The following is a 55,571-nucleotide window of genomic DNA, read 5'->3' as shown; positions in this document are numbered from 1 at the left end:
CATCGCGCCGAAGCTCGCCTGGAACAATGCCGCCGTCTATATCGACTATGCCTTCAACGTGACGGACCGCACGCCGGCGGACGGCGACGACTACTGGCCCTCGCGCCCGCTCTTCGACTGCCCGCTGCTCGGCAACGGCAGCCGCAATCCCTTCCACGGCTGCCTGCGCCACGAGAGGGAGGAAGGCACCGTCCATTGTCGCCGCAAGGTCTGCTGCCTGCGCTACATGCTGCCCGGCATTCCGGGCTGCGGCGAGCTCTGCGCCCTCCCGGAACTGAGAAAACAATGATCCTGCGTTTTGCCGCCCTCCTCGCCGCCGCCTTCCTATTCGCCGCCCTGCCCGCCCGCGCCGAGATCCGCTATCCGCTGACCGTCACGGACGCCGTCGGCCGCGAGGTCACCATTCCGGCTGAGCCGAAGGCGGTGCTGCTCGGTTCGGGCTTCAATCTCGTGGCGCTCTCGCTCATCCACCCCGATCCCGTCAGCCTGCTCGCGGGATGGGCGAACGACATAAAGGGCGACAATCCGGCGATCTACGAGCGCTTCCGCGAGAAGTTCCCGGCCATCGCGAAGGTCCCGGTCATCGGCGACGGCATCACCGTCTCCTTCGAGGCGGTCCTGTCGCTCAAGGCGGACCTTGCGATCCTTGCGAACTGGCAGGCCGAAACCGACCTCGGCAAGCAGGCGATCGCCTATCTCGAGCAAAGCGGCGTGCCCGTCGTGGTGGTCGATTTCAACAGCGACGCGCTGGAGAACACGGCGGACAACATGCGCCTGCTCGGCCGCGTGCTGAACCGCGAGGACGAGGCCGATGCCTTCGCCGATTTCTACGAGGCGCGCCTGAAGCGGATACGCGAGCGGGTCGCGGCCCATCCCGAGCCCGGCCCCACGGTGGTGATGGACGCCTTCCCGAACCCCGAGCGGTGCTGCTTCGCCTACGGCACCGGCGGGCTCGGCGCCTTCATCGCCATCACCGGCAGCCGCAACATCGCCGAGAGCCTGCCGCCGCAGGGCGGCACCGTCAGCGCGGAATTCATCGTCGCGGCCGATCCCGAGGTCTATATCGCCACCGCCTCGCCGGGCGGCATCTACAGCGGCTTTTCCGTCGGCCCGGGCGTCGATCCGGCCGAGGCGCGCGCATCGCTCGCCCGCGCCGTGGAAAACCCTTTCCTCGCCAATCTGAAGGCGGTCAAGAACGGGCGCGTCCATGGTCTGTGGAACTTCTTCAACGCCGTGCCGCTCAACATCCTTGCGGCGGAAGCCTTCGCGCACTGGCTGCGCCCGGAGATCTTCGCCGATGTCGATCCGGACGAGACGATGAAGGAGATCAACACCCGCTTTGCCGCCGTGCCCTTCGAGGGCGCCTACTGGATCAGCCTTTCGGGGCAGTGAAGGGGCGATCCCGCGCCTCAATCATTCCGCGAGGGCGAAAAATAAAATCCGGGCTACGCCGCTGTTTTGATGCGATTAAATCGATATCGGCAATGTCGTTTCCGGCCTGCCGTGAAATAAATACCTTGCAGAATGCGGGAAAAATACCTACCTTCCCGGTATCGAACTTTGCTAGTGACCTTTGTCTATCGCTTCGGCGAGCCGGTCAGATTTCCTCTCATCGTCGATCTATCCGCGGCAATACCTGCCGCTTCCTCCAACGATTGAAAGGATATCGTTATGAATTCAGGCACCGTCAAGTGGTTCAACAGCACCAAGGGTTTCGGCTTCATCGCGCCCGACAACGGCACGAATGACGTGTTCGTTCACATTTCGGCCGTCGAACGCTCCGGTCTCGGCAGTCTCGCCGAAGGCCAGAAGGTGAGCTACGACATCGTCCAGGATCGCCGCTCGGGCAAGAGCTCGGCCGACAACCTGCGCGCCGCATAAGGATTGTTGCCCCTCTCGCTGACCACGGATGTACTGGCAGCAAGACGGAGAGCGACAGGAGAGGTCGGGGTAACGCCCGGCCTTTTTGTTTCCGGCGTCAGGGATTGAAGGACAGGCTCATGAGCCAGAAGACCTATGCGGTCGGCGACACGGTGACGCTCAAGACCGACCTCTTCCGCTCCGGCGATGCCGGACGCGATTGCAGGATCGTCGCGATCCTTCCGGCCGACCACGGCGAAGTGCAGTACCGGATCCGGATCGGCACCGAGACGCACGAGCGAAGGGTCGTCGCCAGCGACATCGACGCCCCGCCGGGGGCTGCGGACGAGCCGGCGAAGACTACGGCGCCGAAGCGCTTGCAGGGCGAGCCCTGGCTCAAGCCCGCGAGCATCCGCGTCAGGAAATAACCACAGGAAAGCGGCACGGCCGCATGGAAAGGATATGTTTTGCAGGTTCTCGTCAGGGAAAACAATGTCGAACAGGCCATCCGGGTTCTGAAGAAGAAGATGCAGCGGGAGGGGCTCTTCCGCGAGATGAAGGCGCGCAGCGCCTATGAGAAGCCTTCCGAGAAGAGGGCGCGGGAAAAGGCTGAAGCCATCCGCCGGGCACGCAAGCTCGCCCGCAAGAAGGCGCAGCGCGAAGGCCTGCTGCCCGGCCCCAAGAAGAAAGCGCCCGCCGGCCGGGCCCGCTAGGCGGCCGGACATGCCATGCCAGGGAGACCGTAGATGACCACCGCCACACGAGAGCAGTTCTTCAAGCCGGCGAAAACCAGCGCCGCGGCGAAGGCGGAAGAAACCAATTCCGTCGCCAAGGGCATCATCGCCCAGGAGACCGCTGCGCGGGACAAGAAGACGGAAAAGCTGAGGGCGCTGCGGCTGGCAAAAGAAGCCGCGACGCCGACGCCCCTGCCGACGAAGAAGCGGAAGTAACCGGCCCTATTCCCGGCCCCGCAGGCCTTGCGAAAGCGGCGCAGCATCCCGGCTGCGCCGATGGAACGCATTGGGGCCCTTTTGCGCCGTCTAGCCGCCCCCCTCTCCTGAAGCCAGTTGCGCGATGCCGCCGAGGGCGAAATTCGCCAGGCGGCTTGCGAGCACCTCGTTGCTGACATTGGCGCGGGCGAGCGGCGGCATCACCTCCGACAGCCGCTTTTCGGCGATCAGCAGCATGAAACAGGGCGCGAGGATCGAAAAGACCGACTGGGCGACGAGCGGGTGATCTATGGAAACGCCCATGATCCCGGCGACGACGCCGAAGAGGAGCGCCTTCTTCGGCTCCAGCTCCTCGCGCCGCAGCTTCTCGAAATGCGGCGTCGGCGAGATCAGCTCGCGCACGATCACCTTCGCTGGCCAGGACGCATCGCCCTGCGAGCGCACCACGCGCACGAGAAGGCCGATCAGGCGCCGCAGCCTGTCCTTCGGGTCCGTGTCGGCGGAGGCGGCGCGCGCAAGGCTCTGATAGCTGACGAGGCGGCGGTGCGCCTCGGCCAAGACCTCCTCGTAGAGCGGCGCGATCCCCCCGAAATGATAGTTGACGGCGGCGGCATTGGCGCCGGCGCGAAGGGCGATCGCCTTGGCCGTCGCCCCGTCGAAACCGCATTCGGCGAACACCGCGCCGGCCGCCTCCAGCAGGCTTGCCCGCGTCGCCGCGCCATCCGGCCGCGGCCCGGAAACCGACGACCGTCTTGGACCTCGCGCCATATTCCTTCCTCTCCGTACAAATTCAAATCTAGATTTCAAATTTGGATTTGACAATCCCTTCCGATCGTCCTTAGGCTAGGGAACAGAACCCCGCCCCGGAGGCGAAACGGAATGAAGCGTCTCATCGTCGTCGCACTCCTCATCGCCGCGCTTGCCGCCGGCGCCTGGTGGTATCGGCACCGCGACAGCGGGCCGGCGGAGCTCGTCCTCTATGGAAACGTCGACTTCCGGCAGGTGACGCTCGCCTTCAACGGCAGCGGGCCGGTGGCCGAGGTCCTCGTCGAGGAGGGCGCCGCGGTCAAAAAGGGAGAGGTCATCGCCCGGCTCGACACCGGCAGGATCCGCCCGCAGATCGATCAGGCCCTTGCCCAGGTGGACGCCCAGCAGGCAAGCCTCACCCGCCTGAAGAACGGCAGCCGGCCGGAGGAGATCGCCCAGGCACGCGCCAACCTCGCCGCCGCGGAAGCGGAAGCCGCCAATGCGCGCCTGCAACTGGAGCGCCAGAGCGCGCTCGTGCCGCGCGCGGCCGTCAGCCAGCAGGCGCTCGACAACGCCCGCTCGAACGCGGCGGTGGCGGAAGCCAAGGTCGTCGCGACGCAGAAGGCGTTCGACCTTGTCGTCGCCGGGCCGCGGGCGGAGGACATCCAGCAGGCCGCCGCGCAGTTGCGGGCCGCCGAGGCGCAGGTCGCGCTTCTGAGGGCCGAGCTTGCCGATGCCGATCTCAAGGCCCCGGTGGACGCGGTCGTGCGCTCCCGGCTCATCGAGCCCGGCGAGATGGCCTCGCCGACGCGCGCCGCCTTCTCGCTCGCCACCGTCAGTCCGAAATGGATCCGCGCCTATGTCTCGGAAACGCAGCTCGGGCAGATCCACCCCGGCATGAAGGCCGAGGTCCTGGTCGATTCGCTACCCGGCCGCACCATACCCGGCTGGATCGGCTTCATCTCCTCGGTCGCCGAGTTCACGCCCAAGACCGTCCAGACGGAGGAGCTGCGCACCAGCCTCGTCTTCGAGGTGCGCGTCTTCGTCGAGGACCCGGACAACGTGCTGCGCCTCGGCATGCCCGCCACCGTGCGCCCGCTGGCCGGCGACACGGCGCCGGCCGCCGCGCAACAGGGCGGGTGAGAGACGATGGAGGACCGCCCGCTCTCCCTTGTCGCGCGGGACCTGCGCAAGAGCTTCCGCCGCGACGCGAAGGAGACGGTCGAGGCGCTCGGCGGCATATCGCTCACCGTCCGCAAGGGCACGCTGACGGCGCTCGTCGGCCCCGACGGCGCCGGCAAGACGACCCTTCTGCGGCTGGCGAGCGGGCTGATCCTTCCCGATAGCGGCAGCCTCACGGTCGTCGGCCTCGACGTGGCGGAAAAGCCGCAGGCCGTGCAGGACCGGATCGGCTACATGCCGCAGCGCTTCGGCCTCTACGAAGACCTTAGCGTGCAGGAGAACCTCGACCTTTACGCCGATCTCAACGGCGTTTCCCCCGCCGAGCGCCGGACGGTCTATCCGCGCCTCTTCGAGATGACGCAGCTCGGCCCGTTCAAGGACCGCCCGGCGGGCAAGCTCTCCGGCGGCATGAAGCAGAAGCTCGGCCTTGCCTGCACCCTGGTCCGCGCGCCCGAACTCCTGCTGCTCGACGAGCCGACGGTCGGCGTCGATCCGCTTTCGCGGCGCGAATTGTGGGAGATCGTGTTCAAGCTGATCCGCGAGGACGGCCTTTCCGTCGTCGTCGCCACCTCCTATCTCGACGAGGCGGAACGCTGCGAGCATGCGGTGCTGATGCATGCGGGGGAAATCCTCGCCGAAGGCCCGCCGGCGGAGATCACGGCGAAGGCGGACGGCTGCTGCTTCCTCGTCAAGGGACCGGAAGGCGTTCCGGCCCGCTCGCTACAGGCCCGCCTCTTCGCCCTTCCCGGCGTCGTCGACGCCGTGCCGGAGGCCGGGCGCGTGCGCATCGTGCGCCGGCCGGACCGGCTGGAGGAGCCGCTGACGCTCGAAGGCCTCCAGCTCGAAACGGAGCCGACCGGGGCCCGCTTCGAGGATGCCTTCATGATGCTGTTCGACAGCGTGGCGGGGGAGCGGGATCACACGAGCCCCGCGCCGCTTGCCGCAAGCCCGGAGAACGCGGCGGACGGGACGGTCGTCGAGGTGCGCGACCTCGTGCGCAAATTCGGCGATTTCACCGCCGTCGACCATGTCACTTTCAGCGTCCGCCGCGGCGAGGTCTACGGGCTTCTGGGGCCGAACGGCGCGGGCAAGAGCACGACCTTCCGCATGCTCTGCGGCCTCCTGCCCGCCACCGCCGGCACGCTGCGGGTGGCCGGCAACGATCTCCTCAAGGCGGGCGCGAAGGCGCGCGAACGCCTCGGCTACGTCGCCCAGAAATTCTCGCTCTACGGCCAGCTCACGGTCGGGGAGAACCTCGAATTCTTCGCCAGCGCCTACGGGCTGCGCGGCAATCGCAAGAAGGAGCGGATCGCCACGCTGACGGCGGCCTTCGAGCTCGAACGCTTCCGCGACCTGCCGAGCGGCCAGCTTCCCGGCGGCTTCCGGCAGCGCCTCGCGCTGGCCGCAGCCCTCCTGCACGAACCCGACATCCTCTTCCTCGACGAGGCGACGAGCGGGGCCGATCCCCTCGCCCGCCGGCAGTTCTGGGGGCGCATCACCGCCCTTTCGGAACAGGGCGTGACGGTCATCGTCACGACCCATTTCATGGAGGAGGCGGAATATTGCGACCGGGTGATCATCCTCGATGCCGGCCGGAACCTTGCGGAAGGAACGCCCGTCGAGATCCGCGAGCGCGCCGTCTCCGGTAAAACCGCGCCCTCGATGGAAGAGGCCTTCATCGCCATCGTCGAGCGGGAGCGGGCAAAGCGGACGGAGAAGGCCGCATGAGCGCCCCCCGCACCATGGCCGGCGGCTTTGCCGGTCTTTTGCGGCGGACGCGGGCGCTGATCCGCAAGGAAACGCGCCAGCTCCTGCGCGATTTCAGCAGCATCGCGATCGGCATCGTCATGCCCGTGACGCTGCTCGTCCTCTTCGGCTACGGCATCAACCTCGATGTCAGGAACGTGCCCGTCGCCGTGCTCATGGAAGACGATTCCGCGCCGGCGCGGGGCGTTGCCGCCGCCTTCGAGCTCTCGCCCTACTTCTCCACCCAGCGCGTGCGCACGATGAACGATGCCGAGCGCATGCTGATGGCCGGCGACGTGCGGGCCATCGTGCGCATCCCCTCCGACTTCGCCCGCAGCATCGATCTCGGCGCGGCCGACGTGCAGCTGATCATCAACGGCGCCGATGCCAACACGGCGCGCATCTCGCTCGGCTATGCGCAGGGCGCGGTCGCGACATGGGCGGCCAAGGAGGCCGAGCGCACCGGCAACGCGGGCGCTGCCGGCGGCATCGCCGTCGAACCGCGCCTCTGGTTCAACGAGGCGAACGACAGCAGCTATTTCCTCGTGCCCGGCCTGATCGTGCTGGTCATGACGCTGATCGGCGCGCTTCTTACCGCGCTGGTGATGGCGCGCGAATGGGAGCGCGGCACCTTCGAGGCGCTTTTCGTGACGCCCGTGCGCTCGGCCGAGATCCTTCTCGGCAAGACCGTGCCCTATTTCGTCCTCGGCCTGATCGGCCTTGCGCTTTGCGTTGTCGGCAGCAAGCTGCTGTTCGGCGTGCCGCTGCGCGGCTCGCTCGTCATCCTCACCCTCGTGTCGATGCTCTATCTCCTCGTCGCGCTCGGGCTCGGCCTCGTCATCTCCTCGGCCACGAAGAGCCAGTTCGTGGCAAGCCAGGTGACGGTGCTCGTCACCTTCCTGCCGGCCATGATGCTCTCCGGCTTCATGTACGATCCGCGCAGCATGCCGCTCGCGGTGCAGGCGATCACCTATGTCTTCCCGGCACGCTATTTCGTGACCCTGCTCCAGACGCTCTTCCTGTCCGGCAACAACTGGAGCGTCATCCTGCCCAATGCGGCGGTGCTTGCCGGCATGGCGGCGGCGCTCCTGGCGCTCGCCGTGCGCCTCACCCGCAAGAGGATCGCGTGATGATCGTGTCGCTCCTGCGCATCCTCACGCTCATCCGCAAGGAACTGCTCGTCCTCCTGAAGGACCCGAAGAGCCGGGCGAGCCTCATCCTGCCGCCGATCCTGCAATGCCTGATCTTCGGCTATGCGGCGACCTACGACCTCAACAGCGTGCCCTATGCGCTGGTGGACCAGGACCGCAGCGCCGCCTCCATCGCGCTCGTCGCAAAACTTGAGGGCTCCGGCATCTTCCGGCGCGAGGGCACGTTCGCGCGGATGACGGAGGCCGTGCCGCAGCTCGATGCCCGGCGCGCGCTGCTCATCGTCGTCATCGGGAACGGCTTCGAGCGCAACCTCGAGACCGGCGTGCCCGCCCCCGTGCAGGTGATCGCGGACGGCAGGAACTCCAACACCAGCGGCATCGCCCAGAGCTATGCCGGCGCCATCATCGGCGATTTCGCCGCCGCGTGGCGAGCCGAAAGAGGCTTTCCCGCCGCCGGCGTGACGGTCTCGACGCGCGCCTGGTTCAACCCGCAACTGGAGACCCGGTGGAGCATGATCCCGTCGCTGATCGGCACCATCACCATGATGATGACCATGATGCTGACGGCGATGTCGGTGGCGCGCGAGCGGGAGGAAGGCACGTTCGACCAGCTCCTTGTGGCGCCCTTCACGCCGACGGAGATCATGATCGGCAAGGCCGTCCCCTCCATGATCGTCGGCATCACCCAGGCCTCGGCGGTGCTGCTCGTCGCGCTCTTCTGGTTCAAGATCCCCTTCGCCGGATCGTTCTTCACGCTCTATGCGGGCCTTGCCCTGTTCCTTGCCGCGGCCATCGGCTTCGGCCTGTTCCTCTCCTCGCTCGCCGGCAACATGCAGCAGGCGATGATCCTCGCCTTCGTCTTCCTGATGCCCTTCATGCTGCTGTCCGGCCTCATGTCGCCCACCGAGAACATGCCGGCTGTCCTGCAATACCTGACGATGATCAATCCGCTGACCTATGCGATCCGCATCACGCGCGTCGTCTATCTGGAAGGCGGCCGCTTCGCCGAACTCTTGCCCGACATGCTGGCCCTCGTCGCGATTGCCGCCGTGACGATGCCGTTTGCCGCCTGGATGTTCCGCCACAGGCTGAATTAGGGCGGCCCGCGGGAGGAACCTTCGCCGATGCCGGCCGGTTAGTATCCCGAAAGGAGAACCGACATGGCTATCGCAAAACCGAAGGACGGCGCTGCCGGCACCACCGAGCAATCCCCGCGCTGGGAAGGGCCTGAGGAGAGCCGGCCCCGCGGCTATCTGCCGGCGAAGGACGACCCGGACAGGAACCCGGACGCCGTGGGCGAGACCAACCGCAACCCCGAGCGCAACCGCCCCTCGGACGCCCTGAAGACGCGGAAATGACGGGAAAGCGTCACCCGATCTCGATATCCGCGCAGAGCGGAAGATGATCGGACGCGCGGCGGGCGAGCGGGCTGCCGTGGACGAAGGTCCTGTGCACGCCGAGCCCGTCGCCAAGCAGGATATGATCGATCCGCAGCAGCGGCAGGCGTGAGGGAAAGGTCGCCCTGAGCTTCCCGCCGGCTTCGACCTGGGCATCCCTGAGACGCCGCGCCAAAAGCCGGTAAGAGGCCGAACGCGGGATTGCGTTGAGATCGCCGGCAAAGACGATGCGCGCATCCTCCGGCATGTCCGCGCCCAGCCAGCCCGGCCCGAGCAGCACCTCCGCCTGCCTGACGCGCTCGGCGCCGAAAAGGCCGAGATGCGTGACGAAGACCTGGAGCCTTGCTTCTTCGAGCGGGACCTCCACCCAGAGCGCCCCCCGCGGCTCGCCGCGCGACGGCAGGGCGCCGGCCTTGACGAGGCGCGTCGGCAGCGCCGTCAGGAGGGCATCGCCATAGCGCTCTTCTTCAAGATGCAGCGCCGGATGGAAATGCGAGACCATCTGCAGATGGCCGGCGATCGCCTGCGCCTGGTCGATGCCGCCGCTGCGGGCGCGCGCGACGTCTACCTCCTGCAGGGCGACGATATCCGCCTCGCATTCGGCGATCACATCCGCGATGCGGCCTGGGTCGAGCTTCCGGTCCGTGCCGAAACAACTGTGCACATTATAGGTCACGATCCTGAGCCGCCTGCCCATGCCTTCCTCTCGTTCCGCCTGTGCCACGGGAACACGAAAAGCCTCCATTTCGTTCCCTTGCGACAGTCCAAGGAGACGGCATGAACCGAACCCATATCCTTCACGCGCTCCTCGCAGGCGCGACCCTCCTCGGCGGTTGGCTGATCTACCGCACGCTCGGCCAGTATTCCTGGGAAGACATCCGCAGTTCCGTCCTTGCCATTCCGAGGCTGAACCTTTGCCTCGCGCTCGCCTTTGCGGCCGGCTCCTATCTCTGCCTGACATTCTTCGATTTCCTTGCCCTCCATTATGTCGGCAAGCCGCTCTCCTATCCCCGCGCCGCCATCGCCTCCTTTTCAAGCCTTTCCCTCGGCCACAATATCGGCGTGGCGGGCCTCAGCAGCGGCGCGGTGCGCTACCGCTTCTATTCCCGCTGGGGCCTCGATGCGGGGGAGGTCGCCAGGCTGGTCGTCTTCTGCGGCGTGACGGTGGGGCTGGGGCTGGTAACGCTTGCCGGGCTGTGCCTGCTCGTCCTGCCCGGCACCGCCGGCAAGGTGGCCGGGCTCGGGACGGCGGCCTCCGTCGCGCTCGGCATCGCCTGCCTTGCGGCAAGCGCGGCCTATGTGGCGCTCGCCGCCTTCCTGCGCGGCGAGATCAAGGTGTGGAAATGGCGCTTCGGCCTGCCGGCGCCGGGCATCGCCGCCTTGCAGATCCTCGCCGGAACGGTGAACTTCGCGCTCGTCGCCGCCTGCCTTCACCAGCTTCTGAACGGCGATGTCGGCTACCTGGAAACGACGGCCGCCTATGTCGTCGGCAACCTGACGGCGCTCGTCAGCCATGTGCCGGGCGGGCTCGGCGTGCTGGAGGCGACCATCGGTTTCCTGCTCGGCAGCGCGACGTCGATCGGCGCGCTGATCGCCTTCCGCGTCGTCTACTTCTTCATTCCGCTGCCGCTGGGGCTCGCCTGCCTGCTGGCCGGCGAGGTGCTGGCCGCAAACGGGGAGACAGCACGCCTGCGCGACAACCCGAACTGATGGCGCAGGCGCCCGGCCCAGGCGGACAGAGGCCACCAGGGCGCGGCGGGATCGACGATGCCCGTGCCGGGGACGGGGACGATCGCGCCCCTTCCCTTCGCATCGCGGAACGGCTGCAGGCCGCGCTCGCCTGTGTTGAACGCATCGATGGCCCTGCCGAGATGGCCGCCCGCGCGCACGGCGGCACCGAAGGCTTCGGCGTCCGCATCGAGATGTTCCGCCAGCAGCCGGTCGCGCAGCATGACGATGCTGCGGCGCTCGGCATCCGTGCGCGCCTCGACGGCGATGTCGAGTTCCGTGTCCAGCCCTTCGCTGCGCTGGTTGATATTGGAGGAACCGATGCGCAGGAAGAGATCGTCGACGATGACGAGCTTGGAATGCACGACGATCTCCTGCTTCGTGCCGTCGGGCTTCGGCACCACGGGATAGAAGGCGCGCATCCGGCCGTGCCGGTCGCATCGGCTGAGGCGGCGGATGAGGCGGTCGCGGTTGATGCCGAGGACGAGGCGCTCGATGAGCCCGTGGGAACTGAGCGTCGAAACGATGACGACCTCCGGCCCGTCCGGCTCGGCAAGCCGCTCGCACAGCACGTCGCAGACCTTGGGCGAAGCGAAATACTGGCTTTCGATATAGATATGGCGGCGGGCGACCCTGAGGGCGGCAAGGGTGAGGTCCGCCGCCTCGCGCACCGCCGGTCGCCCGCGGATGGCGGGCTCCGTGCGCGCGAAGGCGACGTCCACCTTCGTCATGTCCGGGACTTGCCCGTCGAAGCAGATATCCGTGGGCGCATCGGGCGCCGGCACCGCCTCGTCCGTGGCGAAGAGCCAGCGACGACGGGCGATGTCGCCGGCAAGCCGCGCGGCCTGCCCGTCGAGGGCCACCTGCATGTCGTGCACCGGATCGTAACGCTTGCCGCCCGGCATGGTGCGGCGGGGATCGCCCGCCCGATGGTCGGGGGTGTCCCAGCGCTTGGCGGTAAGATCGATGCCGCCGACGAAGGCGACGCGGTCGTCCACCACGACGAGCTTCTGGTGATGCGAGCCCCGGAGCGGATGGCGGCTGTCGAAGGCCAGCACGATGCGCGGATGGGAGGACCAGCGGCGCTTGCGGAACATCTTCAGCGACTTGCCCGAATAGATTGGCCCCATCGCCCAGACGAGCACGCGCACGACGATTTCCGGCCGCTCCTCCACCAGCTTCAGGAGGAAGGCGCCGAGGGTCGGGGACTGCGGCTCATCGGGCCGCATGCGGATATCCGGGTTGAAGTCCCAGCCGACGATCCACACTTCGCGCCTCGCCTGCGCCAGCGCCGTCTCCAGCGCCTCGAAATAGGCCTGGCCGTCGATGAGCACGCGAAGCCGGTCGGCCGAAGCGACGCGCCAGACATTCCGCCCGGGCTGGACGATGGAATTTGTACCGCTCAACGAAAACCCTCCGGTTGCACTCTCGGCGCCGGGTCCCGAAAGACTGATCGCCCTGCGCGGGAATTCGCGGAATGCGGTTTTGGTTCCGCCGTGGGTCAGGCGGAACCGGCGCGGATCATGGAAAAGTAATCGTCGCCCCCGACCTGGCCGCCCTTGAGGGCGATTTCCAGCCCGTCGGCAGCCCCGCCATGGGCAATGCAGAGCGGCGAACCGGGGGTCTGGGGCAGCGGCATCTTCAGGGTGAGGGCGGAGATATCCATTTCGCCGAGCGCATGGCTGGACGTATCCCCGCCGGCGACGACGGCGCGGGAAAGGCCGGCGCGCGCGACGAGTTCCGCCTGGATGCGCCCGAGCGCCCGGCCGAGCCGGTGGCGCGCGCCGGAAGCCGCATCGAGTTCGCCGCCCCGGTCGGCCGCGGGGCCGAGCGCGGTATAGAGCACGACGCTGCGCCCGCTTTCGAGGACGCGCAGCCCCGCTTCGACGGCCTTGTCGATGGCCCCCTCCGCTCCCTCGCCGGTGAGGGCGAGCGGATCGACCGGAATGCCGTCGAAGCCGTTGGCAAGGGCGTGGCGGATCTGGCGCTCGGTGGTGGGCGAGACGCTCCCGGAGACGACGGCGATGCGGTCGACAGGCCCGGCAGCCGGAAAGGCCGGCTTCCCGCCGATCAGCCCCGCCTGCCGCCATGCGGAGATGAGGGCATATTCCACGCCGGAGGAGCCGCAGACGAACCGGCCTTCCGCACGAAGCGTCTCCCATACCAGCCTGCCGGCCGCCGCCTGCGTCGCCGCGTCGAGCACGTCGAGAAGCAGGATGTCGGCCGCTTCCGGCTCCGCCTTGCCGGAGAGCGCGACGACGTCCATCAGTGCCGAGGTCAGCGAGGTCTGGCGCGCAAGATGCAGCAGCAGGTTGGCCTCGTCCATCGGCGTGACCGGATGGCGCGACATGACCGGATGCCGGTCGATGCGGTAGTTGCGGCCCTGATAGGCGGCGAAGAGCTCGCCGAAGGCGGTATAACGGCGGATCTGCGGCGCGCCGACGATGAGCGGCACGGTCGCTTCCCCGAAGACCTGCCGGCCGATCTCGATGGCCCGGCCGATATTGCCGACATGCGGGGCCGAATCGAAGGTCGAGCAAACCTTGTAGTGGCAGAGCTCCGCATCCAGCGTCTTCAGCCAGCCGAAGGCCTCGCGAAGATGGACGTCCATCCAGCCCGGCGTCTCGCTGCGGCTGGTGCCGGCAAGGCCGAAGGCGCGCGCGCCGGAAAAGCGCGACAGGAGGTCCGCATCCGGCACCTTCAGGAAGAGCACCGTTTCCACGCCGTTGGAGGCGAGCGCTTCCATCACGTCGGTCGAGCCGGTGAAATCGTCGCCGTAATAGCTGATCAGCGGCCGCGCCATGGTTCAGGCTCCCTTGCCGTCGGCGAATTTTGCGAGCGACTGCGCCAGTTCCGGGTGATCCTTCGCATAGGTTCCGAGCGGCACACCGGCGGACGCCGCCTCCCAGGCCTGCCTGACCGCCTTCACCCCCGCCCCCGGCCCGCCCGGATGGCTGACGATGCCGCCGCCGCACAGGTAGAGAAGGTCCATCGATCCGCCCGTCGCGGCGATGGTATCGGGTGCCTGCCCGCCCCACTGGCCGGAGCAGACGACCGGCAGCGCCACGTCCCCGCCCGAAAACAGCGGCGTCGTGACGGCCTTGTAGGAGCGCACGAAGCTCTCGTCCGGCTCCCAGTATTTCACACGGATGCCGTTGATCTGGAACTGGTCGACGCCGAGCAGCCGCCAGAACTGCTGCCAGACGGAGAACTCGAAGCCGAGCCCGGCATGGCGCGTGAGGAGGTCCCAGCCGTTGCGGTGCGCGTGCAGCACGAGGCCGGAGCGCTTGCGCAGGAAGGCGAGGCCGCCGAAGCCGACGGAGGCGATGTTGACGACGGCGCAATTGCCGCCCGCCTCCAGCACCGTGTCGTGGTTGCGCATCATCTCGTCCGGATCGGCATGGCTGATGCCGAAGGCATACATCACCTTCTTGCCGGTCTTCTGCTCGCGGTCGCGGATCTTCGGCATGATCGCCGCCACCCGGTCCTTGAGCGGCGAATAGGCCGGGCTCATCAGCTTCTCGTCGTCCTTGATGAAATCGACGCCCGCCTCGATCAGCTCGCCGACCATCTCCGCCGTCTCGTGCGGGCGAAGGCCGAGCGCGGGCTTGACGATGCTGCCGATGATCGGCCGGCCCTTCACACCCGTCAGCGCGAAGCTGCCCGCAACGCCGAACTGCGGGCCGGGATGGGCGGCGGAAAATTCCTGCGGCAGCTTCATGTCGACGATGCGGATGCCCGTCAGCCCCTTGATGGAGAAGACGCCGCCGATGGCGATGGTCATCAGCGCGGAAAGGTCGGTGCCGACGGCATCCATCGGGAAATCGATATCGACATCCGCGCGGTTGAACCGCGTGGCGCCGCCCGCCTCGTCCGGAAAGGATGCATGGCTCCCCGGCGGCAACGGGCGGATGGCGGCGACGCGCGCGGCGACGCGCGCCTTCAGCTCTTCCGTCTCGCCCGGCAGCGCGACGAAGGTGCCGGTCGACTGGTCGCTGGCGATCTTCTTCGCCATGGCCTCCACCGAACCGGGCGTCTCTATCCGATAGGTCAGACGGATCACGTTTTCTCCTCCCGCAGCCGGGTCTTGCCGCTTGTTAAAACAGGACAACTGGTATAATGAGTATTTATGTTATTGCAAGCCGATTGCGGTGAAAGTTGTTGCGGCGAGGCCTATTGCTGCATATTCAAATCCGACGAAATCAGGTGAACCATGAACGTCGCTTCCGAACCGATCGTCCGCAAGAAACTCTCCGACGAAGTCTTCGCCCGGCTGAAGCACATGATCGAGACCGGCGAACTGAAGGCCGGCGACGACATGCCCTCCGAGCGCGAGTTGATGGAGCGCTACGGCGTCGGCCGCCCGGCGATCCGCGAGGCCATGCAGGCGCTCGCCGGCAAGGGCCTCGTCGAGATCTCGCAGGGCGAGCGCGCCAAGGTGCTGCGCATCACCGCCGAGACGATCATCCGGCAGGTCGACCTGCCGGCCAAGCTGATGCTCTCCGGCTCCTCCGACACGCTGGAGCACCTGAAGAGCGCGCGCATCTTCTTCGAACGCGGCATGATCCGTGAGGCGGCGGGCAAGGCGACGCCCGAGGATATCGCGAACCTCAAGGCTCTCCTCGACAAGCAGAGGCAGAGCCTCGGCGATGCGGATGCCTTCATCGACGCCGACATGGAGTTCCACCAGTCCATCGCCGCCATTTCCGGCAATCCGATCTTCGCGGCCGTCAGCGGCGCGATGCTCGGCTGGCTGAAATCCTACCACACCGAAATGCTCATCTGGACGGGCCGCGAGAACGTCACCCTCGCCGAGCACGAGGAGATCATCCGCGCCCTTGAAAAGGGCAATGCGGACCTGGCCGAAAAGGCGATGATCAAGCACCTCGAACGCTCCCGCGCGCTCTATGCCCTCAAGGGACAGAGTTAAGGCTTTAGAGCGCGATTTCGACCCAGCCATAGGGCGGCAGGGTAGTCTCTTTGCCCGCCGGGAGGGCCACGGCCTGCGACTCCGGCGTGATGTTCGCCAAGAGCAGACGCTCCGGCGAGGCAAGGCCCAGCACCGCATCCGGCCGCGACGTCTCCACCGAGAGCACCGGTTCGCCCGCCAGTGCGCCGAGGCGCGCAAGCACATGCCCAAGCGGCCGCATATTGCCCTCCGCCGTCGCTTCGCCCGTCCCGGCAACCAGCCCGAACGGGCCGGCGAGCGTCGAGAGCGTCAGCACCTCCAGCCCGGCGGAAGCGACCGTCGCAGCATAGGCCAGCGTCCAGGCCGCGCCGAACTGGCCGTTATGCCGCGGATCGACATTGGCCATGGGGATGCGCGCACCGGACGGATTGTCCTTCGTCGCGCTGCCATAGGGGTTCTGCCGCATGGCGATGGTCGAAGGGCCGATGCGATAGGGCTTCTCGCTATAGATGGCGCGGGCCGAACTCACGACGAAGCGCAGCGCCTCGAAGGTCTGCATGACGGAAAGATCGTCGGCCGCATGCACGATGGGGTTCGTGCAATGGCTGACATAGTCGACCAGTTCTCCCGGCACGCGCTTGCGGTTGAGTTCGGTGAAATAGCTCATCATGCCGCCGCCGAGCCGCACGCCCGGAAAGGCGGCGCGCGCCGCGGCATAGACATCTTCCAGCGGCGGGCAATCCGGCCACGCGCTGCCCGGCGGCGTCGACTGGCGGTCGACGGACGGGCAGACGAACAGCGTGTCGAGGTGAAGGCCGGCCGCGCGCGCCAGCGCGGCGAACCCGGCCATCTCCTCACCCAGCGGGCGCTTGCAGGGCACCGCCAGCTCCAGCGTCACCTTGAGGCCGGATCTTTCCGCAACCTGCGCATAGCCCTGCAAGGCGGCAAGGCCATGGCCCGCATCGGGGTCGAAATGGGCGATCAGGTGCCGGGCACCGATGGTTTCCAGCATGTCGAGCGCGGACAATTCCTGCGCGAGGCAATCCGGCCTGAGGCCGACGCCGATCTCGGGAAAGCGACGGCTCGTCGGTGTGAGTTGCAAAATGACGGCGCCGGACGCGCCGGCAGCGGGCGCGGCATCGCCTTCCGCCGCAATCGTGACGGTGACGGACTGGCGGAAGGGCTCGCCCTTCGCCACGCGATAGGGCCAGGGCAGCGCCAGCGGCCGCACATAGGTCTTGTAGGACCCGTCGGTCCAGTTGCGCTGGTCCTCCATCTCGAAGATGTCGCCGCCGAACGCCGTCATCGCCGAAATGCCGGGCGCGACATTGTGCGTGATGGCGGAAATGTCCTTGAAGGGCTGCCACGGCTCGATTTGATCCGGCCAGCACGACCGCTCGACGCTGCCGTCGCTGTGCCGGACCTCGACGGGCTCGCCCGCCACGCCGACGATGGGATGCAGCACGGCAAAGCCCGCGCGGGCCGTCTCGAAATCGGCGTCGCTGACGCAATCGGCAGCGAAGGTCACGGCCTTGGCCGTACCGGAGATCGCCACAGTGCAATCGAGGTTGGCGCCGGAAGGCGCGGTGAAGCGGGCCTTGTAGGCGACGGAGAAGCCATCGCCTGCCTCTTCCACGGAAAGATCGGTGATCCTGGCCGCGCAGGTGCCCCAATCCTTGTCCCGCACGAGGAAGGCGACGGCGCGCAGCACCTCGTGGCCGCGAAACCGCAGGGTGCGAAGGTTGCCGTCCTGCAAGGCCACGCTCAGGTCGCCGGCGACGAGAATGCGGCTTTCCGGCTCGCGCTCGCTCGTCCCGTAGAGCCTGACGAGGTCCGCACTCATGCCAGGAGGTCCGCAAGGGCGACGGTCCCGCCGCGCTCGGCGCTGAGATAGGCGGCCTCGACGAGGGCGAAGGTCTTGAGATTGTCGCGGCCGGACGTGTCCGGCTCGCGGCCCGCCGCCAGACGCTCGATCCAGTGCTTCTGGATGAGCGCCACGCTCTCCTGGATATTGTGCCAGGGCCGCGAGGCCCATAGCAGGAGGTTCGGCGCGACGACGCTTTCCACCGTGCCCTCGGGGCCGTGGACGGTGAGCCTGTAATCCTTGCCGAGGCGCAACGTGCCCTTGTCGCCGTCGATCTCGACAAAAGTTTCCGGGAAGGGTTCCTCCGGCAGCTTCGTCGCATAGCTGACATCGACGATGGAGGTGATGCCGTTCTCGTGGCCGAGCAGCATGGTCGCCACGTCCTCGCCGGCGATATCCGGGTTGATGCGGCGCGTGCGCGCGGTCATGCTTGTGGCATCGCCGAAGAGGAAGCGGGCGATATCCAGCGAATGGATGCCAAGGTCCTCGATGATGAAGCGCTTTCCCCTGGCGAGATAGGGCTGGCCGGAGAAGACGTCAAAGCCGGAGCGGAAGGAGACGCGGCCCCAGAAGGGCGTGCCGATGGCGCCGCTGTCCAGCACTTGCTTCACCGCGAGGATCGGCGTCTGCCAGCGGAAATTCTCGTGGATCATCAGCGGAATGCCCGCCGCCTCGGCCGCGGCGACCATGGCCTTGGCATCGGCCAGCGTCGGCGCGAACGGCTTCTGGCAGATCGCCGGAACCCTGTGCTTCGCGGCAAGCTCCACCAATGCCCGGTGACTGCCCACGGTCGTCGCGATGTCGACGAAATCGAAGCCGCCGTCGGCGAACATTTCCTCGGCCGACGAATAGCGCCGCGCGACGGAGAACTGGTCGCCGACGATGGCAAGCCGCTCCGCATCGCGGTCGCAGATCGCCACGATCTCCACGCCGGCAAGGTCCTGCCAGCCGTGCATCTGGTTGACGGCGAAGAAACCGCAGCCGATCAGCGCGCCCCTGAACCTCGCCATCTCAGCCAGCCTTTGCCATCTGCATCAGGGTCACGCGCTGCTGGAGGCGGCGCTGCGCCTGGTCGACCACGACCGCCACGATGATCACGAGGCCCTTGATCACCATCTGCCAGAAGGAACTGACACCCATCATCACCAACCCGTCGGAAAGAATGCCGATCACGAAGGCGCCGATGATCGTGCCGCCGATCGTGCCGCGCCCGCCCGACATGGATGTACCACCGAGAACGGCCGCCGCAATGGCGTTGAGCTCTAGGTTCGTGCCGGTCGCCGGATGCGAGGCCATCAGCTCGGAGGAGATGACGAGGCCGACGATGGCCGCGCAGAAGCCGGAGAACATGTAGACGAACATCTTCACGCGGTTGACGCGGATGCCGGACATGCGGGACGCGCGCTCATTGCCGCCGACGGCGAAGATGTGCCGGCCGAGCGGGACGAAGCGGGCGAAATAGGCAGCGCCCAGCGCGACGACGATGAGGATCCACACCGAGACGGGAAGCCCGAGGATCGTGCCGGAGCCGAGATAGGAAAAGCCCTGGTTGCCGAGGTCTTCGCGCCCCGTAAGGTGCGGCAGGGTCTGGCCGTCGGAATAGAGCAGCGCCATGCCGCGCGCCACATAGAGCGTGCCGAGGGTGGCGATGAACGGCGCGACGTTGAGCCGGGTGATGAGGAGGCCGTTGACCGCGCCGATGACGATGCCCGCCGCCATAACGATGACCGCCACCTCGAAAACGTTGAAATAGACCGTGTAGCCGAACGGCAGGGCGACGCCGTACATGATGAGGCCGCCGGCGATCATGCCGCAAAGGCCAACGATGGAGCCGACCGAAAGGTCGATGCCGCCGGTGATGATGACGAAGGTCATGCCGATGGCGAGGAAGGCGTTCTGCGTCGCGTGCTTCGACATCAGGATCATGTTCGCGGTCGACAGGAAATTCGGCGCGAAGATCGAGAAGAAGATGATCACCGCGAAGAGCGCGATGAAGGTCCTCAGCTTCATGAGCGTGAGCAGGGCCGCCCCGGTGGACAGGCTGTTGCCGGCGGCAGTTTGCGTTGCTGTCGTCATCACGCATGCATCCTTTTGGTTTTGTGCCCTGCCGCGGAGGCCGAGACGATCATCTCCTCGGTGGCGTCCTTGCGGTCCACCACCGTCACCAGCTTCCCGTTGCTCATCACGGCGATGCGGTCGGAAAGCGCCATGACCTCTTCGAGGTCGGAGGTGGAGAAGAGGATGGCAAGCCCCTCGCCCGCCAGTTGCCGCATGGTGCGGAAGACGTCCGCCTTCGCGCCGACGTCGATGCCGCGGCTCGGCTCGTCCATCAAAAGCACCTTCGGCCCGGTCATCAGCGCCTTGCCGATGACGACCTTCTGCTGGTTGCCGCCCGACATGGAGGTGACGTCCAGTTCCGGGTTCTTCGCCTTGATCGAGAGGTTGCGGATCGTCTCGAGGATCGCGGTCTTCTCGCGTTTCAGGTCGATATGGAAGCCGGCCCTGAGGAACTGGCCGAGGCTCGCCATGGAAAGGTTGTCGGCAATCGACATGGACTGCACGAGGCCTTCGCGCTGGCGATCCTCCGGGATCAGCGCCAGCCCCTCGCGGATGCGTTTCGTCGTGTCGCGGCCCTTCAGCGCCTCGCCGCCGACGAAGACCTTGCCGGTCGAATGCTCGTGCCGGCCCATGATGCATTCGAAAAGCTCGGAGCGCCCCGCGCCCATCAGGCCGTAGATGCCGAGAATCTCGCCCTTGCGCACGCCGAGCGAGACATGGTCGACCGCATAGCCGCCCTGCGCGCGCGGCAGGCAGATATCCTGGGTGCGGAAGACCTCTTCGCCCATCTCGTGGTCGACCTCCTTGGCGAAATCCTTGGCGTCGGAACCGATCATCGAGCGCACGATCCAGCGCGTGTCGATGTCCTTGACCATGGCGTGGCCGGTGATCTGGCCGTCCTTCAGGACGGTGACGTAGTCGCCGATGCGCATCAGCTCTTCCAGCCGGTGCGAGATATAGACGATGGCAACGCCCCGCGCCTTGAGGTCGGCGATGACGCGGAAGAGCACGTCGACTTCCGCCGCACTCAACGCAGATGTCGGCTCGTCCATGATGAGAATGCGCGTGTCGAGCGAGACGGCGCGCGCGATCTCGACGAGCTGCTGCTGGCCGATCGGCAGGTCCTCGGCGAGCGTATCGGCGGCAATGCCCGCTTCGAGGCGGTTCAAAAACTCGTTGGCCTTCTCGACCTGCGCCTTGTGGTCGATGCCGCGGATGCCGCGGGTAATCTCGCGCGTCGCGAAGATGTTCTCGGCGACGGAGAGATTGCCGAATAGGTTCAGTTCCTGGAAGACGATGCCGATGCCGTGGCGCACCGCGTCGGCGGGGCTGTCGAGGTGGATACGCGCGCCGTCCATCCAGATCTCGCCGAGCGTCGGCCGCTCGACGCCGGCGATGATGCGCATCATCGTCGACTTGCCGGCGCCGTTCTCGCCGACAAGCACGTTCACCGCGCCGCGGCGAAGTTTCAGGTCCGCCTTCTTCAGCGCGACGATGCCGGAATAGGCCTTGGTGATGGCCTTCAGTTCGAGAATGACGTCGCCATCGTTACTGCCGCTCATGTCAGCCTCCGATGGCGATGGTGGCGGGGACGAGCTGCGGCAACTGCCCCTTGGCCGGCAGCGGATAGGCGCCCGTCGCCGTCACCGTCTTGCCCGTCAGCCCCTCGCGCGGCAGCTTTTCCAGAATTGTGGCGTTCACATGGGTGTTGAACGCCTTGCCGAACTGCGCCCATTCGATCTGGTTCTTGAAGGCGTTGAAATCGACGAAGTCGAGGCAGTCGCGCAGCGCCGTGCCGCGGATGGCCGGGCCGATGGAAACGCGCACATCCGCCTTGGCGTCGCCGTCGACGTCGACGTCGACATAGGCCGCGCGCGAATTGGTCTCTTCCGCGACGATCACGCCGTCGACCTTCGCCATGAAGGTCCAGGGCGCATTGCCCTGCTTTGCCTTGTAGCCGTATTTCCGGCCCGCCGCGTCGGGATCGGCGGCCGTCGCCGCCAGCACCTCCGCAAGGGGGGCGGCGCGCTTTTCGAGATAGGGCAGCACCTTGCCGTCCCACATTTCGGCAACGAGCGTGTCGGGATCGAAGGCCCCGGCCTGATCCTCTTTTTCCTTGTCGGCGGTTTTCACGAACTTGCAGCCGGCGAGCCCGAAAGCTGCGGCGAACACGATGACGGCGGCGGCCTTGAAGCGCATGGGTCGGTACTCCGGCATATGGCAGGGCGCGGGATGGCGATCACCCCGCGCCCGCTTCTTTCGAAGATCAGTCCTTCAGCGCGAAGGTCTCGAGCTTGTCGGCATTGTCGGCGTTGATCAGCACGCAGTCCATGAGCTGCTTTTCTTCCGCCGGCTTCTTGCCGCTCGTGATGAAGTCATGCGCCTGCTGGACGGCGAGCTGGGCCTGTGCATAGGCCGGCTGCAGCACGGTGGCCTTGATGCCGCCCGCCTTGATGGAGTCGCGAACGTCGTTCGAGCCGTCGAAGCCGGTGACGATCACGTCCTTCTTGCCGGCCGCCTGGAGGGCGGCGATGGCGCCCATCGCCATCGTGTCGTTGCCGGCGATGACGCCCTGGATATCCGGATTGGCCTGAAGGATGGTCTCCATCTTGGAATAGGCTTCCGTCTGGCTCCAGTTGGCCGACTGCTGGGCGACCATCTTCATGTCCGGATATTCGTCGATGACGTCGTGGTAGCCCTTGGAGCGGATGCCGGCATTGGTGTCGGATTCCTTGCCGACGAGCTCGACATAGTTGCCCTTCTCGCCCATCAGCTTGACGAATTCCTCGGCGCCGAGCTGGGCGCCCTGGTAGTTGTTCGAGACGATCTGCGAGACGGCGACGCCGGCCGCGTTGATCTCGCGGTCGATCAGGAAGGACGGGATGCCCGCGTCCTTGGCCTTCTGCACGGCGGCAACCGAAGCGTCGGCACCGGCATTGTCGAGGATGATCGCCTTCGCGCCGCGGCCGATCGCCGTGTCGATGAGCTGCGACTGCTTGTTGGCGTCGTCGTCATGCACGAGGACGAGGGCCTCGTAGCCGAGTTCCTTGGCCTTGGCTTCCGCGCCGACGGCCTCGGCCTTGAAGAAGGGGTTGTCGTGGCTCGGCGTGATGATGGCGATGAGGTCGGCGGCGAACGACGGCATGGCGACGCCTGCGGCCATGACGGCAGCAAAACCGACAGTGATCAGTCTACGGGTAACCTTCATATTTTCCTCCCGGTTAAGCACCGGCCTCCCCGGCCATCCCTCCATGGAAACTGGCCGATCCGGTGCGATCTCTTGGGCTGGCGCCCGCTGCAAATCAGGTGATGCGATGGATGCTGGCCGCGATTTCCGCAGGCTCGAAGACGCGCTTCCAGTCGTCCTTCATCAGCACCGGCTTGCCGAATTCGATCGCCTTGTTGCAGGCGTCGGAGAAGACGCCGGGCGTCTCCTCGAAGATCACGGCGCCGAGCACGTTCATGTGGCCGAGCAGGAAGTCGCGGGCGGCCTCCTTGGCAACGCCGCGACGCACGCATTCGTCCATGGCCTCGCGCATGACGACGAGCAGCGAGGCGCAGACGGTTTCCGAAAGGCCGGGCTCCAGGAGCGCCATCTGCTCGACCGTGACGCGGTGCGAGCGCATGACCGGCGCCCAGATGACCTTGGCGATCTCCTCGCCGAGCGCATAGGCCTCCTCCGGGCCCTGCATCAGGGCGGAAACGATGTGCTGCTTGGCGGCGATGCCGCCGAAGAAGTCGCGCTTGGCCGCCGGGTCCGTCTCGTCGTTGAAGATCGGCGGATGGCAAGGATGCGTGACGAAATAGGTGAGGTCCGCGCGCTCCGGCAGGTGGCCGGCAAAGGGCGCGGCCGCATCGAGCGCCACGACCATCGTGCCGGGCTCCAGCTTGTCGGCGATGCCGGCGGCGACCTTGCCGATGGCCGTATCGGGAACCGCCAGGATGACGACGTCGGCGCCCGCAAGGCCCTCTTCGGGCGAAACGCAGGCAATGCCGAGATCGTTCGAAAGGCGCGCCTTGCCGGCCTCGCTCACTTCGACATGGCAGACATCGAAACGCGAACCCTTGAGATTCTTGGCCAGCCGGTAGCCCATTTTGCCACCAGCACCGAACAGCGCGATCGATGTCATCGAAGACCTCCCTGAATGCGCACGACCGGACGACGAGCCTGTCCGGCCGGAATTTCCTCCTCCGGGCAACCCGGCGTGAGCTTATATCCTTCAACTGGTATGACATGTCAATGACTATCTCTGTAAATATGTGATGTCTTCATGAACAGCGCAAAAAAAGCCGAACGTCCTGCGACGTTCGGCCCGATGATCCGGATAATAGGGAAAACCGCTCAGAGGCGTTCGGCGATGGTCCTTGCGATCAGTGCGAGGGAGACGGCGCCGGCATCGGGATGGCCGACGCTGCGCTCGGCGAGCGGGCGGGCGCGCCCGAGCCGCGGAACGAGCGGCGCCGTTGCCTGCGCGGCCTCCTCGCAGATGGCGCTCGCCTTATGCCATGCGGCCTTCAGCGGCAGGCCCTCCGCGTGCCCGGCTTCCAGCGCCTCGACGAAGGGCACGAAGGCGTCAACCAGCGTCTTGTCGCCCGGCTTCGCTCCGCCGAGCCGCATCACGTCGTCGAGCGCAAGGCGCGCGCCGCGCACCGCATCCGCCTCGCCGACAGCTTCCCCGTCGGAGAAAGCCGAGCTCCACGAGCGGAGCAGCAGCCCCCAGATGGCGCCGGACGTGCCGCCGGCGCGGTCCGCCCAGGCATCGCCCGCGGCCGCAAGCGCACTCCTTGCACCGGCGCCGCCGGCAACGGCCCTTTGGATCGCCTCACGCGCAGCGCCCGCTCCGCGCCGCATGCCCTGCCCGTGGTCGCCGTCGCCGGCAAAGGCGTCGATGCGGCCGAGTTCGGCTTCGGCCTCGCCGAGGACGGAGACCATGGCGTCGAGGATGCCGGCAAGGCAGCGGGCGCTCTCCTGCGACGCGGGAGAGGCCGGGCCGAAGCGCAGCGCCTCGTCCTCCACATCGGCCCTTGCCGCCGCCGGCTGCGTGCGAAGCGTCTCGCCGCGGCGGAAGACGGGCGTGTCGCACGGTGCGAGCCAGTAGCGTTCCAGTTCCTCGTCGAGCCACATCACCGTCAGCGAGCAGCCCTGCATGTCGAGGCTGGTGACATATTCGCCGACTTCGGGCGCGACGAGATCGACGCCCGATGCCTGCAGCAGGCTTTCCACCACGCCCCAGAGGACGAAGAGCTCCTCGTACTTGGTGGCGCCGAGGCCGTTGAGCAGAACGGCGGCGCGGCCTGCGCCGGCAGGGCGTTCCGCAAGGACGGTCTCCACCAGGAGCCTTGCCAGGTCGCTTGCCGGCACGATGTCCGTATCGCGGATGCCGGGCTCGCCGTGGATGCCGAGGCCGAGCGCCATCATGCCCTTCGGCACGGTGAAGAGCGGCTCCTTCGCGCCCGGCAGGGTGCAGCCGCCGAAAGCGACGCCGAAGGAAAAGGTGCGGCTGTTGGCAAGCCGGGTGACGCGCTCGACCTCGCCGATGGAAAGGCCGGCCTCCGCCGCCGCGCCGGCGACCTTGAAGACCACGAAATCGCCCGCGATGCCGCGGCGCTGCAGGGGCCGGTCGGGCGGCGCGCTCGCCACGTCGTCGGTCACCGTGACGATGCGCACGTCGATGCCTTCGGCGCGCAGGCGCTCCGCCGCAACGCCGAAATTGAGGACGTCGCCGGCATAGTTGCCGAAGCCGAGGACGATGCCGCCGCCATGGTCCGCGTTGCGGCAGACCCGCGCGACCGCCGCCGTCGAGGGCGAGGCGAAGATCTCGCCCGCCACGGCCGCATCCGCCATGCCGGGGCCGACATAGCCGGCGAAGGCCGGATAATGGCCCGACCCGCCGCCGACAATGACCGAGACCTTGCCTCTCGGCACCGCCGTCGAGCGGACGACACCGCCCTTCACCAGCCGGACATAGCGGCCATAGACGCGGGAAAAGCCCGCAAGGGCGGACGAGGCGAAGGCCTCCGGGTCGTCGACGATCTTGGTCATGAAATCCTCCTGCGGGCGATCAGGCCCCGAAGATGCAACATGGATCGGCCCGCGGAAAGGGCAAAGGCCTCAAAGGGCGACGCGGTTGAACCTTGCCAGATGCGCCGTGACCGCCGCGATCTCCTTTTCTCGCCGCTCGTCGCTCCAGCCGAGCGCCGCGGCCGCCACGCCGGCAATCTCCCCGATGCCCGCCGCCGTCAGCCCGCCCTCGATGGCGAGCGTCGTGCGGCGCATGACGATATCGGCAAGGTGGCGAACCATCTCGTTGCGGGCGATCCAGTCGATCTCCGCGCGGCCGTAGCCCTCGACATGGGCGAGCGGCGCATCGCCGACCGCCGCGATATGCGCAAGCACGGCATCGGCCGTCGTGCCGTAACGCGCCAGCAGCGCGGAAACGCGCACCGCGGGCAGGCCGCTCCGCCCGGCGCGTTCGGAGAGCCAGACCTCACGGGCCTTGCCATCCACCGGAAAGCCGCGCCCGCCGCCGATCGGCAGCATCTGCGTGCTGACCTTGCGGCTGCGGCCGAGGCGGGAAAGGATCGTATCGGCCACCTCCTCGGCAAAGCCGCGGAAGGTCGTCCACTTGCCGCCGACGAGCGAGACGACCGGGAACGGCCGCCCTTCGGCCGGCTCGGCCACCGGCGCCGAATGGTCGCGGCTGATGAGGCCGGGCTGGCTGGCATCCGAGGCCGGCAGCGGGCGGATGCCGCTATAGGCATAGACGATCTGCTCGCGGCCGAACTCCAGCTTCGGCAGCAGCGAGCGAAGGCTGGCGAGGAAGTAGTCGATCTCCTCCTCCTCGCAGCGCACCGTATCCGGATTGTCGGCCTTGATGTCCGTCGAGCCGACGAGCGCGAGGCCGAGGAAATCGTAGACGAGGCAGATGCGCCCGTCGTCCGCCTCGAAATAGATCATGCGGCCCTTGAGGCTTTTAACGAGCTCGGGATGCCGCAGCAGGATGTGCGAGCCCTTGGTGCCGCCGATCAGCTTGCCGAGAATGCCGAGCGTCGCATTGACATGGTCGATCCACGGCCCCGCGCCGTTGACGACGATGCCGGCGCGGACCAGCCGCTCGCCGCCGTCCCCGTCTCGCAGCCGCAGCACGCCGTCCGCCTGCCCGAGCAGCGCCGTATCGTTCATGGCGGCGGAAGCGGGGCTCGCATTAAGGCCGTCGCGCACCAGTTCCCAGACGAGCCGCTCCGGCCGGCTGATCTTGGCGTCGTAATAGATGCCGCCGGCGACGATGCGCGGGGTGATCGCCGGCATTTCCGCAAGCGCCCGGCGGCGGAAGAAGAACCGGTGTTTCGGCATGACGCGATGGCGCGCGCCGTAGAGGTCGTAGAGGGCAAGGCCGATCTTGATGAGCACGGCGCCGCGGCTGCGCGGGGCCGTGGTAGAGCCGAAGAGCGTGCGCAGCGCCGCGAAGGCCCCCTTCATCAGCGAGAAGGAGGGAATGAAGGTCGGCAGCGGCTCCACGCAATGGGGGGCGTTGCGCAGCAGCAGGTTGCGCTCCAGCGTCGACTGCGCGACGAGGCCGAGCTCGCCCGTCTCCAGGTACTTGATGCCGCCGTGGATGAGGCGCGAGGGTGCGGCGCTGGTGCCGGAGCCGAAATCGGCCTTGTCGACGATCAGGCACTTGAGGCCCTGAAGGCAGAGGTCGCGGAAGAGCCCTGCCCCGTTGATGCCGGCGCCGAGGATGACGACGTCGAAGGTCTCGACCGTGCCGGCTGTGATGTCCGTCATGATGGGTATTCCTGCTCTTATTCCGCGCCGAGACGCCGCAGCGTCGGCCAGAGCGGCTTCATCGCCTCGGCGAGGTCGAGGAAGACGCGGTATTTCTCGTCATAGGCCCGTTGCCGGACGGGGTCGGGCCGGTAGGTCGTTTCGATGGCGGCAAGGTCGCGCGGATCGTCGGTCGGCGAGGCGAAGAGCCCGGCGCCCGCTCCCGCACAGAGCGCCGCGCCCCAGGCCGCCGCCTCCTCGGTGCGCGTCGCGGTGACCGGCATGCCGAGGATATCGGCGAAGAGACCGGCCATGGCGGGGTTGCGCGAGATGCCGCCCGTCAGCCGCGCGGCGGCCGGCGCGAAACCGTCACGAAGCGCATCGACATGGACCCGGTGGTTGAAGGCGATGCCTTCCAGCACCGCGCGCACCAGATCGCCCCGGTCGTGCCAGGCATTGAGGCCGTAGAACCCGGCGCTCGACGCCCCGCCGAAGGGCGAGCCGAAGAGATAGGGATGGAAGAAGACGCCCGACGGGCGCTTGCAGGCGGCCTCGAACTCCCTGCCGAGAACCGCATGGATGCTTTCGCCGGCGGCTTCGGCCTGCCGCGCGTCGGCGGCGCAGAACTGGTCGATGAACCAGTCGTAATTGGCCGTGGAGGCAGGCGAGATGGACATGCTGTTCCATTCGCCGGGCAGGATGCCGTTGCGGCAGAACCAGCGGCCGTCGACCTTCGGCGCGCGGGACACCGTCTCGTTGATGGAATAGGTGCCGGCAATGACCGCCACCATGCCCTCGCCATAGCCGCCCATGCCGAGTGCGGAGGCCGTGACGTCGTGGAGGCCGGCCATGACGGGCGTGCCAGCGACGAGCCCCGTCAGCCGCGCGGTTTCTGCGCTCACGCCGCCGACGACCTCGGTGGACGCCGCCATCGGCGGCTGCCGGCCGGCAAGGCGCTCCAGCCCGAAGAGGCGGAAGGCCTCCTCGGCATAGTCCTGCGTGCGCACATCGGTGAAGGACGTGCTCGCCTCCGTGCGGTCCGTGCCGATGGTGCCGGTGAGGCAGAAGCGCAGCCAGTCCTTCGCGGCGATGAAATGGGCGATGCGGGCATAACGCTCCGGCTGGTGCTCGCGGATCCAGTAGAGGATCGCGGAGGGCGCGGAAGCGTGCGGCTTCTGGCCGGTCAGGTCCAGCGAGCGTGCGCCGACCTCGCCCTCGTTCCACGCATCGGCAATCGCGCCGGCGCGCGTGTCGAGCGAGACGATGGCGTTGCCGAGCGGCCGACGGTCCCCGTCGAGCAGGTAGATGCCGTCGCCATGGGCCGTCGCGGCAATCGCGACGATATCGGAAGCCGGGCGCCCGCAGGCGGCCACCGCCTCGCTTATGGCATCGGCGGTCGCGGACCAGAGACCGTCCATGTCGCGCTCGACATGCTGCGGCGCGGGGATCAGCTGGGGAACGCGTCGCCGGGCTATGGCAAGCACCGTCCCGTCCGCGTCGAAGATGACGGCCTTGGTCACCGTCAGGCCGCTGTCTATACCCATGATGCAGGGCATCCATGCCTCCATTCTCAAGCGAATGGCGGAACGGCGACCGGCATGACGGGCAACCGCGGCAGCGGCAGCCTCAGCCGGCCCGTTCCCCGTCCGCCACGATGACGTTGATCCCCTTGGCCCGCATGCGCGAAAGATGGGAGATCGGGATATCCTCGTCGACGATCACCGCGTCGAACTCCTGGAGCGTCGCGAAGTGATGCAGCGCGCGCCGCTCGAACTTGGTGTGGTCGGCCAGAAGCACGCGGCGCGAGGCGCTTTCGAACATCGCCCGCTTGGTCTCCACCGTCTCCGGCGACTGGTGGTAGACCACGTCGTCGACGATGGCCGACAGCGACATGAAAACGGTATCGGCGCGCAGCCGGCGGATCTCGTTGGTGGTGATGTGCCCCATGAAGGCATTGCACCAGTGGTAGAACTGGCCGCCGAGACAGATGAGGTTGAGGTCGCTCACCTCCTTCAGCTCGTTGATGAGGACAAGCGAATTGGTAATGACCGTCAGCGGCACCTTGGCCGGCAGGAAGCGGGTCATCTCGTGCACGGTCGTGGCGTCGTCCATGAAGATCGCCTGCCCCGGCTCGACGAATTGCATGGCGGCCTTCGCGACCGCCTTCTTTTCCCTCGCCTGCTTGGTGGCGCGGTAGACGTCGGAGGATTCGATCAGGCTCGTGGGCGCGGCCGAGACGATGCCGCGCGTCTTGCGGAAGAGGCCGCGGCTGACGAGCTCGTCGACATCGCGGTGCGCCGTCATGAGGCTGATGCCGAAGCGCTCGGTCAGGTCCTCGATGCGGATGGAGCCTTCGGCGATGACCGTCTCGGCGATCATCCGGCGGCGCACGAGCTGGCGCGCATGCCGGCTGTCGCTCGGCAATTCTTCCGAAAGCAAATCCTTGACGTCGACTTTCTTGTTCACGGGGAGACCCTGCCATGCTGCGAAGATAGAGGTTTCGTATCTCGTATCGGGCGGCAAGGAAAATGCCAAGCTGGTCCGGGTTGGGGTCGGGAGCGCCCCGAAGGGCGCCCCCGGATCGACTTACTCGCTCAGGACGAAGGGAGCGGTGTACTTGTCGACATTGTCCTTGGTGATCAGGAGGCAATCGAAGAGCTGCTTTTCGGTATCGACGCCCGTGGAGCCGTTCTTGATCAGGTTGTCGGCCTGCTTGACGGCCTGTTCCGAGAAGACGGCGACCGGCTGGAGGACGGTGTACTGCAGTTCGCCGGCCTTGATGGCGGCGACCGCGTCCGGCGAGCCGTCGAAGCCGCCGACCTTCACCTGGTCGAGCTTGCCGGCTTCCTTGAGGGCGGCGATGGCGCCGAGGGCCATTTCGTCGTTGCCGCTGATCACGCCGATGATGTCCGGATGAGCCTGCAGCATGGACTGCATCTTGTCATGGCCCTTGGTGCGGTCCCAGTCGGCCACTTCCTTGGCGACCTTTTCGAGGTCCGGATACTGCGTCAGGACGGTCTCATAGCCGTTCGAACGGGTCGCCGCATTGTTGTCCGAGGGAGCGCCGAAGAGCTCGACATACTTGCCCTTGTCGCCGACAGCCTCGACCCACTGCTGGGCACCGAGGGCTGCGCCCTGGGCGTTGTTCGAGACGAGCTGCGCCTTGGCAAGGCCTTCCTGGTTGATCTCGGCATTGACGAGGATGACCGGGATGCCCGCGGCGACGGCCTTCTTGACCGCGCCGACCGAACCGTCGGCATTCGCCGGATCGAGGATGATGGCGACCGACTTGTTGGTGATCGCCGTGTCGATCAGGTTGCTCTCGGTGTTGGTGTCACCCTTGTGGGCGCCGACATTGGCCGTGTAGCCGAGGCTCTCGGCCGTCTTCTTGGCCACTTCGCCTTCCGTGAACCAGTAGGGGTTCGACGGGTCGTTGACGATGACCGTGATGAGGCCTTCGGCCCATGCGGTGCTGAAAAGCAGCGGCAAGGCGGCCGTTGCGGCGAAAAGTACACGCATTCCTTTTTTGAACATGATCTCACTCCCTTTGTTGAGTTCGGTTGCGCCGGTTTCCGGCAATACTTTCCGCTTCCGGGCCATTCGATGGTCCGCCTCTCCCGGCCGCGGTCAGTTCCAGTCGGGCGCCGCTTCTCAGCGGCGGCCGTATTTGATGCTGTTCAGAAGAACCGCGGTGACGATGACGGCGCCGGTGAAGACCGTCTGCCAGTAGGCCGAGACCCCGATGATCACGAGGCCGTCCGACAGGAAGCCGATCACGAAGGCGCCGAGCATGGTGCCGACGACCGTGCCGCGCCCGCCCGTCAACGCCGCCCCGCCGATGACAACGGCGGCAATCGCCGTCAGCTCGTAGGTCGTACCGGCCGTGGGCCCTGCCGAGGTGAGCTGCGAGGAGAGCACGAGGCCGGCGACGGCCGCGCAGATGCCGGAAAGCACATAGACCGTGATCTGCACGCGCTTGACCGGCACGCCCGAAAGCTCCGCCGCACGCTCGTTGCCGCCGGACGCGTAGAGCCAGCGGCCGAAGGCCGTGCGGGAGAGCAGGATATGGCAGACGATGGCGAAGACGAGCAGCACGATGACGCCGATCGGCACGCCGCCGAGGCGGTTGAAGCCGAGCCAGTCGAAGCCGGTATTGCCGAGCTCGGGACGGCCGCCGAGATTGTTGTAGGTAAGGCCGTTGGTCATCAGGAGCGCGATGCCGCGGGCGACATAGAGCACGCCGAGCGTCGCCACGAAGGCCGGCACGCGCAGATAGGCGATCAGCACGCCGTTGACCGCGCCGACGACCGCGCCGAGCAGGCAGGTCAGCACCACGACGACCCAGACGGAGGGATAGAGGATTACGCCGAGCTGCGGCAGCGCCACACCCTGCATGAGGAACCCGGCGACGACGCCGGCGAGCCCGAGCGTCGAGCCGACCGACAGGTCGATGCCGCCGTTGAGGATGACGAGCAGCATGCCGACCGCGAGCAGGCCGAAGATGGCCACATGCGAGGCCATGATCAGGAAGTTGTTGAGCGTGAAGTAGTTCGGCGACATCAGCGAGAAGACGACGACGATGGCGATCAGCGCGAAGAAGGCGCGGCCCTCGAACAGCAGCTCGACGAAGCTCTTCTTGCGCTTGCCGCCGCTTACCGCCGCTTTCGTGTCCATTGCAGGTGTGACTGACATGCTGGAGCGCTCCTAATGGGCATGCACGGCTTCGCCGGAGGCGGCCATGATCTGTTCTTTGGTCGCGTCGGGGCCGAATTCCGCGGCGATGCGGCCGCGCCGCATGACGATGATGCGGTGGGCGATGCTGAGGCATTCGCCGAGCTCGGACGTGGTGTAGACGACGGCAAGGCCCTGCCGCGCCCGCTCGGCGAGCAGCTTGAAGACCTCGGCCTTGGCGCCGATGTCGATGCCGCGGCTCGGTTCGTCGAGCAGGATCACCTCAGGGTCGGTCGCCAGCATCTTGCCGATGACCACCTTCTGCTGGTTGCCGCCGGAGAGCGAGCCGATGGCCGCCGCGCCGCCGTCGGTCTTGATGTGCACCCTGCGGATCGCATGGCCGACAAGATCGGCCTCGCGGGCGGCGGAGGTAAAGAGGCCGCGTGTGAAGGCGCCAAGGCTGGCGAGCGAAAGGTTGCGCCCGACGGTCATGGTCTGCACCAGGCCGTCGCGCTGGCGGTCTTCCGGAACGAGGACGAGGCCGGCGCGGATGCACTCGGCGATCGACCGGCCGGTGATGTCCCTGCCCTTCAGCACGACCTTGCCGGACGTCGCCTTGAGGCGGCCGGCGACCGTTTCGAGCAGCTCCGTGCGCCCCGCGCCCATCAGGCCGTATATGCAGACGATCTCGCCCGCGCGCACCGAGAGCGACATGCCGTCAACGACCGAATAATCCGCGCCGCCCGGATCGGGCACCGTCAGCCCCTCGATCTCCAGCGAGACATCGCCCATTTCGTAGCCGGCCGGCGGCGAGCCGAGGTCGAAGTTCTCGCCGACCATATGGCGGACGATCCATTCGAGGTCGATGTCCTTGCGGTCGGCATAGGCCGTCATCGCCCCGTCGCGCAGCACCACCGCATGGTGGGTGATCTGCAGCGCCTCTTCCAAGTGATGCGAGATATAGACGATGGAAACGCCGCGGGCGGTCAGGTCCCGGATAACCTTGAACAGCACCTCGACCTCCGAGGCGGAAAGCGCCGAGGTCGGCTCGTCCATGATCAGGATGCGCGAATTGACCGAGAGCGCGCGGGCGATCTCGACGATCTGCTGCTGGCCGAGGCGCAGGTCCTCGACCGGCGTGAGGGGATCGATCTCCTCCTCGAGTTCTTCCATCAGGAGGCGCGTCTGGCGCTCTTCCTCGGCGAAATCCACGCCCGTCGCCGTCATGATCTCGCGACCCATGAAGATGTTGTCGCGAACGTTCATGTTGGGAGCCAGGCTCAGCTCCTGATGGATGATGGAGATACCGTGATCGCGTGCTTGGGAGGACGACGCAAAGACGATTGGCTCTCCATCGAGAATGATTTCCCCCGAGGTCGGCTGCACGACGCCGGAGAGGATCTTCATCAGCGTCGACTTGCCTGCGCCGTTCTCGCCGAAGAGCGTCGTCACCTGGCCGCGATGAATGTCGAAATTGACGCCCTTGAGGGCGCGCACGCTGCCGTAGGACTTCGCCACATTGCGCGCGGCAAGCACCACTTCGTCCGTCCGGCCGGTTTCGGGGAGCGCGCTCATTTGACGTCGAACCTCACGGGCGTGACGACCCAGTTCTTCGGGTTGACCAGCTTGAAGACGCCGATCACCGAAACGGTCTTGCCGGAAAGCGAGGCCGGGTCGATGCCGCCGAGAACGGCCGTCTTGACCTCGTTGTTGATGGCCGAGCCCGCGTCCTGGTACTCGATCTGGTTGCGGAACTGGCCGAACTCGATCTGGCCCGTCGCATCGCGCAGGTCCGTGCCGTTGAGGGCGGGGCCGGTCTGGACGCGCACCGTCAGCTCCGGCGGCAGGCCCTCGACGGCGACGACGTTGTAGTTCGCCTTGCGCTCGCCGATCACGCCGGTGAACTTGACCGGAAGAACGGGGCCCGTGGAGGTCGCCACGCCGTATTTCTCGCCGGCGGCCTTCTTGTCGGCGGCGATCGCCTGCGCCAGCTCGACGGCATCGACGGCGCGCGTCTCGACGCTCTGCTGGATCAGCGGGAACTGCTCGGCGCCGAAGGCCTGCGGGGAGAACTTCTGCACCCGGACGTCGTTTTCCGAGCCGATGCGCACGATCTTCGTGTCGAAGGCCATGGCGCCGACCAGCACGACCGCGGCGGCGACGCCGAACCAGCGATAGCTGCGCGCAGCGGGGCGGGGCGATTTGGAGAGCGTGGCGTCAGTCATGTCGGTCGGCCTTGCGGTTGAACGGTGGAAGCGTCAGCGGGAGCGCCCGCACGGGGACGATGGCGGGAACGGGATCGACGCCGCATCCACGGCGCACCGGCCGCATGTCGACGCTTTCCGAGCAGAACCTGTCATGACGTCCTCCCTGAACGGCGCCGGCCGGATCTCCTCATCCGCCTTGCGCTGCATTGCACATATTTTCGCACTTGCGATATATACGTGTTATATGTCGCAACATATATGTTAAATTAACACAGCCTGTCAATCGGCCTTTTGCAGCGGAAGCGCTTTCCATCCGCTCTTTTCCATGCAGGCCTTCGCGCCCCTCCGGAAATCCGGCGACAAATGGCCTCTCCCCGTCCGCCTTCAGCCGGGAAAGCAGGAGCGGTTGCGTCATGCCGCTGATTTAATTGTAAAAACACAAGATTTCGACCGACATGGCCGAGCACGGCCATCCGCATGGCGACAGCGAAGAACGGCCTCAGCAATGTCAGGCATCGACGGAAAACCAGCCGCGCCTCATACCTTCTGTTCTTCCATCATATCTGAAAAAAAATTCAAAGCACGAAAAATTTTTCGAGACACATGATAACTTTATGGTATGTTCTTTTGCGAAATCCGGAGGGCTCGTGTTACGTTCCACGGCAGGAGAAGCCAGAGGAACGCACGCGCTTTCGCGGGAGACGGTCGGGAGGATCGAATGCCTTGTTTGAGGTCGGGCGAAGCGGCGGATGCCGGCGCGGGATCGATGGAGCTGCGCCGTGGCTGAGACGATGGACCTGATCGTCGGCATCGACGCCGGCACCTCCGTCATGAAGGCCGTCGCCTTCACGCTCGCCGGCCGGCAGATCGCCAGCGCGTCCGTCCGCAACACCTATACGACCGGCGACGACGGCTCCGTCACGCAATCCCTCGACCAGACCTGGCTCGACTGCACGCGCGCCCTGCGCGGGCTCGGCGAGAAGGTGGACAATCTGGCGGCGCGCACCACCGCCATCGCCGTCACCGCGCAGGGCGACGGCACCTGGCTCGTCGGCGCGGGAAACCGTCCCGTCGGCGATGCCTGGCTCTGGCTCGACGCCCGCGCGGCGCCGACCGTCGAGCGCCTTGCCGCAAGCGAGGCCGACCGCCAGCGCTTCGAGGCGACCGGCACCGGCCTCAACACCTGCCAGCAGGGCGCGCAGCTCGCCCATATGGACCGCCATTGCCCGGACCTCATCGCCGGCGCGGAAACCGCGATGCACTGCAAGGACTGGCTCTATCTCAACCTGACGGGCGTGCGCGCCACCGACCCCTCGGAAGTCAGCTTCACCTTCGGCAATTTCCGCACCCGCCGCTATGACGGCGACGTGCTCGCCGCCCTCGGCCTCACGCATCTCCGGCGCCTGCTGCCGGAGGTCATCGACGGCACGGAAATCTCCCATCCGCTGACGGCGGAGGCGGCTGCCGCCTCGGGCCTTAAAGCCGGCACGCCGGTCTGCCTCGGCTATGTCGACATGTGCATGACGGCGCTCGGCGCGGGCGTGCGCAGCGAAGGCCGCAACGCCGCCTGCTCCGCCATCGGCTCGACGGGCGTTCATCTCCAGGCGAAGGCCGTCGCCGACGTCGTGCTGAACGCCGAGCGCACCGGCTACGTCATCGCCCTGCCGATCCCCGACATCGTCACGCAGGTGCAGACCAACATGGGCGCGACGATCAACCTCGACTGGCTGCTGCAGCTCGGCGCCGATCTTCTCGGCGAGTTCGGCGTCGCGGCAAGCCTTACCGACATGATCGGCCGCGTCGACCAGTGGTTCGCCATGAGCAAGCCCGGCAACGTGCTCTACCACCCCTATATCTCCGAGGCCGGCGAGCGCGGGCCGTTCGTGAACGCCCGCGCCCGCGCCAATTTCACCGGCCTTTCCAGCCGCCACCGCTACCCGGACCTCGTGCGCGCCGTCGTGGAAGGCCTCGGCATGGCGACGCGCGACTGCTACGCCGCCATGGGCGCCCTGCCCCCGGAGCTGCGCATCAGCGGCGGCGCCGCCCGCTCGGCCTCGCTGCGCGGCACGCTCGCCGCAGCGCTCGGCGCGCCGGTGCGCGTCTCGACGCGCGAGGAGGCGGGCGCTGCCGGCGCCTCGATGATGGCCGCCGTCGCCATCGGCGCCTACCGCACGATGGACGATTGCATCGCCGACTGGGTGACGCCCGAGCTCGGCGAGGCCGAACGGCCGAAGCCCGGGGACATCGACCGCATGACACGGCTCTTCGCCGCCTATTCCGAGGTGCGCCGGGGCATCGCGCCGGCCTGGGACATCCTCGCCGCGCGCTGACGAAACGACGATTGCGCCGCCCGTTGGCCGGCGCTGAAGGAGACTAGAGATGAACGAGCCCGAACCCATCGACCTCTTCGTGATCGGCGGCGGCATCAACGGCGCCGGCCTTGCGCGCGATGCGGCGGGGCGCGGGCTGAAGGTCGTGCTCTGCGAGAAGGACGACCTTGCCGAGGGCACCTCCTCGCGCTCCGGCAAGCTCGTGCACGGCGGCCTTCGCTATCTCGAATACTACGAATTCCGCCTGGTGCGCGAGGCGCTGATCGAGCGCGAAGTGCTGCTCAATGCCGCCCCGCACATCATCTGGCCGATGCGCTTCGTGCTGCCGCACAGCCCCGAGGACCGGCCGGCCTGGCTCGTGCGGCTCGGCCTCTTCCTCTACGACCATCTCGGTGGACGCAGGAAGCTGCCGGGCACGCGCACGCTCGACCTTGCGCGCGATCCCGAAGGCACGCCCATCCTCGACCGGTATACGCGCGGCTTCGAATATTCCGACTGCTGGGTGGACGACGCCCGCCTCGTCACGCTCAACGCCGTCGGCGCCGCCGAGAAGGGCGCCCTTGTGCTGACCCGCTCGCCCGCCGTCTCCGCCCGCCGCGAGAACGGCGGCTGGACCGTGACGACGAAGAGCAGCGTGACCGGCGAGACCCGCACCTTCCGCGCCAAATGCCTCGTCAACTGCGCCGGCCCCTGGGTGTCGGACGTCATCAACCGCGTCGCCGGCTCGAATTCCACGCGCAACGTGCGCCTCGTCAAGGGCAGCCATATCATCGTGCCGAAGTTCTGGGCGGGGGCGAACGCCTATCTCGTGCAGAACCACGACAAGCGCGTCATCTTCATCAACCCCTACGAGGGCGACAAGGCGCTGATCGGCACCACCGACATCGCCTACGAAGGCCGCGCCGAGGACGTCTCGGCCGACGAGAGCGAAATCGACTACCTGCTGAAGGCCGTGAACCGCTACTTCAAGGAGAAGCTGCGCCGGCAGGACGTGCTGCATTCCTTCTCCGGCGTGCGCCCGCTCTTCGACGACGGCAAGGGCAACCCCTCGGCCGTCACGCGCGACTATGTCTTCGACCTCGACGAGACGGGCGGCGCGCCGCTGCTCAACGTCTTCGGCGGCAAGATCACCACCTTCCGCGAGCTTGCCGAGCGCGGCATGCATCGGCTCAAGCACATCTTCCCGACCATGGGCGGCGACTGGACGGAGAAGGCCCCGCTTCCCGGCGGCGACATGCCGAACGCCGACTACGAGACCTTCGCCAACAGCCTGCGCGACAATTACCCGTGGATGCCGCGCAGTCTGGTGCATCACTACGGCCGCCTCTACGGCACCCGCACGAAGGCGGTCGTCGGCAGCGCCGCGAGCCTCGAAGGGCTCGGCCGGCATTTCGGCGGCCGGTTCTACGAGGCGGAAGCGCGCTATCTCGTCGCCAGCGAATGGGCGGAAACGCCGGAGGACATCCTCTACCGCCGCACGAAACATTACCTCCACCTGACGGAAGGCGAGCGCGCGGCCTTCGCCGACTGGTTCAACGCCGCCCGGCTCGCCGCGGCCTGAGGACGACCATGCCGCTGACGCTCTCGCTCAACACCAATCCGCTGGTCAACCGCTTCGCCGATCCCGACGACCTGATCGAGACCGTCGCGCGGGACCTCAAGCTGCGCGACCTCCAGCTCACCCACGAATTCATCAATCCGAGCTGGAACGGCGCGACGATCCGCCGGCTGACGCGGCAGATGGGACGAGCCCTCCGGCGCACGGGCGTTCGCGTCACCTCCGGCATGACCGGCCCCTATGGCCGCCTCAACCATTTCGGCCATCCGGATGCGGATGTGCGGCGCTACTATGTCGACTGGTTCAAGACCTTCGCCGACATCATCGGCGACCTCGGCGGCGCCTCCGTCGGCACCCAGTTCGCCATCTTCACCTACAGGGATTACGACGACCCGGCCCGCCGCGAGGACCTGATCCGCATCGCCATCGACTGCTGGGCCGAGGTGGCCGAGCACGCGAAGGATGCCGGCCTTTCCTATGTCTTCTGGGAGCCGATGAGCATCGGCCGCGAATTCGGCGAGACGATCGAAAGCTGTCTTGCCCTCCAGGACCGGTTGACCGCCGCCGGCATGGCCGTCCCCATGTGGATGATGGCCGACATCGACCACGGCGACGTCACCTCCGACAATCCCGACGACTACGATCCCTATGCCTGGGCGCGCGCGGTGCCGAAGGTCTCGCCGATCATCCACATCAAGCAGAGCCTGATGGACAAGGGCGGGCACCGGCCCTTCACCGCCGCCTTCAACGCCAGGGGGCGCATCCAGCCGGAACCGCTGCTGAAGGCCTTCGCCGAGGGCGGGGCCGCCGACAACGAGATCTGCCTCGAGCTCTCCTTCAAGGAGCGCGAGCCGAACGACCGCGAGGTCATTCCGCAGATCGCCGAAAGCATCGCCTTCTGGGCCCCGCATATCGATACCGGCGCGGCCGATCTCAATATAGGTTGATCGTCTCCACCCGCGGCGGCTAGGACAGCCCAACCGGGAGCGCAAGACAGGACATCGCCGATGACCGACAACGAAGATTCCCTCGCCGTCCGCGCCGCCTGGCTGCACTATATCGGGGGGTTCACCCAGTCCGCCGTCGCCAAGCGGCTCGGCATTCCCTCGGTGAAGGCGCACCGGCTGATCGCGCGCGCGGTCGCCGAGGGCGTGGTGAAGGTCAGCATCGACGGCGATATCGCCGAATGCGTCAACCTGGAGGTGGCGCTTTCCGAGCGCTACGGGCTCGACTATTGCGAGGTCGCGCCCGATGTCGACGACGACGCGCTGGCGCTGACGACGCTCGGCCATGTCGGCGCGGATTTCCTGCGCCGCGAGATCGAGCGCGGGGAAGCCGCCGTCATCGGCTTCGGCCATGGCCGCACGCTCTCGGCCGCCGTCCGTCACCTGCCGCGCATCGGCGCCGGCAACATACGCTTCGTCTCCCTGCTCGGCGGCCTCACCCGCAACTATGCGGCCAACCCCTACGACGTCATGCACCGCCTCGCGGCCAAGACGGGCACGCAGGCCTATGTGATGCCCGTGCCCTTCTTCGCCAATACGGAGGAGGACCGCGAGGTGCTGCTTTCCCAGCGCGGCGTCAGCGAGGTGTTCGACCTTGCCCGCAGCGCCGACCTCAAGATCGTCGGCATAGGCACCGTCGACAACCAGGCCCATCTCGTCACCTCCGGCATGCTGCAGCCGGACGAACTGGAGGAGATCGCCGCGCTCGGCGGCGTCGGCGAACTGCTCGGCCATTTCTTCGACGGCAAGGGCCGCATCCTCGAAACCTCGGTGACGGCCCGCACCCTTGCCGCCTCCTTCTCGGAGACCGGCGGCGACCGGATCGTCGCCATTGCCGGCGGCCCCGCCAAGACCGAGGCCATCCGCGCCGTTCTGCACAGCAACAAGCTGCACGGCCTCATCACGGACGAGCGGACGGCCCGCCTGCTCCTGCAAGGTTCATCATAACAAAATCACATTTTTCATGTTACATTTTATCGGAAACGATGTTATGAAACACCCATAGCGGAAACGCGGGGGAGAAGCCGTGAAACGGGAAGAGCGCAGGCAGGAGATCATCAATCTTCTCGTCGAAAGCCGGGCCGTCGAACTCGACGACATCGCGGCGCGCTTCGGCGTCTCGAAAATGACCGTCCACCGCGACCTCGACGACCTCGAACGGGCCGGCGTGCTGCGCAAGGTGCGCGGCGGCGCGACCATCGATGCCGGCACGCAGTTCGAGAGCGATTTCCGCTTCCGCGAATTGCAGGAGGCGGACGTGAAGCGGGCACTGGCCGAGGAGGCCGCCGGCCTCGTCGAGCCCGGCATGACGGTGATGATCAACGACGGCTCGATGGCCTCCGTCCTCGGCGACGTGCTGGCGGAAAAAAAGCCGATCACCATCGTCACCAACAATGCCGCGATCATGGAGCGCGCCAAGGGCCTTTCCGGCGTCACGCTGATCGCCCTCGGCGGCGTCTATTCCGCCAAGTTCAACGCCTATTTCGGCATCGTCACGGAAGAGGCCCTGTCGCGCCTTCGCGCCGACATCGCCTTCATCTCCGCCCCGGCCGCCTCCGGCCGCCTCTCCTATCACATGGACGAGGCCGTCGTGCGCACCAAGCGGGCGATGATGGCCGCCAGCCGCCAGACCTGCCTTCTCGTCAACAGCCGGCGCTTCGGCCACACGGCGCTGCATGTGCTGGCCGACCTTGCCGAATTCGACACGGTCATTTCAGACAAACCCCTGCCCCACGACACGGCCGCCGAGCTTGGCGGCGGCAAGACCGTGGTGCGCATCGCCAAGGAGACGACGACATGAGCGAGGACCGCCATTTCTGGGTCGGCACGAGCTGGAAGATGAACAAGACGCTGGCCGAGGCAAGGGTCTTCACCGAGGGCCTGAAGGCCGCCGACGGCGGGCGCGATCCCCGCATCCAGCGCTTCGTCATTCCGCCGTTCACCGCCGTGCGCGAGGTCAAGGCGATGCTTGCCGGCACCTCCGTCAAGGTCGGCGCGCAGAACATGCACTGGGCCGACGAAGGCGCCTGGACCGGCGAAATCTCGCCCGTCATGCTGAAGGACTGCAATCTCGACCTCGTCGAGCTCGGCCATTCCGAGCGCCGGGAGCATTTCGGCGAGACGGACGAGACGGTCGGCCTCAAGACGAAGGCCGCCGTGCGCCACGGCCTCGTGCCGCTGATCTGCATCGGCGAGACGCTGGCCGACCGTGAGAGCGGCCGCGCCGACGACGTGCTTGCCCGCGAGGTGCGCGGCGCCCTCGGCAAGCTCGAAGGCGCTGAGAAGGACGCCGAGATCCTCCTTGCCTACGAGCCCGTCTGGGCGATCGGCGAGAAGGGCATTCCCGCGACCGCCGACTATGCCGATGCGCGCCATGCCGAGATCGCCAGGGTGGCGGAAGACGTCCTCGGCCGGCGCATCCCCTGCCTCTACGGCGGTTCGGTGAACCCGCAGAACTGCGAGGAACTGATCGCCTGCCCGAACATCGACGGGCTCTTCATCGGCCGCTCAGCCTGGAAGGTTGAAGGCTATCTCGACATCCTGGCGCGCTCAGCCGCCACAATCTGAAAGGAGATCTCCCATGAAACTCGCTATTGCCGGTGACAGCGCGGGCGAAGGCCTTGCAAAGGTTCTCGCCGACCACCTGAAGGACCGCCACGAGGTGCACGAGGTCTCGCGCACCGACGCGGGCCCCGATGCCTTCTACGCCAATCTCTCCGACCGCGTCGCCTCCGCCGTCGTCGCAGGCGAATATGATCGCGCGATCCTCGTCTGCGGCACCGGCATCGGCGTCTGCATCTCCGCCAACAAGGTGCCCGGCATCCGCGCCGCGCTGACGCACGACACCTATTCGGCCGAACGCGCCGCGCTCTCCAACAATGCGCAGATCATCACCATGGGCGCCCGCGTCATCGGCTCGGAACTGGCAAAAGCCATCGCCGACGCCTATCTCGCCCAGACCTTCGACGAGAAGGGCCGCTCGGCCGGCAACGTCCAGGCGATCAACGAGGTCGACGCCAAGTACAACGCCGGGAAATAATTGCCTGTGCCGGCCCGTGGCGGGACCGCCCCGGTCCTGCCGCGGCCTATGGGCCGTTTCGATCCGCAAGGTCGAGCGGCATGACGACCGGCTTCCCCCCGGCCTCGCCGAGATGGGCATCGACGGCGTAGACCGAGCGCAGGCGCTCCCGCGTCAGCACCGTTTGCGGCGGGCCGTCAGCCACGATCCGTCCCTTGTCCAGGAGGATCAGCCGCGAGCACCAGCGCGCGGCAAGCCCGAGATCGTGCAGCGAGGCGACGACGCTGCGGCCCTCGCCTGCAAGCGCCGCGAAGGTCTTCATCAGCATGATCTGGTGCGAGGGGTCGAGCCCAGCCGCCGGCTCGTCGGCAAGAAGCAGCGGCGCATCCTGCGCAAGCGCACGCGCGATCAGCACCCTCGCCTTCTCGCCGCCCGAAAGCTCCGTCGCCGGGCGGTCGCGGAACGCCTCGACCTCCATGCGCCGCATGGCGCGGTCGATGATCTCCCGGTCGGCCACGCCTTGCCTGGAGAAGACCGGGCGATGGACGTCGCGGCCGAGCGCCACGATCATCTCGACCGGAACGGGCCAGGCGATATCGCGCTCCTGCGGCAGGTAGGCGACATGGCGCGCCCGCTCGCGCGCGCTCATCGATGCGACGGCGCGGCCCTCGATGGCGACCTCTCCCCGATGGGGCGTCAGGCCGAGCACGGTGCGCAGCAGCGTCGACTTGCCCGCGCCGTTCGGCCCGATCAGGCCGACGAACTCCCCGGCGGGAAGGTCGAACGACACGTCCTTCAGGATTTCCTTGCCGGCGAGAGAGGCGCTGAGGGCCTTTACCGAAAGCAGCGTCACAGCATGCTCCTCCGCGTCTTGTAGACCAGCCACAGGAAGAACGGCGCCCCCACGATGGCCGTCAGCACGCCGAGCTTGAGGTCGCGTTCAGGCGCGATGAGCCGCACCAGCGTATCGGCCGCAAGGAGCACGCAGGCCCCGCCGAGCGCGCTGGCCGGCAGCAGCCGGGACGGGCGCGCACCGACCAGCGGGCGAAGCATGTGCGGCACCACCAGCCCGACAAAGCCGATGACGCCGGCGACCGCCGTCGCCGCCCCCACGCTGGCGGCGGTGCCGAAGACGGCGAGGAACTGCACCCGGCGCATGTCGACGCCCATGCTCGCCGCCGCATCGCCGCCCAGCGTCAGCGCATCGAGCGCGCGGCCGAGGCTTGCCAGCATGACCCAGCCGGCGACCATGAACGGGGCCGCCAGCCAGACATGGGTCATCGAGCGATCGCTGAGCGAGCCCAGCATCCAGAACATGATCTCCAGCGCCGCGAAGGGATTGGGCGACAGGTTGAGCGCAAGCGCGGTCATGGCGCTCGCAAGGCTCGAGACGGCGATGCCGGCGAGGATGACCGCAAGCGCCCCGCCGCGAAGCCCGGCCATCGCCTGCACCACAAGAACCGCGGCGACCGCCCCTGCAAGCGCGGCGAGCGGCAGGCCGAGCGGGAACAGGGCGGAAAAGCCGGTATAGATGGCGATCACCGCGCCGAGCGAGGCCGAAGCGCTCACCCCGAGAAGCGCCGGCTCGGCGAGCGGATTGCGCAGCCAGCCCTGCAGCACCGCCCCCGAAAGCCCCAGCGTGGCGCCGATCATCAGGCCGAGGATCGCGCGCGGCAGCCGGATCTCCTGCATGACGAGGGCGACGGTATCGCCCTTGTCGGAAAAGAGCGCATGCAGGCTGTCGCCGAAGGCCACCGCCGCCGGGCCGGTCATCAGCGACAGGAAGAACAGGAGAAGAGTGAGGAGGCCGAGCCCGGCAAGCACCAGCCGGAAACGCATCGCATCCGTCATGGCGTACCGCCTTTTCCGCCGAACGCCGCGCGCTGGAGCATGCGCGAGGCCTCCAGCGTGAAGGGAGCGCCGCAGATCGTGTACTTGTCGGGAATGGCGACGGTCCGGCCGGAAAGCGCCCTGAAGGCGGGATGCGAGAAATTCGCCTTGGCGAGCGCGGGCGCACTGTACTGGCTGTCGCCTTCGAGGATGATGTCGGGATCGGCGGAAACCAGCAGTTCCAGCGGCAGACGCGTCATGCCGGTAAAGCCGAGCGTATCGCCGATATTGGTAAGCCCCGCCGCCTGCACGATCGCATCGGCGAGCGTACCGGAGCCCGACGTGTAGCTGTTGGCGTAGTAGATGGCGACGCTCTTGCTTGGCGGGCGATGGCTTGCAAGATCCGCAAGACCCCGGTCCAGCTCGGCCACGAGTTCGGCGGCCCGCTGCTCGCGGTGGAGCAGGCCGCCCATGCGCGTGAGGTTTTCGCGGACATCGTCGAAGGATGCGGCCGGCGTGAACTGCTCGACCCGGAAGCCGAGCTCCCGCAGCAGGGCGACCGTCGCCTTGGCCGTATACGTGCCGGCAAGCACGAGGTCCGGCTGCATGAGGAAGATTTCCTCCGCCTGGCCGCCATTCGGCTTGTAGTGCGCGGCCTCCTCCACCATCACGGAGGTGCCCTCCTCGCTCGCGAGCGAGGAGACCGACCTGAGCTGGCCGGGCGCCGCCATCAGCATCGCGAGTTGGTCGGTGCACAGGTTGATGGAAACGACCCGCTGCGGCGCCGGCCCGGCCAATGCCGCGGCCGGCGCCAGCGCGAGGAGGCCCGCCGCAACGGCGGCGGCCCCGGTTCTGCGCATTCGGGCAGGGATCATGACGGCAAGCCCTTTCAGAACGACCGCGTGAAGCTGAAATCGACGGTCCGGCCCGGAGCCCTGTACCCTTCCTTCGTCTGATACTGCTCGTCGAGGATGTTGGCCACCGAAAGCTTGAACTGCGACTGCCCGTCGAGCGCATAGAGCGCGGTGAAATCCGCCGTGACGTAGTGCGGCAGTTTCCGGGTGTTGGCGGCATCGGCATAGCGCGAGCCGCCATAGAGGACGGCGGCGGAGAATTCGAGATCCGCCGTCGGCTTGTAGGCGAGCCCCACCGTGCCCTTGAAGCGCTCGCTGTAGGAAACATACTTGCCGTGCGTGCCCGGGCTCTTGTTCAGCGGCTCGCGGATGTCGATGCCGAGATTGCCGCTCCATTCCGCATCGAACCGATGCATGAGGGTCGCCTCGAAGCCGGTGATCTGCACGTTCTCGACATTGTCCGGATGCCAGGCGCCGAATGTATTGGCCGGATCGACCGGCGCCCAGTTGATCTGGTCTTTCACGCGCGTGTGGTAGACCGCCATGTCGAGGCTCGTTTCGTCCGTGAACCGCCAGTTCAGCCCCACCTCGTAGGAACGTGACCGTTCCGGCCTCAGGTCCGGATTGCCGGACAGGTAGGGGTCCGGATAATAAAGATCGTTGAAGGTCGGCGCGCGAAAGCCCGTCGCGTAGGAGGCGCGCGTCACCAAGCCCTCCGCCCATTCGTAGCTCGCGCCGATATTGTAGGTGGTGGCGCCGCCGAACTGTTCGTCGTGGTCGTAGCGCAGGCCGCTGTCCACCGTCAGCCCCTCATATTCGAACGAGTATTGCCCGAAGACGGCGGCAAGGTCGCGCTCCGTCGTGGCATAGCCGACATTCGAGACGGACGAGCCGCCTACCGTGTCGCGATAGGCTTCCACCCCGCCCACCAGCGTGTGCTTCGCCTCGTCCGTCTCGATGGTCTTCCGCGTCGAGGCGAGAAGGCCGTAACGCACCGTATCGAACGTGTCGCCGGTGACGCCCGGCCCGAAATTCGCGGAATAGTCGAGCGCGCTCATTATCTCCACGGTGGACGACCAGCTATCGGAATGGTCGATACGCGCACCGAGGCGGCCGGAAAAATTGTCCGTGTCGACGGCGTTCGCCGGCTGGCGGTCGTACTGGTTGCGGCCGCGCGCATAGTGCCCGTCGGCATAGAGGCGTCCCCAGTCGAAATCCTTCGACAGCGAGGCGGTGAACGAGCCCCGGCGGAAGCCGTCCTTATCGGGTTCGTGCCCGTATGTCGAAGGCAGGGTGAAGTCGTATCCCTCGGTCCCGAACAGCTGGGCGCCGGCGGAATAGTCGACGCCGTCCTCGCTCTGTCCCTGCACATTGCCCGAAGCGTAGCCGCCCCAGGGATGAAGGATGCCTATGGTGGCCGTGCCGCAGCGCATGCTGCCGTCGGCGCAGGCGCCGCCCTGCCGGGTGACGATGTTGATGATGCCGCCGATGGCATCCGCACCGTACTGCGCCGAATGCCCGCCCTTGGCGATCTCGATGCGCTCGATCGAGGCAAGCGGGATCGCGGAGAGATTGACGGTTCCCGCCGTCGCCGAGCTGGCGCGAACGCCGTTGACGAGGACCAGCGTCTGCACCGGCGTTGTGCCGCGCAGCGAGACGGTGGAATCGGCGCCCATGCCGCCGTTGGAGGTGATGGTGACGCCCGGATATCCCCTGAGCAGCGCGGTGAGGTCGGACGCGGCGGACCGCCGGATCTCCTCCTCGGTGACGATCGTCACGGAAGACGTCGAGCGCTCCAGGCTCGTTTCGCGGCGGAGCGGCGTCGTGACGACGATGCTTTCGAGCTGCGTGACGCCGTCGCCGGCAGCGTCCTGCGCGGCGGCCGTGCGGGTGAGCCCCGCCACCGCCAGGGTGACGATGCCCGTCGTGATAAGGATGGTCTTCAAAATCTGCCCCCAAGGCAAGTGCGGGCGCGTGGGCGCCCTGGTTCGCTACGAACCGCGATCCGGCTTGGAACTGGGAGCGAAAGAAGGTCCACCCCGGTCCGCCCGGCACACGGCAACACAATGTGTCACCGCTACGGACGTCCGCGCCTCGGCACCCCTCGTACCGGGCATGGGTGACTGGAGCGGCAGGTCTCCTGACTTCCGTTTCTACGTCTTTCCTCCGCCTTCCCGGCCGCCGAATGCGGCCAGTGGCAAATGGAAGAAGACTCGACGGTCACAGTTGCGGGGGCAGTCCCGGCTTCGGCCGTCCATCGGCCTTACCGTGTTCCCTTTTAATCCGCCTTTCGGGCGGAGCCGTTTCCAGCGCGGACCCTAGTCACGGGCACCGGGCGCGTCAATCTCCCCGGGGCGGTTGCGAACAGATTGCGGATGCCCGTTTGTCCGTGCGCAAAGAGAAGAGACGGCGCGGGGCGCCGCCGCCCCTACTTGATCAGCGGCAGCGACGTGAACTGGTGGAAGGGCGGCGGGGAGGAGAGCGACCATTCGAGCGTGGTGGCCCCGTCCCCCCAGGGATTGTCGCCGGCCACGCGCTTCCGCGCAAAGGCTTCCGCGACGGCGACGAAGAAGACGAGAAGGCCGGCGGCGGAGATGTAGGAGCCCGTCGAGGAGACGAAGTTCCACCCGGCGAAGGCGTCCGGATAGTCCGCATAGCGGCGCGGCATGCCGGCAAGCCCAAGGAAATGCTGCGGGAAGAAGACGAGGTTGACGCCGATGAAGGTCAGCCAGAAATGCACCTTGCCGAGCGTCTCGCTCATCAAGTAGCCGCTCATCTTGGGGAACCAGTAGTACCAGGCCGCGAAGATGGCGAAGGCGGCGCCGAGCGACAGGACATAGTGGAAATGCGCGATCACGTAGTAGGTATCGTGCAGTTCGCGGTCGAGGCCCGGATTGGCGAGCACCACGCCGGTGACGCCGCCGATGGTGAAGAGCAGCACGAAGCCGGTCGCCCACAGCATCGGCGTCGCGAAACGGATCGACCCGCCCCACATCGTGGCAAGCCAGGAGAAGACCTTGATGCCCGTCGGCACGGCGATGACCATGGAGGCAAAGGCGAAATAGCGCTGCGAATCCAGCGACAGCCCGACCGTGAACATGTGGTGCGCCCACACGACAAAGCCGATGACGCTGATCGCCACCATGGCATAGGCCATGCCGAGATAGCCGAAGATCGGTTTGCGCGAGAAGGTCGAGATCACATGGCTGACGATGCCGAAGGCCGGCAGGATCATGATGTAGACTTCCGGGTGGCCGAAGAACCAGAAGAGATGCTGGTAGAGGATCGGGTCGCCGCCGCCTTCCGGCGCGAAGAAGGTGGTGCCGAAGTTGCGGTCGGTGAGGAGCATGGTGACGGCGCCCGCCAGCACCGGCAGCGAGAAGAGCAGCATGAAGGCGGTGACGAGCATCGCCCAGGCGAAGAGCGGCATCTTGTGCAGCGTCATGCCCGGCGCGCGCATGTTGAGGATCGTCGTGATGAAGTTGATCGCACCGAGGATCGACGAGGCGCCGGAAAGGTGGATGGACAGGATGACGAGGTCGACCGCCGGTCCCGGCTGCCCGCCGCTCGAATAGGGCGGATAGAGCGTCCAGCCGCCGCCATGGCCGTTCACGCCGATGGCGCCCGGCACGAACATCGACAGGATGAACAGGACGAGCGAGGCGACCAGCAGCCAGAACGAGACGTTGTTCATGCGCGGGAAGGCCATGTCCGGCGCGCCGATCATGATCGGGATGAACCAGTTGCCGAAGCCGCCGATCAGCGCCGGCATGATGACGAAGAAGATCATCACAAGCCCGTGCGCGCTGACGACGACGTTGAAGACGCCCGGATCGGAGAATATCTGCATGCCAGGCTCCTGCAGTTCCATGCGCAGCGCGACGGAAAGGCCGGTGCCGAGAATGCCCGACAGCATGGAGAGCAGCAGATAGAGCGTGCCGATGTCCTTGTGATTGGTGGAAAACAGCCATCGGCCGGCAAACCCCGGCCGCGGATGCGTTGTAGCTTCGCTTGTATGTGACATCACGTTTCTCCCCGCCGCCGCCGCCCGGGCCGGCAGACCGAAAGAAGTGTGTGCACCTCATGAATGGAACGCAAACGGAATTAAATGCGCCGACAGCGCAAAATAATTGCAGTCAACGGCTGCACGAACGTGACACCGGCATCGAACCATCCGGGCACGTTTTCGCTATGAAATTGGGAAAGAATAAGCGCGTTCTATGGCTGGCGCTTGCCACAATGCCCTGCCAGCAACTTCCTATCGGGAAGGCCGGCTGGTAGCGGAGGTCCGATCTGGTCAATCCCCCCACCCGGATTTTATGGGGGGTCTAATGGTAGCGGGAGACCGTCTTCGTCGCTCCACATGAATGGTGTGTGGAGCGGTGGTAGCGGAGGAGGGATTCGAACCCCCGACACAAGGATTATGATTCCTCTGCTCTAACCTACTGAGCTACTCCGCCGCCCGAAGGGACGATCGAGAACGATCACCCGTTTCCGTCCGGTGCGCGGCTTATAAGGTGCTGTTCCCGCGGGTGTCAAGCGACGTTCGCAGGAAAAATCGCCTTGTCCGCAAAGGCCTTGCCGGGCGGGGCGCCTCAGGCCGCCGCGGGGGTGGAAAGGATGCGCTTCAGCGCGTCCTCGGCCTCGGCCTCGCGCTCGGAGCGCAGGATGAAGCCGCCGCCGTAGATGCGCGCGTCCTCGCCTTCTCCGGAATAGAGGGCGCAGGCCTGGCCGGGGGCGACGCCGGGCTCGCCCTCGGCAAGCTCCACGTAGATGCCGCCCTCGCTGGCAGCAAGGCGCGCCGGGCGCGGCGGGCGGGTGGAGCGGACCTTCGCGAAGCAATCGAAGCCGCCGGCGGCGACCGCCGCAAGCTCGCCGTCGCCGAGCCAGTTGATGTCGCGCAGGTAGAGCCGGCGCGTTTCCAGCGCTTGCCTGGGGCCGACGATGACGCGGCGCGAGCGGGCATCGAGATAGACGACATAGAGCGGCTCGCCCGTCGCGATGCCGATGCCGCGGCGCTGGCCGATCGTATAGTGCAGGATGCCCTCGTGGCGGCCGAGTACGCGCCCGTCGATATGGACGATCTCGCCCGCCAGCGCCGCATTCGGCTTCAGCTTGTTGACGATGTCGGAATACTTGCCCTGCGGCACGAAGCAGATGTCCTGGCTGTCCGCCTTCCTGGCGACGACGAGGCCCATCTCCTCGGCAAGCGCCCGGGTCTCGGCCTTGGAGAGATGGCCGAGCGGAAAGCGCAGGTAATCGATCTGCTCCTGCGTGGTGGCGAAGAGGAAATAGCTCTGGTCGCGCTCGGCATCGACCGGCCGGTAGAGCGCGCGGCGATGCGGCGCGCCCGGCACCGGGTTCGGGCGCGAGCGGATGTAATGGCCCGTCGCCAGCGCATCGGCGCCGAGATCCTTGGCGGTCGCGAGGAGATCGGCGAACTTGACGGTCTGGTTGCAGGCAACGCAGGGGATCGGCGTCTCGCCCGCGACATAGCTCTCGGCGAAGGGATTGATCACCGTCTCGCGGAAGCGCTTCTCGTAGTCGAGCACGTAGTGCGGGATGCCGAGCGTCTCGCAGACGCGGCGCGCATCGTCGATGTCCTGGCCCGCGCAGCACGAGCCGGCGCGGTGCACGGCCGCGCCGTGGTCGTAGAGCTGCAGGGTGATGCCGAGAACGTCGTAGCCTTCGCGTTTGAGAATGCCGGCCACGACGGAGCTGTCGACGCCGCCCGACATGGCGACGACGACGCGCGTATCTTCCGGCTTGCGATCGAAATCGAGACTGTTCACGCGAGGTCCGTTCCGGTGCCGCCTCGCCGCAGGGCTGGAGTGCAGGCACCTGTCAATTGGGGCCGAAACCGGCCGTTGCGGCGCCCCGTTGCCTGTGGAGCGCCTTCGGGGCGACATATAGAAACTTGCCGCCCCGAGAGCAAGAGAAGCCGGGCGCCCGCAGGCGCGGCGCTCCGGACCCTCAGATGAGCCGGAGGCGCAGCGCGACGGCGATCGCCTGCATGCGGTTGACGGCCTGCAGCTTGCGCGTGGCGCTCTTGAAGTAGCTGCTCACCGTATAGACCGAGATGCCGAGGATGATTGCGATCTCGTCGCTGCTCTTGCCGGCCGCCGCCCAGCGCAGGCATTCGACCTCGCGGGTGGAGAGCTTTTCCCGGCTCGCCGTCGCCGCGGCGAAGGTCTTTTCGAGACATTCGAAAAGCTGGAGCGCGGAGAAATGGAGCTCCGTCAGCTCCGGGCGGGCGAGCGGCAGGCGCTTGCCGGAAAACACCATGAGATAGGGATCGGAGGTGGTGGAGTGCAGGAGGAAGGCCGTGGAGGCGGCAAGCCCGTGCATCTCGGCAAGCGCGATCGCCTCGCCCGACTGGCCGCTTTCCCAGTCGGCGGGCGAAAAGAGCGCGCTGTCGCCCTGCACCGGCAGCTTGGTCATGCCGGTCTCCACCGCCAGCCGGCTGATGTGGAAGAGGTTCATCGCGTCGTATTTGCGCACCAGCTCGGCCGGCCAGTTGCTGACCATCAGGCGCTCGGCGAACCGCTGCTGCTCGTTCGCCGGATAGCGCGCCACCAGGAAATGGCTGAAGCGGAAATGGTTGGCGCACTGGCGCATGAGGTGCAGCACCTCGTATTCGGTCTGCACGGTTTCGAGATTGGCCGAGGACAGGATTTCCGGCGACCAACCCTGCTGCAGGAGCATGTTGTCTGGATCTCTCATTTTCCGTTTTCCAGCAGCCGGGCGCGAACGCCGGGCTCGTGTGCATTCTCGGTCCGGAAATTTCTTGGGAGCACCCGTCCCACGGGTGATGTCGGAAACGCCGCGAGAGCCGTATCCCGAAGGCAAACGGCTTGCGGCGCTCCGCCGGCCTCGATCGCGTGGATTGCGGCCCGGCAAATTCCCAATGCTACGGCGCTCCTCGCACGTCTTCGCGCGCGGCGCCCTAGTCTTCATGTGGATGCTTCCTGGAGGTTTCCGGTAGCATCGACCCGATGCCGCCTCCAAATTTTGGCGCGTATTAGCAGTATTTGAATAAAATGGAAATGAAATATTTGCAGGCCTGTCCTGCGTTCGGGCGGTAGCCGCAAACAGCCCTACGTAACGGAAAGCAGGGGCTTGCGCCCTGCGACAGTACAGGCGAAGCCGCTCAAAAGATTAGAAAATTGTTAGCGTGCGCTTAGGCAAATCTTAAATGTGGCGGGCTACAGTCCGCTCATATGGTCTTGAGTTTATGTAGAGAGTCCAATGACCGATCTGATACGACCCCGCGTTAAATACGTCATCGGCCCCGATGGCAGCCCCCTGACGATCGCCGATCTGCCGCCGGCCAACACGCGGCGCTGGGTGATTCGCCGGAAGGCCGAAGTCGTCGCTGCCGTGCGTGGCGGGCTTCTCAGCCTCGAGGAAGCCTGCGAGCGTTATACGCTGACGGTCGAAGAATTCCTGTCCTGGCAGTCCTCCATCAATGACCACGGCCTTGCCGGCCTGCGCACCACGCGCATCCAGCAGTACCGCCACTAGGCTTTTTCCGTTTCGTTCAAGACCCTGCGGCCGCGCCTTGCGCGGCCGCAGTTGTATTTGGGACAGTGTCCGGCGGGAACACAGCGTTCACCGCCCTGCGGCTTGCGGGATCGGCCGCGAGGGGAAAGGATGGCTCCGACGCAACGAAGCGAGGAGCATCGCATGGACATCCGGCATGAGGAAAACGGCGCCAAGGGGCGCTACTTCACCGTCATCGAAGGGCACGAGGCGGAACTGACCTATTCCCGCTCCTCCCCTCACCTGATCATCGTCGACCATACCGGCGTGCCGGATGCGCTGCGCGGCAAGGGCGTCGGCCAGGCGCTCGCCGCCCACGCGGTGGACGAGGCGCGCAAGGGCGGCTGGAAGATCATGCCGCTCTGCCCCTTCTTCCGCGCGCAGGCCATGCGCCACAAGGACTGGCAGGACGTCGTCAATCTTTAAGAGGCCGCGACAAACGCGAAGAGCCCTCGTGAGCGGTCTTCCGGCCGCTCGCGAGGGTCCTCCAGAACCTTTGTCGGGTCAGGCGCGCATGCGCACCGCGTTGTCGCGCTCTTCCAGCGCCGAAGCCTTGGCGAATTCCGCCTCCGCCTCTTCCAGCGCCAGTTCCGCCGCATCCTGCTGCACCTTCAGCTCCCGGATCGAGACCTGGAGATTGTCGGAGCGCTGGCGCGCCGCCTTGGCAAAGGTCGGATAGGCGAAGTGGTTGGGATCGGTGATCCCCGACTTCTTTTCCTCGATGGCGATCTGGCTTTCCAGCTCCTTCGACATCCGTTCGAATTCGGACATCATAAGCTGGAGCTGGGCCAGTTGCCGTCTCTTGTCTTTCACCTGAAATTCCTTCAGGCGAACTAGGCTCTCACGCGACTTCATACGCAATACTCCCGTGGATAGCGAGACCCCGGCATTCAAATCAGCCTGCGTGCGCGGCATCCACCGCACGCCGCAAGCCGGCATTTCCGCCCGCAATCCGGCAAACACGGCCGGATCTTTCAAAAAAATTCAGCGAGATTAATGAAATCCTACCGCTGGTAACCTTTCGTTTACGGGCATCGTTAATCATAGGGAGGATGATTTAAGGCTCGGTAAATGCAGTTCACAAAAAACAGGGTGGCTGCATTGATGAGTCGAAAGAGTCGGTTAGCCGTGCTCCTTAATGTGAAAGATTAAGAGACACATTTCCGATTCATGTATGAAATCAGGAGTCTGCCTACAATAATTAACAGATCGATACACCTTGCCAAAGTGAATCAGGATTTGTTAACCATTTCGTGGCAGCCTCCAAATCAGGCAACGACTGGATCCGTATCGCGTAGGGGGCCAGGTACCTTGAGCGGCGGAAAAGGGGACAGATATGCGGGTTCTACTCATTGAGGACGACAGCGCGACGGCGCAGAGCATCGAATTGATGCTGAAGTCCGAAAGCTTCAATGTATATACCACCGACCTCGGCGAGGAAGGTGTCGATCTGGGCAAGTTGTATGATTACGATATCATCCTGCTCGATCTCAACCTGCCCGACATGTCGGGTTACGAAGTCCTGCGCACGCTGCGCCTTTCCAAGGTCAAGACGCCGATCCTGATCCTCTCCGGCATGGCCGGCATCGAGGACAAAGTGCGCGGCCTCGGCTTCGGCGCCGACGACTACATGACGAAGCCCTTCCACAAGGACGAGCTCGTTGCCCGCATCCACGCCATCGTGCGCCGCTCCAAGGGCCATGCCCAGTCGGTCATCGCCACGGGCGAGCTCATCGTCAACCTCGACGCCAAGACGGTCGAAGTCGGCGGTCAGCGCGTGCACCTGACGGGCAAGGAATACCAGATGCTCGAGCTGCTCTCGCTGCGCAAGGGCACGACGCTCACCAAGGAAATGTTCCTGAACCACCTTTACGGCGGCATGGACGAGCCGGAACTGAAGATCATCGACGTCTTCATCTGCAAGCTGCGCAAGAAGCTGGCCAACGCCGCCGGCGGCGCGAACTATATCGAGACGGTCTGGGGCCGCGGCTACGTGCTGCGCGAACCCGACGGCGGCGACTACGCCGAAAGCGCCTGATCCCCCTGCCCCGCTCAAGAACTCGACCCGCCGCTTGCCGGCGGGTTTTCTTTTGGGCGGTTAAACGTCATGCCATCCCCCACGCACACACGCACACTGTCGTCATCCTCGGGCTTGACCCGAGGATCCACTTTCCGCAACGGCGATGGATGGTCGGGTCAAGCCCGATCATGACGAAAGAGGGATTCGCGGGTTTTGCCCGCCCAAGTGAGTACGGCGCGAGCCGGTCTCGTCCTGCCTCAGGCGGCGATCGACAGGTTGCCGAAGACCTGGGTGAGGATCTTGCGGTCGAAGGGCTTGAGCAGGAAATCGTCCGCCCCGGCGCGCTTGCCCATCATCATCTTCTTCAGGTCCGCCTCGACCACGCAGTAGTAGATGCGCACGGACTTGCCCTGCGGCAGGTTGCGCACATTGCCGATCAGCTCGAGCGCGCCATCCATGGTGGAATCGACGATGAGGATATTGGGCAGCTCCGCCTCGCAGCGCACCAGCGCCTCGAGCGAACTCGACGCCTCGAGCACGAGGAAATCGAAACCGGAAAGAATACGCTTGCCGACCTTCCGGACGACATCGGAACCGTCGGCGATCATCAACCGCTGCATGAGCTGCTCCTAGGTCTCCCGCTCGAAAAGCGGGAACGATACGGGACCAACTCTACCGACGCCTGGCAAACAAAGCGTTAGCGGCCATGGTTAACGTCCACGGCCGCCAGCCGGAATCATTCGGAGGCCGGAACCGTGCGGGCCGAGAAGACGATTTCCTCGGGGCTTGCCGAAACGTCCAGCTCCATGCCCGCCTCGTCGGCGAGCAGCACCGTGTAGTAGGGCTGGATGGAATGGGCGTCGACCGCCTCTTCCGGCGTGCCGGAGAGGATTTCCGTGAACTTCGGCGGCACGCGCAGCATGCGGCCCTTCACGGCGAGCTTGAAGACCGCGTCGAATTCCGGGTTTTCCAGCGTCACGTCGATCGAGCCGCCGCGCGGAATGGCGCCGTAGGCGATGAGGAACAGGTTGAGCAGCAGCTTGACCCGGTTCTTCGCGACGATGGCGCGCGGGCCCGCCCAGGTGATTTCCGTCTTCTTTTCGGCGGCGGCGAAGTCGCGCGCGGCCTTTTCCGCCTCGCCCGTATCGATCGAGGCGCCGACGGAGCCTGAAGCACCGA

Annotated in this window: 53 protein-coding genes, 1 tRNA gene and 1 riboswitch (2 of these 55 running past the window's edge); of the genes, 23 read left to right on the top strand and 31 right to left on the bottom strand. The window is 66.5% G+C overall.

Annotation, left to right across the window (positions count from 1 at the left end; genetic code table 11):
* From fhuF to HNQ66_RS11495, 6 genes are all read left to right on the top strand, one after another.
* Nucleotides 1-289 carry the 3' end of a siderophore-iron reductase FhuF gene (gene fhuF / locus HNQ66_RS11520; protein ID WP_184144287.1) on the top strand. 374 nt of this gene lie to the left of the window's left edge, so the window shows 289 of its 663 coding nt (coding positions 375-663); the start codon falls outside the window, past its left edge; the stop codon is at nucleotides 287-289.
* Entirely contained in the window at nucleotides 286-1,392 is a 1,107-nt protein-coding gene (locus HNQ66_RS11515) for an ABC transporter substrate-binding protein (RefSeq protein WP_184144226.1), read from the top strand. The genes fhuF and HNQ66_RS11515 overlap by 4 nt, the downstream gene beginning before the upstream one ends.
* Before the next feature lie 279 nt (nucleotides 1,393-1,671).
* The gene (locus HNQ66_RS11510) at nucleotides 1,672-1,881 is read left to right on the top strand and encodes a cold-shock protein (protein WP_184144224.1); all 210 of its coding nucleotides are present in this window, start codon (nucleotides 1,672-1,674) and stop codon (nucleotides 1,879-1,881) included.
* A 119-nt stretch (nucleotides 1,882-2,000) separates the two neighbouring features.
* On the top strand, nucleotides 2,001-2,288 hold the full coding sequence (locus tag HNQ66_RS11505) for a cold-shock protein (protein WP_184144222.1): 288 nt from the start codon (nucleotides 2,001-2,003) through the stop codon (nucleotides 2,286-2,288).
* A gap of 39 nt (nucleotides 2,289-2,327) precedes the next feature.
* Nucleotides 2,328-2,573 (top strand): 30S ribosomal protein S21, encoded by a 246-nt coding sequence (gene rpsU / locus HNQ66_RS11500; protein ID WP_184144220.1) that lies wholly within the window; start codon nucleotides 2,328-2,330, stop codon nucleotides 2,571-2,573.
* A 33-nt stretch (nucleotides 2,574-2,606) separates the two neighbouring features.
* The gene (locus tag HNQ66_RS11495) at nucleotides 2,607-2,810 is read left to right on the top strand and encodes a hypothetical protein (RefSeq protein WP_184144218.1); all 204 of its coding nucleotides are present in this window, start codon (nucleotides 2,607-2,609) and stop codon (nucleotides 2,808-2,810) included.
* Nucleotides 2,811-2,900: 90 nt separating this feature from the next.
* Here HNQ66_RS11495 and HNQ66_RS11490 read toward each other — a convergent pair whose 3' ends face one another.
* Entirely contained in the window at nucleotides 2,901-3,578 is a 678-nt protein-coding gene (locus HNQ66_RS11490) for a TetR/AcrR family transcriptional regulator (protein ID WP_184144216.1), read from the bottom strand.
* A gap of 111 nt (nucleotides 3,579-3,689) precedes the next feature.
* On the opposite strand from HNQ66_RS11490, the gene HNQ66_RS11485 reads away from it, so the two are divergent.
* The 5 genes from HNQ66_RS11485 (at nucleotide 3,690) to HNQ66_RS11465 (ending at nucleotide 8,994) form a co-directional block, all read left to right on the top strand.
* Complete coding sequence (locus HNQ66_RS11485) at nucleotides 3,690-4,700, top strand: HlyD family secretion protein (protein WP_184144214.1); 1,011 nt, start codon at nucleotides 3,690-3,692, stop codon at nucleotides 4,698-4,700.
* 6 nt (nucleotides 4,701-4,706) lie between these two features.
* Nucleotides 4,707-6,467, top strand: coding sequence for an ATP-binding cassette domain-containing protein (locus HNQ66_RS11480; RefSeq protein WP_184144212.1), 1,761 nt, complete (start codon nucleotides 4,707-4,709; stop codon nucleotides 6,465-6,467).
* Nucleotides 6,464-7,615 (top strand): ABC transporter permease, encoded by a 1,152-nt coding sequence (locus HNQ66_RS11475; RefSeq protein WP_246434282.1) that lies wholly within the window; start codon nucleotides 6,464-6,466, stop codon nucleotides 7,613-7,615. Before HNQ66_RS11480 ends, HNQ66_RS11475 begins: the two co-directional genes overlap by 4 nt.
* On the top strand, nucleotides 7,615-8,733 hold the full coding sequence (locus HNQ66_RS11470) for an ABC transporter permease (RefSeq protein ID WP_184144210.1): 1,119 nt from the start codon (nucleotides 7,615-7,617) through the stop codon (nucleotides 8,731-8,733). Before HNQ66_RS11475 ends, HNQ66_RS11470 begins: the two co-directional genes overlap by 1 nt.
* Before the next feature lie 69 nt (nucleotides 8,734-8,802).
* A complete protein-coding gene (locus tag HNQ66_RS11465) occupies nucleotides 8,803-8,994 on the top strand; it encodes a hypothetical protein (protein ID WP_184144283.1) in 192 nt (63 codons plus the stop codon).
* A gap of 10 nt (nucleotides 8,995-9,004) precedes the next feature.
* Here the strand turns inward: HNQ66_RS11465 and HNQ66_RS11460 are convergent, their stop codons facing one another.
* Nucleotides 9,005-9,730: an endonuclease/exonuclease/phosphatase family protein gene (locus HNQ66_RS11460; RefSeq protein ID WP_184144208.1), complete on the bottom strand. Its 726-nt coding sequence runs from the start codon at nucleotides 9,728-9,730 to the stop codon at nucleotides 9,005-9,007.
* Nucleotides 9,731-9,810: 80 nt separating this feature from the next.
* Here HNQ66_RS11460 and HNQ66_RS11455 point away from each other — a divergent pair, with 80 nt between their 5' ends.
* Nucleotides 9,811-10,743, top strand: coding sequence for a putative bifunctional lysylphosphatidylglycerol flippase/synthetase (locus HNQ66_RS11455; RefSeq protein WP_184144205.1), 933 nt, complete (start codon nucleotides 9,811-9,813; stop codon nucleotides 10,741-10,743).
* Here HNQ66_RS11455 and HNQ66_RS11450 read toward each other — a convergent pair.
* From HNQ66_RS11450 to oiaX, 3 genes are all read right to left on the bottom strand, one after another.
* On the bottom strand, nucleotides 10,641-12,167 hold the full coding sequence (locus tag HNQ66_RS11450; protein WP_184144203.1) for a phospholipase D-like domain-containing protein: 1,527 nt from the start codon (nucleotides 12,165-12,167) through the stop codon (nucleotides 10,641-10,643). The genes HNQ66_RS11455 and HNQ66_RS11450 overlap by 103 nt on opposite strands.
* Before the next feature lie 95 nt (nucleotides 12,168-12,262).
* Nucleotides 12,263-13,564 (bottom strand): four-carbon acid sugar kinase family protein, encoded by a 1,302-nt coding sequence (locus tag HNQ66_RS11445; RefSeq protein ID WP_184144201.1) that lies wholly within the window; start codon nucleotides 13,562-13,564, stop codon nucleotides 12,263-12,265.
* A gap of 3 nt (nucleotides 13,565-13,567) precedes the next feature.
* The gene (gene oiaX / locus HNQ66_RS11440) at nucleotides 13,568-14,824 is read right to left on the bottom strand and encodes a 3-oxo-isoapionate-4-phosphate decarboxylase OiaX (protein WP_184144199.1); all 1,257 of its coding nucleotides are present in this window, start codon (nucleotides 14,822-14,824) and stop codon (nucleotides 13,568-13,570) included.
* A 150-nt stretch (nucleotides 14,825-14,974) separates the two neighbouring features.
* Between oiaX and HNQ66_RS11435 the strand changes: the two genes are divergently transcribed.
* Nucleotides 14,975-15,691, top strand: a complete 717-nt coding sequence (locus HNQ66_RS11435) for a transcriptional regulator NanR (RefSeq protein ID WP_184144197.1) — start codon at nucleotides 14,975-14,977, stop codon at nucleotides 15,689-15,691.
* A gap of 4 nt (nucleotides 15,692-15,695) precedes the next feature.
* Here the strand turns inward: HNQ66_RS11435 and apnL are convergent, their stop codons facing one another.
* From apnL to HNQ66_RS11360, 15 genes are all read right to left on the bottom strand, one after another.
* Nucleotides 15,696-17,513, bottom strand: coding sequence for a D-apionate lactonase (gene apnL, locus HNQ66_RS11430; RefSeq protein WP_184144195.1), 1,818 nt, complete (start codon nucleotides 17,511-17,513; stop codon nucleotides 15,696-15,698).
* Nucleotides 17,510-18,544: a Gfo/Idh/MocA family protein gene (locus HNQ66_RS11425; RefSeq protein WP_184144193.1), complete on the bottom strand. Its 1,035-nt coding sequence runs from the start codon at nucleotides 18,542-18,544 to the stop codon at nucleotides 17,510-17,512. Before HNQ66_RS11425 ends, apnL begins: the two co-directional genes overlap by 4 nt.
* Before the next feature lies 1 nt (nucleotide 18,545).
* Nucleotides 18,546-19,610: an ABC transporter permease gene (locus HNQ66_RS11420; protein WP_184144281.1), complete on the bottom strand. Its 1,065-nt coding sequence runs from the start codon at nucleotides 19,608-19,610 to the stop codon at nucleotides 18,546-18,548.
* Entirely contained in the window at nucleotides 19,610-21,154 is a 1,545-nt protein-coding gene (locus HNQ66_RS11415; protein ID WP_184144191.1) for a sugar ABC transporter ATP-binding protein, read from the bottom strand. The genes HNQ66_RS11420 and HNQ66_RS11415 overlap by 1 nt, the downstream gene beginning before the upstream one ends.
* Before the next feature lies 1 nt (nucleotide 21,155).
* Nucleotides 21,156-21,791: a DUF2291 family protein gene (locus tag HNQ66_RS11410; protein WP_184144189.1), complete on the bottom strand. Its 636-nt coding sequence runs from the start codon at nucleotides 21,789-21,791 to the stop codon at nucleotides 21,156-21,158.
* A gap of 67 nt (nucleotides 21,792-21,858) precedes the next feature.
* The gene (locus HNQ66_RS11405; RefSeq protein ID WP_184144187.1) at nucleotides 21,859-22,800 is read right to left on the bottom strand and encodes a D-ribose ABC transporter substrate-binding protein; all 942 of its coding nucleotides are present in this window, start codon (nucleotides 22,798-22,800) and stop codon (nucleotides 21,859-21,861) included.
* A gap of 94 nt (nucleotides 22,801-22,894) precedes the next feature.
* Nucleotides 22,895-23,722 (bottom strand): phosphogluconate dehydrogenase C-terminal domain-containing protein, encoded by an 828-nt coding sequence (locus HNQ66_RS11400; RefSeq protein WP_184144185.1) that lies wholly within the window; start codon nucleotides 23,720-23,722, stop codon nucleotides 22,895-22,897.
* A 212-nt stretch (nucleotides 23,723-23,934) separates the two neighbouring features.
* Entirely contained in the window at nucleotides 23,935-25,635 is a 1,701-nt protein-coding gene (locus HNQ66_RS11395) for a dihydroxyacetone kinase family protein (protein WP_184144183.1), read from the bottom strand.
* 69 nt (nucleotides 25,636-25,704) lie between these two features.
* Entirely contained in the window at nucleotides 25,705-27,378 is a 1,674-nt protein-coding gene (locus HNQ66_RS11390; protein ID WP_184144181.1) for a glycerol-3-phosphate dehydrogenase/oxidase, read from the bottom strand.
* Between the two features lie 17 nt (nucleotides 27,379-27,395).
* Entirely contained in the window at nucleotides 27,396-28,913 is a 1,518-nt protein-coding gene (locus tag HNQ66_RS11385) for an FGGY-family carbohydrate kinase (RefSeq protein ID WP_184144179.1), read from the bottom strand.
* 70 nt (nucleotides 28,914-28,983) lie between these two features.
* Nucleotides 28,984-29,736 carry a DeoR/GlpR family DNA-binding transcription regulator gene (locus HNQ66_RS11380; RefSeq protein WP_380779097.1) on the bottom strand — a complete coding sequence of 251 codons (753 nt, stop codon included), beginning with the start codon at nucleotides 29,734-29,736 and terminating at the stop codon, nucleotides 28,984-28,986.
* 207 nt (nucleotides 29,737-29,943) lie between these two features.
* Complete coding sequence (locus tag HNQ66_RS11375; protein ID WP_184144177.1) at nucleotides 29,944-30,891, bottom strand: D-ribose ABC transporter substrate-binding protein; 948 nt, start codon at nucleotides 30,889-30,891, stop codon at nucleotides 29,944-29,946.
* A 117-nt stretch (nucleotides 30,892-31,008) separates the two neighbouring features.
* A complete protein-coding gene (locus HNQ66_RS11370) occupies nucleotides 31,009-32,049 on the bottom strand; it encodes an ABC transporter permease (RefSeq protein WP_184144175.1) in 1,041 nt (346 codons plus the stop codon).
* A gap of 12 nt (nucleotides 32,050-32,061) precedes the next feature.
* A complete protein-coding gene (locus HNQ66_RS11365; RefSeq protein WP_184144173.1) occupies nucleotides 32,062-33,603 on the bottom strand; it encodes a sugar ABC transporter ATP-binding protein in 1,542 nt (513 codons plus the stop codon).
* Entirely contained in the window at nucleotides 33,600-34,253 is a 654-nt protein-coding gene (locus tag HNQ66_RS11360; protein WP_184144171.1) for a DUF2291 family protein, read from the bottom strand. Before HNQ66_RS11360 ends, HNQ66_RS11365 begins: the two co-directional genes overlap by 4 nt.
* Nucleotides 34,254-35,026: 773 nt before the next feature.
* Between HNQ66_RS11360 and HNQ66_RS11355 the strand changes: the two genes are divergently transcribed.
* The 7 genes from HNQ66_RS11355 (at nucleotide 35,027) to derI (ending at nucleotide 42,167) form a co-directional block, all read left to right on the top strand.
* Nucleotides 35,027-36,565, top strand: a complete 1,539-nt coding sequence (locus tag HNQ66_RS11355; RefSeq protein ID WP_184144276.1) for an FGGY-family carbohydrate kinase — start codon at nucleotides 35,027-35,029, stop codon at nucleotides 36,563-36,565.
* A 49-nt stretch (nucleotides 36,566-36,614) separates the two neighbouring features.
* Nucleotides 36,615-38,126 (top strand): glycerol-3-phosphate dehydrogenase, encoded by a 1,512-nt coding sequence (locus tag HNQ66_RS11350; RefSeq protein ID WP_184144169.1) that lies wholly within the window; start codon nucleotides 36,615-36,617, stop codon nucleotides 38,124-38,126.
* A gap of 8 nt (nucleotides 38,127-38,134) precedes the next feature.
* A complete protein-coding gene (locus HNQ66_RS11345) occupies nucleotides 38,135-39,070 on the top strand; it encodes a sugar phosphate isomerase/epimerase family protein (protein WP_184144167.1) in 936 nt (311 codons plus the stop codon).
* A gap of 60 nt (nucleotides 39,071-39,130) precedes the next feature.
* Nucleotides 39,131-40,075 carry a sugar-binding transcriptional regulator gene (locus HNQ66_RS11340; RefSeq protein WP_184144165.1) on the top strand — a complete coding sequence of 315 codons (945 nt, stop codon included), beginning with the start codon at nucleotides 39,131-39,133 and terminating at the stop codon, nucleotides 40,073-40,075.
* 79 nt (nucleotides 40,076-40,154) lie between these two features.
* Entirely contained in the window at nucleotides 40,155-40,928 is a 774-nt protein-coding gene (locus tag HNQ66_RS11335) for a DeoR family transcriptional regulator (protein ID WP_184144163.1), read from the top strand.
* A complete protein-coding gene (locus tag HNQ66_RS11330; RefSeq protein ID WP_184144161.1) occupies nucleotides 40,925-41,695 on the top strand; it encodes a triose-phosphate isomerase in 771 nt (256 codons plus the stop codon). Before HNQ66_RS11335 ends, HNQ66_RS11330 begins: the two co-directional genes overlap by 4 nt.
* A gap of 13 nt (nucleotides 41,696-41,708) precedes the next feature.
* Entirely contained in the window at nucleotides 41,709-42,167 is a 459-nt protein-coding gene (derI, locus tag HNQ66_RS11325) for a D-erythrulose-4-phosphate isomerase (RefSeq protein ID WP_184144159.1), read from the top strand.
* A gap of 46 nt (nucleotides 42,168-42,213) precedes the next feature.
* Here the strand turns inward: derI and HNQ66_RS11320 are convergent, their stop codons facing one another.
* The 8 genes from HNQ66_RS11320 to HNQ66_RS11285 all read right to left on the bottom strand — a co-directional run bounded on the left by HNQ66_RS11320 (nucleotide 42,214) and on the right by HNQ66_RS11285 (nucleotide 51,553).
* Nucleotides 42,214-42,999: an ATP-binding cassette domain-containing protein gene (locus HNQ66_RS11320; protein WP_184144156.1), complete on the bottom strand. Its 786-nt coding sequence runs from the start codon at nucleotides 42,997-42,999 to the stop codon at nucleotides 42,214-42,216.
* On the bottom strand, nucleotides 42,996-43,997 hold the full coding sequence (locus HNQ66_RS11315) for a FecCD family ABC transporter permease (protein ID WP_184144154.1): 1,002 nt from the start codon (nucleotides 43,995-43,997) through the stop codon (nucleotides 42,996-42,998). The genes HNQ66_RS11320 and HNQ66_RS11315 overlap by 4 nt, the downstream gene beginning before the upstream one ends.
* Nucleotides 43,994-44,836 (bottom strand): ABC transporter substrate-binding protein, encoded by an 843-nt coding sequence (locus HNQ66_RS11310; protein WP_184144152.1) that lies wholly within the window; start codon nucleotides 44,834-44,836, stop codon nucleotides 43,994-43,996. The genes HNQ66_RS11315 and HNQ66_RS11310 overlap by 4 nt, the downstream gene beginning before the upstream one ends.
* Nucleotides 44,837-44,865: 29 nt before the next feature.
* Nucleotides 44,866-46,776, bottom strand: coding sequence for a TonB-dependent receptor plug domain-containing protein (locus HNQ66_RS11305; RefSeq protein ID WP_246434281.1), 1,911 nt, complete (start codon nucleotides 46,774-46,776; stop codon nucleotides 44,866-44,868).
* A gap of 167 nt (nucleotides 46,777-46,943) precedes the next feature.
* Nucleotides 46,944-47,150: riboswitch (cobalamin riboswitch) on the bottom strand.
* Nucleotides 47,151-47,258: 108 nt separating this feature from the next.
* Nucleotides 47,259-48,854, bottom strand: a complete 1,596-nt coding sequence (ctaD, locus tag HNQ66_RS11300; protein WP_184144150.1) for a cytochrome c oxidase subunit I — start codon at nucleotides 48,852-48,854, stop codon at nucleotides 47,259-47,261.
* 359 nt (nucleotides 48,855-49,213) lie between these two features.
* Nucleotides 49,214-49,290, bottom strand: a tRNA-Met gene (locus HNQ66_RS11295).
* 135 nt (nucleotides 49,291-49,425) lie between these two features.
* The gene (gene mnmA / locus HNQ66_RS11290; RefSeq protein ID WP_184144148.1) at nucleotides 49,426-50,622 is read right to left on the bottom strand and encodes a tRNA 2-thiouridine(34) synthase MnmA; all 1,197 of its coding nucleotides are present in this window, start codon (nucleotides 50,620-50,622) and stop codon (nucleotides 49,426-49,428) included.
* A gap of 181 nt (nucleotides 50,623-50,803) precedes the next feature.
* A complete protein-coding gene (locus tag HNQ66_RS11285; RefSeq protein ID WP_184144146.1) occupies nucleotides 50,804-51,553 on the bottom strand; it encodes a helix-turn-helix transcriptional regulator in 750 nt (249 codons plus the stop codon).
* Between the two features lie 525 nt (nucleotides 51,554-52,078).
* Here HNQ66_RS11285 and sciP point away from each other — a divergent pair.
* Together sciP and HNQ66_RS11275 are read left to right on the top strand one after the other, a co-directional pair.
* A complete protein-coding gene (gene sciP, locus HNQ66_RS11280) occupies nucleotides 52,079-52,354 on the top strand; it encodes a CtrA inhibitor SciP (protein WP_023515011.1) in 276 nt (91 codons plus the stop codon).
* A gap of 162 nt (nucleotides 52,355-52,516) precedes the next feature.
* On the top strand, nucleotides 52,517-52,798 hold the full coding sequence (locus tag HNQ66_RS11275) for a GNAT family N-acetyltransferase (RefSeq protein ID WP_184144144.1): 282 nt from the start codon (nucleotides 52,517-52,519) through the stop codon (nucleotides 52,796-52,798).
* Nucleotides 52,799-52,876: 78 nt separating this feature from the next.
* Here HNQ66_RS11275 and HNQ66_RS11270 read toward each other — a convergent pair whose 3' ends face one another.
* The gene (locus HNQ66_RS11270; RefSeq protein WP_184144142.1) at nucleotides 52,877-53,227 is read right to left on the bottom strand and encodes a flagellar export protein FliJ; all 351 of its coding nucleotides are present in this window, start codon (nucleotides 53,225-53,227) and stop codon (nucleotides 52,877-52,879) included.
* A gap of 481 nt (nucleotides 53,228-53,708) precedes the next feature.
* Between HNQ66_RS11270 and ctrA the strand changes: the two genes are divergently transcribed.
* Nucleotides 53,709-54,410 (top strand): response regulator transcription factor CtrA, encoded by a 702-nt coding sequence (gene ctrA / locus HNQ66_RS11265; protein ID WP_184144140.1) that lies wholly within the window; start codon nucleotides 53,709-53,711, stop codon nucleotides 54,408-54,410.
* 239 nt (nucleotides 54,411-54,649) lie between these two features.
* On the opposite strand, the gene HNQ66_RS11260 is transcribed toward ctrA, so the two are convergent.
* Nucleotides 54,650-55,012, bottom strand: a complete 363-nt coding sequence (locus HNQ66_RS11260) for a response regulator (protein WP_184144138.1) — start codon at nucleotides 55,010-55,012, stop codon at nucleotides 54,650-54,652.
* Nucleotides 55,013-55,128: 116 nt separating this feature from the next.
* Nucleotides 55,129-55,571, bottom strand: partial view of a histidine phosphotransferase ChpT gene (gene chpT, locus HNQ66_RS11255; protein WP_184144136.1) — the 3' portion only. 211 nt of this gene lie beyond the right edge of the window; the window shows 443 of its 654 coding nt (coding positions 212-654); its start codon lies beyond the right edge, outside the window; the stop codon is at nucleotides 55,129-55,131.

Source organism: Shinella fusca, from assembly GCF_014203155.1.
Taxonomy (GTDB): Bacteria; Pseudomonadota; Alphaproteobacteria; order Rhizobiales; family Rhizobiaceae; genus Shinella; species Shinella fusca.
The sequence above is the reverse complement of the archived record's forward strand: the minus strand, read 5'-3'. Positions and strand labels throughout refer to the sequence as shown.

What these genes read in the sequence shown, in the direction of transcription:
- HNQ66_RS11285 (WP_184144146.1), bottom strand. Translation starts at nt 51,553, where the DNA reads ATGAGAGATCCAGACAACATGCTCCTGCAGCAGGGTTGGTCGCCGGAA.
- HNQ66_RS11385 (WP_184144179.1), bottom strand. Translation starts at nt 28,913, where the DNA reads ATGCCCTGCATCATGGGTATAGACAGCGGCCTGACGGTGACCAAGGCC.
- HNQ66_RS11455 (WP_184144205.1), top strand. Translation starts at nt 9,811, where the DNA reads ATGAACCGAACCCATATCCTTCACGCGCTCCTCGCAGGCGCGACCCTC.
- HNQ66_RS11420 (WP_184144281.1), bottom strand. Translation starts at nt 19,610, where the DNA reads ATGACGACAGCAACGCAAACTGCCGCCGGCAACAGCCTGTCCACCGGG.
- HNQ66_RS11330 (WP_184144161.1), top strand. Translation starts at nt 40,925, where the DNA reads ATGAGCGAGGACCGCCATTTCTGGGTCGGCACGAGCTGGAAGATGAAC.
- HNQ66_RS11380 (WP_380779097.1), bottom strand. Translation starts at nt 29,736, where the DNA reads ATGATCGCCGAGACGGTCATCGCCGAAGGCTCCATCCGCATCGAGGAC.
- HNQ66_RS11425 (WP_184144193.1), bottom strand. Translation starts at nt 18,544, where the DNA reads ATGGCGAGGTTCAGGGGCGCGCTGATCGGCTGCGGTTTCTTCGCCGTC.
- HNQ66_RS11405 (WP_184144187.1), bottom strand. Translation starts at nt 22,800, where the DNA reads ATGAAGGTTACCCGTAGACTGATCACTGTCGGTTTTGCTGCCGTCATG.
- HNQ66_RS11490 (WP_184144216.1), bottom strand. Translation starts at nt 3,578, where the DNA reads ATGGCGCGAGGTCCAAGACGGTCGTCGGTTTCCGGGCCGCGGCCGGAT.
- HNQ66_RS11365 (WP_184144173.1), bottom strand. Translation starts at nt 33,603, where the DNA reads ATGAGCGCGCTCCCCGAAACCGGCCGGACGGACGAAGTGGTGCTTGCC.
- HNQ66_RS11410 (WP_184144189.1), bottom strand. Translation starts at nt 21,791, where the DNA reads ATGCGCTTCAAGGCCGCCGCCGTCATCGTGTTCGCCGCAGCTTTCGGG.
- HNQ66_RS11390 (WP_184144181.1), bottom strand. Translation starts at nt 27,378, where the DNA reads ATGACGGACATCACAGCCGGCACGGTCGAGACCTTCGACGTCGTCATC.
- ctrA (WP_184144140.1), top strand. Translation starts at nt 53,709, where the DNA reads ATGCGGGTTCTACTCATTGAGGACGACAGCGCGACGGCGCAGAGCATC.
- HNQ66_RS11355 (WP_184144276.1), top strand. Translation starts at nt 35,027, where the DNA reads ATGGACCTGATCGTCGGCATCGACGCCGGCACCTCCGTCATGAAGGCC.
- HNQ66_RS11350 (WP_184144169.1), top strand. Translation starts at nt 36,615, where the DNA reads ATGAACGAGCCCGAACCCATCGACCTCTTCGTGATCGGCGGCGGCATC.
- HNQ66_RS11360 (WP_184144171.1), bottom strand. Translation starts at nt 34,253, where the DNA reads ATGACTGACGCCACGCTCTCCAAATCGCCCCGCCCCGCTGCGCGCAGC.
- HNQ66_RS11340 (WP_184144165.1), top strand. Translation starts at nt 39,131, where the DNA reads ATGACCGACAACGAAGATTCCCTCGCCGTCCGCGCCGCCTGGCTGCAC.
- HNQ66_RS11415 (WP_184144191.1), bottom strand. Translation starts at nt 21,154, where the DNA reads ATGAGCGGCAGTAACGATGGCGACGTCATTCTCGAACTGAAGGCCATC.
- sciP (WP_023515011.1), top strand. Translation starts at nt 52,079, where the DNA reads ATGACCGATCTGATACGACCCCGCGTTAAATACGTCATCGGCCCCGAT.
- HNQ66_RS11480 (WP_184144212.1), top strand. Translation starts at nt 4,707, where the DNA reads ATGGAGGACCGCCCGCTCTCCCTTGTCGCGCGGGACCTGCGCAAGAGC.
- HNQ66_RS11510 (WP_184144224.1), top strand. Translation starts at nt 1,672, where the DNA reads ATGAATTCAGGCACCGTCAAGTGGTTCAACAGCACCAAGGGTTTCGGC.
- ctaD (WP_184144150.1), bottom strand. Translation starts at nt 48,854, where the DNA reads ATGTCACATACAAGCGAAGCTACAACGCATCCGCGGCCGGGGTTTGCC.
- derI (WP_184144159.1), top strand. Translation starts at nt 41,709, where the DNA reads ATGAAACTCGCTATTGCCGGTGACAGCGCGGGCGAAGGCCTTGCAAAG.
- HNQ66_RS11375 (WP_184144177.1), bottom strand. Translation starts at nt 30,891, where the DNA reads ATGTTCAAAAAAGGAATGCGTGTACTTTTCGCCGCAACGGCCGCCTTG.
- HNQ66_RS11445 (WP_184144201.1), bottom strand. Translation starts at nt 13,564, where the DNA reads ATGGCGCGGCCGCTGATCAGCTATTACGGCGACGATTTCACCGGCTCG.
- HNQ66_RS11475 (WP_246434282.1), top strand. Translation starts at nt 6,464, where the DNA reads ATGAGCGCCCCCCGCACCATGGCCGGCGGCTTTGCCGGTCTTTTGCGG.
- HNQ66_RS11310 (WP_184144152.1), bottom strand. Translation starts at nt 44,836, where the DNA reads ATGCGCAGAACCGGGGCCGCCGCCGTTGCGGCGGGCCTCCTCGCGCTG.
- HNQ66_RS11260 (WP_184144138.1), bottom strand. Translation starts at nt 55,012, where the DNA reads ATGCAGCGGTTGATGATCGCCGACGGTTCCGATGTCGTCCGGAAGGTC.
- HNQ66_RS11470 (WP_184144210.1), top strand. Translation starts at nt 7,615, where the DNA reads ATGATCGTGTCGCTCCTGCGCATCCTCACGCTCATCCGCAAGGAACTG.
- HNQ66_RS11370 (WP_184144175.1), bottom strand. Translation starts at nt 32,049, where the DNA reads ATGTCAGTCACACCTGCAATGGACACGAAAGCGGCGGTAAGCGGCGGC.
- HNQ66_RS11270 (WP_184144142.1), bottom strand. Translation starts at nt 53,227, where the DNA reads ATGAAGTCGCGTGAGAGCCTAGTTCGCCTGAAGGAATTTCAGGTGAAA.
- HNQ66_RS11505 (WP_184144222.1), top strand. Translation starts at nt 2,001, where the DNA reads ATGAGCCAGAAGACCTATGCGGTCGGCGACACGGTGACGCTCAAGACC.
- HNQ66_RS11435 (WP_184144197.1), top strand. Translation starts at nt 14,975, where the DNA reads ATGAACGTCGCTTCCGAACCGATCGTCCGCAAGAAACTCTCCGACGAA.
- HNQ66_RS11395 (WP_184144183.1), bottom strand. Translation starts at nt 25,635, where the DNA reads ATGACCAAGATCGTCGACGACCCGGAGGCCTTCGCCTCGTCCGCCCTT.
- HNQ66_RS11495 (WP_184144218.1), top strand. Translation starts at nt 2,607, where the DNA reads ATGACCACCGCCACACGAGAGCAGTTCTTCAAGCCGGCGAAAACCAGC.
- HNQ66_RS11400 (WP_184144185.1), bottom strand. Translation starts at nt 23,722, where the DNA reads ATGACATCGATCGCGCTGTTCGGTGCTGGTGGCAAAATGGGCTACCGG.
- HNQ66_RS11515 (WP_184144226.1), top strand. Translation starts at nt 286, where the DNA reads ATGATCCTGCGTTTTGCCGCCCTCCTCGCCGCCGCCTTCCTATTCGCC.
- apnL (WP_184144195.1), bottom strand. Translation starts at nt 17,513, where the DNA reads ATGAGTGCGGACCTCGTCAGGCTCTACGGGACGAGCGAGCGCGAGCCG.
- HNQ66_RS11485 (WP_184144214.1), top strand. Translation starts at nt 3,690, where the DNA reads ATGAAGCGTCTCATCGTCGTCGCACTCCTCATCGCCGCGCTTGCCGCC.
- HNQ66_RS11345 (WP_184144167.1), top strand. Translation starts at nt 38,135, where the DNA reads ATGCCGCTGACGCTCTCGCTCAACACCAATCCGCTGGTCAACCGCTTC.
- HNQ66_RS11315 (WP_184144154.1), bottom strand. Translation starts at nt 43,997, where the DNA reads ATGACGGATGCGATGCGTTTCCGGCTGGTGCTTGCCGGGCTCGGCCTC.
- HNQ66_RS11460 (WP_184144208.1), bottom strand. Translation starts at nt 9,730, where the DNA reads ATGGGCAGGCGGCTCAGGATCGTGACCTATAATGTGCACAGTTGTTTC.
- HNQ66_RS11275 (WP_184144144.1), top strand. Translation starts at nt 52,517, where the DNA reads ATGGACATCCGGCATGAGGAAAACGGCGCCAAGGGGCGCTACTTCACC.